Annotated in this window: 50 protein-coding genes, 1 other RNA gene and 4 pseudogenes (2 of these 55 running past the window's edge); 30 read left to right on the top strand and 25 right to left on the bottom strand. The window is 59.3% G+C overall.

The window, feature by feature from the left end:
* Positions 1-195, top strand: the 3' portion of a protein-coding gene (smpB, locus tag ACA052_RS03650; RefSeq protein ID WP_497648451.1) for an SsrA-binding protein SmpB. It extends 288 nt beyond the left edge of the window; the window shows 195 of its 483 coding nt (coding positions 289-483); the start codon falls outside the window, past its left edge; the stop codon is at positions 193-195.
* A 116-nt stretch (positions 196-311) separates the two neighbouring features.
* On the opposite strand, the gene ACA052_RS03645 is transcribed toward smpB, so the two are convergent.
* Positions 312-1079 (bottom strand): GntR family transcriptional regulator, encoded by a 768-nt coding sequence (locus ACA052_RS03645; protein ID WP_497648450.1) that lies wholly within the window; start codon positions 1077-1079, stop codon positions 312-314.
* A 261-nt stretch (positions 1080-1340) separates the two neighbouring features.
* Between ACA052_RS03645 and ACA052_RS03640 the strand changes: the two genes are divergently transcribed.
* From ACA052_RS03640 to ACA052_RS03615, 6 genes are all read left to right on the top strand, one after another.
* Positions 1341-3035, top strand: a complete 1695-nt coding sequence (locus ACA052_RS03640; RefSeq protein WP_497648449.1) for a lactate permease LctP family transporter — start codon at positions 1341-1343, stop codon at positions 3033-3035.
* A gap of 146 nt (positions 3036-3181) precedes the next feature.
* Positions 3182-4006, top strand: a complete 825-nt coding sequence (locus ACA052_RS03635) for a (Fe-S)-binding protein (protein WP_497648448.1) — start codon at positions 3182-3184, stop codon at positions 4004-4006.
* Complete coding sequence (locus ACA052_RS03630; RefSeq protein ID WP_497648447.1) at positions 4003-5457, top strand: LutB/LldF family L-lactate oxidation iron-sulfur protein; 1455 nt, start codon at positions 4003-4005, stop codon at positions 5455-5457. Before ACA052_RS03635 ends, ACA052_RS03630 begins: the two co-directional genes overlap by 4 nt.
* The gene (locus ACA052_RS03625; RefSeq protein WP_497648446.1) at positions 5457-6128 is read left to right on the top strand and encodes a LutC/YkgG family protein; all 672 of its coding nucleotides are present in this window, start codon (positions 5457-5459) and stop codon (positions 6126-6128) included. Before ACA052_RS03630 ends, ACA052_RS03625 begins: the two co-directional genes overlap by 1 nt.
* Positions 6125-8944 carry an FAD-binding and (Fe-S)-binding domain-containing protein gene (locus ACA052_RS03620; protein WP_497648445.1) on the top strand — a complete coding sequence of 940 codons (2820 nt, stop codon included), beginning with the start codon at positions 6125-6127 and terminating at the stop codon, positions 8942-8944. Before ACA052_RS03625 ends, ACA052_RS03620 begins: the two co-directional genes overlap by 4 nt.
* 119 nt (positions 8945-9063) lie before the next feature.
* Positions 9064-9336 carry a PA2433 domain-containing protein gene (locus ACA052_RS03615; protein WP_497648444.1) on the top strand — a complete coding sequence of 91 codons (273 nt, stop codon included), beginning with the start codon at positions 9064-9066 and terminating at the stop codon, positions 9334-9336.
* 87 nt (positions 9337-9423) lie between these two features.
* Here ACA052_RS03615 and ACA052_RS03610 read toward each other — a convergent pair whose 3' ends face one another.
* On the bottom strand, positions 9424-9612 hold the full coding sequence (locus tag ACA052_RS03610; RefSeq protein ID WP_497648443.1) for a hypothetical protein: 189 nt from the start codon (positions 9610-9612) through the stop codon (positions 9424-9426).
* On the opposite strand from ACA052_RS03610, the gene ACA052_RS03605 reads away from it, so the two are divergent.
* The 6 genes from ACA052_RS03605 to ACA052_RS03580 all read left to right on the top strand — a co-directional run bounded on the left by ACA052_RS03605 (position 9611) and on the right by ACA052_RS03580 (position 15221).
* Positions 9611-9889: a PA2433 domain-containing protein gene (locus ACA052_RS03605; RefSeq protein ID WP_497648442.1), complete on the top strand. Its 279-nt coding sequence runs from the start codon at positions 9611-9613 to the stop codon at positions 9887-9889. The two genes, ACA052_RS03610 and ACA052_RS03605, sit on opposite strands and share 2 nt — an antisense overlap.
* A 94-nt stretch (positions 9890-9983) precedes the next feature.
* Positions 9984-10381, top strand: a transfer-messenger RNA (tmRNA) gene (gene ssrA / locus ACA052_RS03600).
* A 561-nt stretch (positions 10382-10942) separates the two neighbouring features.
* The gene (locus tag ACA052_RS03595; RefSeq protein ID WP_497648441.1) at positions 10943-11719 is read left to right on the top strand and encodes a hypothetical protein; all 777 of its coding nucleotides are present in this window, start codon (positions 10943-10945) and stop codon (positions 11717-11719) included.
* Positions 11716-12855, top strand: coding sequence for a hypothetical protein (locus ACA052_RS03590; RefSeq protein WP_497648440.1), 1140 nt, complete (start codon positions 11716-11718; stop codon positions 12853-12855). The genes ACA052_RS03595 and ACA052_RS03590 overlap by 4 nt, the downstream gene beginning before the upstream one ends.
* A gap of 1 nt (position 12856) precedes the next feature.
* The gene (locus ACA052_RS03585; protein WP_497648439.1) at positions 12857-13837 is read left to right on the top strand and encodes a glycosyltransferase; all 981 of its coding nucleotides are present in this window, start codon (positions 12857-12859) and stop codon (positions 13835-13837) included.
* Positions 13838-13907: 70 nt separating this feature from the next.
* The gene (locus ACA052_RS03580) at positions 13908-15221 is read left to right on the top strand and encodes a nucleotide sugar dehydrogenase (protein WP_497648438.1); all 1314 of its coding nucleotides are present in this window, start codon (positions 13908-13910) and stop codon (positions 15219-15221) included.
* Positions 15222-15444: 223 nt separating this feature from the next.
* Here the strand turns inward: ACA052_RS03580 and ACA052_RS03575 are convergent.
* Both ACA052_RS03575 and ACA052_RS03570 read right to left on the bottom strand, forming a co-directional pair.
* Positions 15445-16026, bottom strand: a pseudogene (locus tag ACA052_RS03575) (HipA N-terminal domain-containing protein); the annotation flags it as partial.
* A complete protein-coding gene (locus ACA052_RS03570; RefSeq protein ID WP_497648437.1) occupies positions 16023-16274 on the bottom strand; it encodes a helix-turn-helix transcriptional regulator in 252 nt (83 codons plus the stop codon). The pseudogene ACA052_RS03575 and the gene ACA052_RS03570, both read right to left, overlap by 4 nt.
* A gap of 166 nt (positions 16275-16440) precedes the next feature.
* Here ACA052_RS03570 and ACA052_RS03565 point away from each other — a divergent pair, with 166 nt between their 5' ends.
* The 6 genes from ACA052_RS03565 to ACA052_RS03540 all read left to right on the top strand — a co-directional run bounded on the left by ACA052_RS03565 (position 16441) and on the right by ACA052_RS03540 (position 23221).
* On the top strand, positions 16441-17847 hold the full coding sequence (locus ACA052_RS03565; RefSeq protein WP_497648436.1) for a DUF2252 domain-containing protein: 1407 nt from the start codon (positions 16441-16443) through the stop codon (positions 17845-17847).
* Positions 17848-17875: 28 nt separating this feature from the next.
* Positions 17876-18505, top strand: a complete 630-nt coding sequence (locus tag ACA052_RS03560) for a hypothetical protein (protein ID WP_497648435.1) — start codon at positions 17876-17878, stop codon at positions 18503-18505.
* On the top strand, positions 18502-19962 hold the full coding sequence (locus tag ACA052_RS03555) for an ATPase domain-containing protein (RefSeq protein ID WP_497648434.1): 1461 nt from the start codon (positions 18502-18504) through the stop codon (positions 19960-19962). Before ACA052_RS03560 ends, ACA052_RS03555 begins: the two co-directional genes overlap by 4 nt.
* A gap of 9 nt (positions 19963-19971) precedes the next feature.
* On the top strand, positions 19972-20994 hold the full coding sequence (locus ACA052_RS03550; RefSeq protein WP_497648433.1) for a sensor histidine kinase: 1023 nt from the start codon (positions 19972-19974) through the stop codon (positions 20992-20994).
* An 83-nt stretch (positions 20995-21077) separates the two neighbouring features.
* Complete coding sequence (locus tag ACA052_RS03545; RefSeq protein WP_497648432.1) at positions 21078-22517, top strand: ArnT family glycosyltransferase; 1440 nt, start codon at positions 21078-21080, stop codon at positions 22515-22517.
* A gap of 443 nt (positions 22518-22960) precedes the next feature.
* The gene (locus ACA052_RS03540; RefSeq protein ID WP_497648431.1) at positions 22961-23221 is read left to right on the top strand and encodes a DUF6124 family protein; all 261 of its coding nucleotides are present in this window, start codon (positions 22961-22963) and stop codon (positions 23219-23221) included.
* Positions 23222-23397: 176 nt separating this feature from the next.
* Here ACA052_RS03540 and ACA052_RS03535 read toward each other — a convergent pair whose 3' ends face one another.
* Together ACA052_RS03535 and pmrG are read right to left on the bottom strand one after the other, a co-directional pair.
* On the bottom strand, positions 23398-24207 hold the full coding sequence (locus tag ACA052_RS03535; protein ID WP_497650261.1) for a phosphatase PAP2 family protein: 810 nt from the start codon (positions 24205-24207) through the stop codon (positions 23398-23400).
* Positions 24208-24215: 8 nt separating this feature from the next.
* A complete protein-coding gene (gene pmrG, locus ACA052_RS03530; protein WP_497648430.1) occupies positions 24216-24887 on the bottom strand; it encodes a lipopolysaccharide core heptose(II)-phosphate phosphatase PmrG in 672 nt (223 codons plus the stop codon).
* Between the two features lie 312 nt (positions 24888-25199).
* Between pmrG and ACA052_RS03525 the strand changes: the two are divergent.
* Positions 25200-26213: pseudogene (locus ACA052_RS03525) on the top strand (methyl-accepting chemotaxis protein); the annotation flags it as partial.
* Between the two features lie 18 nt (positions 26214-26231).
* On the top strand, positions 26232-27119 hold the full coding sequence (locus tag ACA052_RS03520; RefSeq protein WP_497650260.1) for a methyl-accepting chemotaxis protein: 888 nt from the start codon (positions 26232-26234) through the stop codon (positions 27117-27119).
* An 81-nt stretch (positions 27120-27200) separates the two neighbouring features.
* On the opposite strand, the gene ACA052_RS03515 is transcribed toward ACA052_RS03520, so the two are convergent.
* From ACA052_RS03515 to mdaB, 10 genes and pseudogenes are all read right to left on the bottom strand, one after another.
* A complete protein-coding gene (locus tag ACA052_RS03515; RefSeq protein WP_497648429.1) occupies positions 27201-27620 on the bottom strand; it encodes a type II toxin-antitoxin system VapC family toxin in 420 nt (139 codons plus the stop codon).
* Positions 27617-27862 carry a FitA-like ribbon-helix-helix domain-containing protein gene (locus ACA052_RS03510; RefSeq protein ID WP_497648428.1) on the bottom strand — a complete coding sequence of 82 codons (246 nt, stop codon included), beginning with the start codon at positions 27860-27862 and terminating at the stop codon, positions 27617-27619. Before ACA052_RS03510 ends, ACA052_RS03515 begins: the two co-directional genes overlap by 4 nt.
* Positions 27863-27944: 82 nt before the next feature.
* A complete protein-coding gene (locus ACA052_RS03505; protein WP_497648427.1) occupies positions 27945-28313 on the bottom strand; it encodes a glyoxalase superfamily protein in 369 nt (122 codons plus the stop codon).
* Positions 28314-28512: 199 nt separating this feature from the next.
* Complete coding sequence (locus ACA052_RS03500; RefSeq protein ID WP_497648426.1) at positions 28513-29970, bottom strand: N-acyl-D-amino-acid deacylase family protein; 1458 nt, start codon at positions 29968-29970, stop codon at positions 28513-28515.
* 1 nt (position 29971) lies between these two features.
* Positions 29972-30832, bottom strand: a complete 861-nt coding sequence (locus ACA052_RS03495) for a MurR/RpiR family transcriptional regulator (RefSeq protein ID WP_497648425.1) — start codon at positions 30830-30832, stop codon at positions 29972-29974.
* Positions 30833-30847: 15 nt separating this feature from the next.
* A complete protein-coding gene (locus ACA052_RS03490) occupies positions 30848-32197 on the bottom strand; it encodes a GntT/GntP/DsdX family permease (protein ID WP_497646157.1) in 1350 nt (449 codons plus the stop codon).
* A gap of 269 nt (positions 32198-32466) precedes the next feature.
* A pseudogene (locus ACA052_RS03485) lies at positions 32467-33655 on the bottom strand (SulP family inorganic anion transporter).
* Between the two features lie 205 nt (positions 33656-33860).
* On the bottom strand, positions 33861-34754 hold the full coding sequence (locus ACA052_RS03480; RefSeq protein WP_497648424.1) for an NAD-dependent epimerase/dehydratase family protein: 894 nt from the start codon (positions 34752-34754) through the stop codon (positions 33861-33863).
* A 103-nt stretch (positions 34755-34857) separates the two neighbouring features.
* On the bottom strand, positions 34858-35769 hold the full coding sequence (locus tag ACA052_RS03475; RefSeq protein WP_497648423.1) for a LysR family transcriptional regulator: 912 nt from the start codon (positions 35767-35769) through the stop codon (positions 34858-34860).
* 142 nt (positions 35770-35911) lie between these two features.
* Positions 35912-36502, bottom strand: a complete 591-nt coding sequence (gene mdaB, locus ACA052_RS03470; RefSeq protein ID WP_497648422.1) for an NADPH:quinone oxidoreductase MdaB — start codon at positions 36500-36502, stop codon at positions 35912-35914.
* Between the two features lie 161 nt (positions 36503-36663).
* On the opposite strand from mdaB, the gene ACA052_RS03465 reads away from it, so the two are divergent.
* Positions 36664-36978: a putative quinol monooxygenase gene (locus tag ACA052_RS03465; protein ID WP_497648421.1), complete on the top strand. Its 315-nt coding sequence runs from the start codon at positions 36664-36666 to the stop codon at positions 36976-36978.
* On the opposite strand, the gene ACA052_RS03460 is transcribed toward ACA052_RS03465, so the two are convergent.
* On the bottom strand, positions 36968-37732 hold the full coding sequence (locus tag ACA052_RS03460) for a sulfite exporter TauE/SafE family protein (RefSeq protein ID WP_497648420.1): 765 nt from the start codon (positions 37730-37732) through the stop codon (positions 36968-36970). The genes ACA052_RS03465 and ACA052_RS03460 overlap by 11 nt on opposite strands.
* Positions 37733-37963: 231 nt before the next feature.
* Here ACA052_RS03460 and ACA052_RS03455 point away from each other — a divergent pair, with 231 nt between their 5' ends.
* The 3 genes from ACA052_RS03455 to ACA052_RS03445 all read left to right on the top strand — a co-directional run bounded on the left by ACA052_RS03455 (position 37964) and on the right by ACA052_RS03445 (position 40887).
* Positions 37964-38866, top strand: a complete 903-nt coding sequence (locus ACA052_RS03455; RefSeq protein WP_497648419.1) for a LysR family transcriptional regulator — start codon at positions 37964-37966, stop codon at positions 38864-38866.
* 105 nt (positions 38867-38971) lie between these two features.
* Complete coding sequence (locus tag ACA052_RS03450; RefSeq protein WP_497648418.1) at positions 38972-40375, top strand: amino acid permease; 1404 nt, start codon at positions 38972-38974, stop codon at positions 40373-40375.
* Positions 40376-40542: 167 nt separating this feature from the next.
* Positions 40543-40887 carry a cupin domain-containing protein gene (locus ACA052_RS03445; RefSeq protein ID WP_008024653.1) on the top strand — a complete coding sequence of 115 codons (345 nt, stop codon included), beginning with the start codon at positions 40543-40545 and terminating at the stop codon, positions 40885-40887.
* A 163-nt stretch (positions 40888-41050) separates the two neighbouring features.
* Here the strand turns inward: ACA052_RS03445 and mmsB are convergent, their stop codons facing one another.
* Together mmsB and ACA052_RS03435 are read right to left on the bottom strand one after the other, a co-directional pair.
* Positions 41051-41938, bottom strand: coding sequence for a 3-hydroxyisobutyrate dehydrogenase (gene mmsB, locus ACA052_RS03440; RefSeq protein WP_497648417.1), 888 nt, complete (start codon positions 41936-41938; stop codon positions 41051-41053).
* A gap of 10 nt (positions 41939-41948) precedes the next feature.
* Positions 41949-43475, bottom strand: coding sequence for a CoA-acylating methylmalonate-semialdehyde dehydrogenase (locus tag ACA052_RS03435; RefSeq protein WP_497648416.1), 1527 nt, complete (start codon positions 43473-43475; stop codon positions 41949-41951).
* 163 nt (positions 43476-43638) lie between these two features.
* Here ACA052_RS03435 and ACA052_RS03430 point away from each other — a divergent pair, with 163 nt between their 5' ends.
* The 5 genes and pseudogenes from ACA052_RS03430 to ACA052_RS03410 all read left to right on the top strand — a co-directional run bounded on the left by ACA052_RS03430 (position 43639) and on the right by ACA052_RS03410 (position 47163).
* Entirely contained in the window at positions 43639-44586 is a 948-nt protein-coding gene (locus ACA052_RS03430) for a LysR family transcriptional regulator (protein WP_497648415.1), read from the top strand.
* A 176-nt stretch (positions 44587-44762) separates the two neighbouring features.
* Positions 44763-46106 carry an S-type pyocin domain-containing protein gene (locus ACA052_RS03425; RefSeq protein WP_497648414.1) on the top strand — a complete coding sequence of 448 codons (1344 nt, stop codon included), beginning with the start codon at positions 44763-44765 and terminating at the stop codon, positions 46104-46106.
* Between the two features lie 4 nt (positions 46107-46110).
* Positions 46111-46368, top strand: a complete 258-nt coding sequence (locus ACA052_RS03420; RefSeq protein ID WP_497648413.1) for a bacteriocin immunity protein — start codon at positions 46111-46113, stop codon at positions 46366-46368.
* Positions 46369-46391: 23 nt separating this feature from the next.
* Positions 46392-46678: pseudogene (locus tag ACA052_RS03415) on the top strand (bacteriocin immunity protein).
* 29 nt (positions 46679-46707) lie between these two features.
* Positions 46708-47163 carry a bacteriocin immunity protein gene (locus ACA052_RS03410; protein ID WP_497648412.1) on the top strand — a complete coding sequence of 152 codons (456 nt, stop codon included), beginning with the start codon at positions 46708-46710 and terminating at the stop codon, positions 47161-47163.
* A gap of 87 nt (positions 47164-47250) precedes the next feature.
* On the opposite strand, the gene yfiB is transcribed toward ACA052_RS03410, so the two are convergent.
* The 6 genes from yfiB to recC form a co-directional block, all read right to left on the bottom strand.
* Entirely contained in the window at positions 47251-47754 is a 504-nt protein-coding gene (gene yfiB / locus ACA052_RS03405) for an outer membrane lipoprotein YfiB (RefSeq protein ID WP_497648411.1), read from the bottom strand.
* 5 nt (positions 47755-47759) lie between these two features.
* Positions 47760-49028, bottom strand: a complete 1269-nt coding sequence (gene dgcN, locus ACA052_RS03400; RefSeq protein ID WP_497648410.1) for a diguanylate cyclase DgcN/YfiN — start codon at positions 49026-49028, stop codon at positions 47760-47762.
* On the bottom strand, positions 49025-49600 hold the full coding sequence (yfiR, locus tag ACA052_RS03395; RefSeq protein WP_497648409.1) for a regulatory sequestration protein YfiR: 576 nt from the start codon (positions 49598-49600) through the stop codon (positions 49025-49027). The genes dgcN and yfiR overlap by 4 nt, the downstream gene beginning before the upstream one ends.
* Before the next feature lie 119 nt (positions 49601-49719).
* Positions 49720-51816 (bottom strand): exodeoxyribonuclease V subunit alpha, encoded by a 2097-nt coding sequence (gene recD / locus ACA052_RS03390; protein WP_497648408.1) that lies wholly within the window; start codon positions 51814-51816, stop codon positions 49720-49722.
* Entirely contained in the window at positions 51813-55505 is a 3693-nt protein-coding gene (gene recB / locus ACA052_RS03385) for an exodeoxyribonuclease V subunit beta (RefSeq protein ID WP_497648407.1), read from the bottom strand. Before recB ends, recD begins: the two co-directional genes overlap by 4 nt.
* On the bottom strand, positions 55502-57671 hold the 3' portion of the coding sequence (gene recC, locus ACA052_RS03380; protein WP_497648406.1) for an exodeoxyribonuclease V subunit gamma. 1283 nt of this gene lie beyond the right edge of the window; only the last 2170 of its 3453 coding nucleotides appear in the window; its start codon lies off the right edge, out of view; its stop codon occupies positions 55502-55504. The genes recB and recC overlap by 4 nt, the downstream gene beginning before the upstream one ends.

Genomic DNA, 57671 nt, shown 5'->3' with positions numbered 1-57671 from the left:
AAGCTGGCTACGGCCGTGCAGCAAAAAGGCTACGCCTGCGTGTGCCTGTCCTGGTACTGGAGCAAGCACATGGTCAAGTGCGAGATCGCTCTGGGCAAGGGCAAGAAGGAATACGACAAGCGTGATACCGAACGCGAGCGCGACGCCGGTCGCGAGTTGCAGCGTGCGGTGCGCAACAAGGGCAAGGAAGATTAATCTTCTGACCTGAATTTTGCGGCGCTAGCGAAAGATCGCAGCCTGCGGCAGCTCCTACAGGGAACGCAATCTCTGTAGGAGCTGCCGCAGGCTGCGATCTTTTGCGTTTGGCGCAATCACATCCCTTTGCGCCGCTCCGCCCGAGCCATGCGCTGAACTTCCTGACGCACCTCTTCCAGCACTTCCTGCACATACAAAATGTGTCGACTGGAAATTTCCCGTGCCTGTTCCGCCCTGCCTTCGATAATCGCCAGGTACAGCTCTCGATGCTGGACGATCAGCATGTCGCGGGTTTCAGTGCGCTGCTTGTACATCCCGCCAATGTTGGTCACCACGTTGCGCTTGAGCAGGTCGAACAGCCCGCGAATGGTGTGCAGCAGCACGGCGTTGTGGCTGGCTTCGGCGATGGCCAGATGAAATTTCGCATCCGCCGCGCCCTCTTCTGCCCGACTCACTTCATCGTGACGCGTATAACAGTCCTGCAACTCGTCGAAGGCTGCGGTCAGCCGCTCGCGATCAACGTCGGTGGCACGCAACGCTGCGTAATAAGCACAGGACGCTTCCAGGGTGTGGCGGAACTCCAGCAGATCGCGCTGAGCCTCGGGATTGCTTTCCAACAGATGCAGCAGCGGATCACTGAAGGTCGACCCCAGCGACTCCACCACATAGTTGCCGCCGCCCTGACGGCTGACCAGCAGCCCTTTGGCCGCCAGTTTCTGAATAGCTTCACGCAACGAAGGGCGTGACACGCCGAACTGCTCGGCCAGCGCGCGCTCGGCCGGCAAGCGCTCCCCCGCCTTCAGCGTGCCTTCGAGGATCATCCCCTCAAGCTGCTCGACAATATCGTCAGACAAACGGCGCTGACGAATCTGATCAAACCCCATAACTCATTTCTCCACGATCCCGACGGCTCGCCGGGGCCTCTATTCTGGCCTATAGACGCTGCGTCAGCACCTATCACGCGGCAGTTGATCGAGCGGCCCGGATGATCTGCGCACCCCACATGCGACAAAAGTTTTAGGGCGGCAAATTGACACACCGCCTACAACGCTTTTACCCTAGCCAACAGCGATTGTAAATTGGTATTACCAATTATCCAAGTACGCTGGCAGTGCCTGACCAACAACAATTAGGGGCCACCCCATATGCAAACCTGGCAACAGCTCTATACCCCGCTCGGCAGTCTCGGCGTGTCCGCGCTCGCGGCCGTCATCCCCATCGTGTTTTTCTTCCTGGCGCTGGCCGTGTTCCGGCTCAAAGGGCATGTGGCGGGCAGCATCACGCTGGCCCTGTCCATAGCGGTAGCCATCTTCGCGTTCCAGATGCCGGTCGACATGGCTTTCGCTGCAGCCGGGTATGGCTTCGCCTACGGCCTGTGGCCGATTGCGTGGATCATCGTGGCAGCGGTGTTCCTCTACAAACTGACGGTCAAGAGTGGCCAGTTCGAAGTGATCCGCAGCTCGGTACTGTCGATCACTGACGACCAGCGCTTGCAGGTGCTGCTGATCGGTTTTTGCTTCGGCGCCTTCCTCGAAGGTGCCGCCGGTTTCGGTGCGCCGGTAGCGATTACCGCTGCGCTGCTGGTGGGGCTGGGTTTCAATCCGCTGTACGCCGCCGGCCTGTGCCTGATTGCCAACACCGCGCCGGTGGCTTTCGGCGCGCTGGGCATTCCGATCATCGTGGCCGGGCAAGTGACCGGTATCGACGCATTCAAGATCGGCGCAATGACCGGCCGCCAACTGCCGCTGCTGTCGCTGTTCGTACCGTTCTGGCTGGTATTCATGATGGATGGCATGCGCGGCGTGCGTGAAACCTGGCCCGCCGCACTGGTTGCCGGCCTGAGCTTTGCCATCACTCAATACTTCACCTCGAACTTCATTGGCCCGGAACTGCCGGACATTACCTCAGCCCTGGTCAGCCTGATTTCCCTGACATTGTTCCTGAAAGTCTGGCAGCCAAAACGCGCCGCTGGCCAACATATCGCCGGTGCTGTCTCGGCGTCTGTAGTGACCGCCAGCGCGGGTGGTTTCGGCCAAAAGCGCACCACTGTGGCATCGCCCTATAGTTTGCTGGAGATTTTCAAAGCCTGGTCGCCGTTCCTGATCCTCACCGTGCTGGTCACCATCTGGACCCTGAAACCGTTCAAGGCGATGTTCGCTGCCGGCGGTTCGATGTATAGCTGGGTGTTCAACTTCGCGATCCCGCACCTGGATCAAATGGTGATCAAGGTCGCGCCCATCGTGACCGCTCCGACCGCCATTCCAGCCGTGTTCAAGCTCGACCCGATTTCCGCGACCGGCACGGCGATTTTCTTCTCCGCCTTGATCTCGATGCTGGTGTTGAAAATCAATGTTAAAACTGGTCTGACCACTTTGAGAGAAACCTTCTACGAGCTGCGCTGGCCGATCCTGTCCATCGGCATGGTGCTGGCCTTCGCCTTCGTCACCAACTACTCGGGCATGTCCTCGACCATGGCGCTGGTTCTGGCAGGCACGGGGGCGGCATTCCCGTTCTTCTCGCCGTTCCTGGGTTGGTTGGGCGTGTTCCTGACCGGTTCCGATACCTCGTCCAACGCGCTGTTCAGTTCGTTGCAAGCGACCACCGCGCACCAGATCGGTGTCAACGACGTGTTGCTGGTTGCGGCGAACACCAGCGGCGGCGTGACCGGCAAGATGATCTCGCCACAGTCGATCGCCGTGGCCTGCGCGGCGACCGGGCTGGTAGGCAAGGAATCGGATCTATTCCGTTTCACCCTCAAGCACAGCCTGTTCTTTGCCACGATCGTTGGCCTGATCACCCTGGCTCAGGCCTATTGGTTCACCGGCATGCTGGTGCACTAAGTACTACACGCTACACAGCAAAAACCGACGCCGGACCACGATTCCGGCGTCAGCTATTCACAATCCGGTCCGTAAGGCTGCTGAAAGCTTCCGTCTCTATATTCAGCAGCCTCAGCGGACGGATAACCGGCCGAGAGACACGCCTGATGAGCGAGCTTTTTTACAACGCCGTGCCGAACGCGACCCGTGTCGCCCCGCCACTGCCCGAGCCTCGGCAATACCCCAGCGAGAAACCGTCACGGGTCTACTTGTTCGGGACCTGCGTGGTGGATCTGTTCTACCCGGAGGCCGGGATGGACGCGATCCACCTGCTGGAACGCGAAGGCATCCGCGTCGAGTACCCGCAAGGGCAAAGCTGTTGCGGACAACCGGCCTACACCTCGGGTTACACCGAGCAGGCAAGGACCGTCGCACGTTCGCAACTGGCGCTGTTCGCCGGGGATTACCCAGTGGTCGTGCCCTCGGGGTCGTGTGCCGGGATGTTGCGCGAACACTATGCCGACTTGTTCAAGGACGAGCCGCAAACGTTGAAACAGGTTCGGGCACTGGCTGACCGGACGTATGAACTGGCCGAGTTCCTGTTGTTTGTCTGCAAGGTGCAGCTAAAGGACAACGGCCAACCGGTAAAAGTGGCGCTGCACACGTCGTGCTCGGCACGCCGCGAGATGAACACCCACCTGCACGGTCGCGAGTTATTGGCGCAATTGAACAACGTGGAGCGGGTCAATCACGATCACGAAAGTGAGTGCTGTGGCTTTGGTGGGACATTCAGCGTCCGTATGCCAGACATTTCCGGCGCGATGGTGGCTGACAAGACCCGGTCGTTGAAGGAATCCGGCGCGCACAAGGTACTGAGTGCCGACTGCGGCTGCCTGATGAACATCAACGGCTCGCTGGAAAAACAGCAAGAAGCGTTGCGCGGTCAACACCTGGCAAGCTTCCTCTGGCAGCGAGCCGGAGACGCCCAATGAACGCTTCCGCGATAATTCCTACGGTTGCCGTAGAAGAAGATTTCCGCACCCGGGCCCACAAGGCTTTGGGTGACAAGCAGCTGCGAAACAACTTTCGCACTGCGATGGATTCACTGATGACAAAACGGGCAGCGTCCTTCAGCGATGCCCATGAAAGAGAACATTTGCGAGCGCTGGGTAATGCTGTCCGCGCCCGTGCGTTATCCAAGTTGCCCGACCTGCTTGAGCAGCTTGAACAGAACCTGACCCGCAACGGTGTGACAGTGCACTGGGCGGAAACGGTGGACGAAGCCAATGGCATCGTCTTATCGATCATCCGCGCTCACGAGGGGCGGCAAGTGATCAAGGGCAAATCGATGGTCAGCGAAGAAATGGAGATGAATCATTTCCTCGCTGATCAGGGCATTGAATGCTTGGAATCGGACATGGGCGAGTACATCGTCCAGCTCGACCACGAGAAGCCTTCTCACATTATTATGCCGGCGATCCACAAGAATGCCGGTCAGGTCGCGTCCTTGTTCCACGACAAACTTGGCGTGGAATACACCAAGGACGTTGACCAACTCATTCAGATCGGTCGCAAAGTCTTGCGACAGAAATTCTTCGAAGCGGACATCGGCGTTTCCGGCGTCAACTTCGTCGTGGCCGAAACCGGCACCCTGCTGCTGGTGGAAAACGAAGGCAACGGGCGCATGACCACTTCAGTGCCACCGGTGCATATCGCCGTCACCGGCATCGAAAAAGTCGTGGAGAACCTGCGCGACGTGGTGCCACTGTTATCGCTATTGACCCGCTCCGCGCTGGGCATCCCGATTACGACCTACGTCAACATGATCTCCGGCCCGCGCAAGGAACATGAACTCGACGGTCCTCAGGAAGTGCACCTGGTATTGCTCGACAACGGTCGCAGCCAGGCCTTCGCCGACAGCGAATTGCGCCAGACCCTGAACTGTATCCGCTGCGGCGCCTGTATGAATCATTGCCCGGTGTACACCCGAATCGGCGGTCACGCCTATGGGGAGGTTTACCCAGGGCCTATCGGAAAAATCATCACCCCGCACATGGTCGGCCTGGCGAACGTGCCGGACCATCCGAGTGCCTCGTCGTTGTGCGGCGCCTGCGGCGAAGTCTGCCCGGTAAAAATCCCTATCCCGGCGCTGCTGCGTCGCCTACGGGAAGAGAACGTCAAAGCGCCTGACAGTCCGCACCCAGTGATGCGCGGCCAGGGCAGCAAGTATTCACGCAAGGAACGCTTTATCTGGAACGCCTGGGCCAGGCTCAACAGTTCACCGACGCTGTATCGTCTGTTCGGTTTCTTCGCTACGCGCCTGCGTGCACTCTCGCCGAGCAACGTCGGCCCGTGGACGCAAAACCACAGCGCGCCAAAACCCGCTGCCCGTTCACTGCATGACATGGCTCGCGAGCATTTGGCCAAACAGGGAGATCGCTGATGAGCGCCAAGCAAAATATCCTCGCCAAGTTACGGAACAGTCTGACCGGCACCACGCCCGTGCCTGACGAGTTCGACGTCGAACTGGTGACAGCGCCTTACACCTACACGCCTGAGCAACGCATCCCGCAACTGCGCAAACTGATGGAAGCGGTCCACACCGAAATCCATCTGACGTCAGGCGAAACCTGGCCGGAACTGCTGGCGCAATTGCTGCGGGATCGCCAATTGCCAAGCCTGTTGATCGCGCCGACGACGCCTCACGGTCAACGTGTCACCCAGCACTGGGCGAAACATCCTGGCTTACCGACGCTCCAGGCCTACAACCGCCCGATTGAAGAATGGAAAGCCGAGTTGTTCAACGATACGCCGGCCAGCCTGACCTCTACTCTCGGCGCAATCGCCGCGACAGGCAGCCTGATTCTCTGGCCAACGCAGGAAGAACCACGCTTGATGAGCCTGGTGCCGCCGGTGCATTTCGCCTTGCTCAAGGCCAGTGAAATTCGCGACAACTTCTATCAGGTGCAGCAGGAATTCGAATGGGCCCAAGGCATGCCGACCAATGCTTTACTGGTGTCCGGCCCATCGAAAACCGCCGACATCGAGCAAGTCCTGGCCTACGGCGCCCACGGTCCAAAAGACCTGGTGGTTCTGATCCTGGAGGACCAATGAGTCTACCCGCGGCTTTCCTGCGTGATGCAGCGCAACTCATCCCCCAGGAGCGCCGTTTCGACGACCCGCTGTCGACCCTGGCTTTCGGCACTGACGCCAGTTTCTACCGGCTGATTCCGCAATTGGTGATTCGCGTCGAGTCCGAAGATGAAGTGGTGGCGCTGCTGAAACTGGCGCAACGCGATCAGGTGCCGGTGACCTTCCGCGCGGCAGGCACCAGCCTGTCCGGCCAGGCCATCAGTGATTCGGTGCTGATCGTGCTTGGGGATAACTGGAACGGTCGCGAGATTCGTGGCCCGGGCACACAAATCCGCCTGCAACCGGGCGTTATCGGCGCGCAGGCCAACGCGTGGCTGGCACCGTTCGGACGCAAGATCGGCCCGGACCCGGCCTCGATCAACGCCTGCAAAATCGGCGGCATTGTCGCCAACAACGCCAGCGGCATGTGCTGTGGCACGGCCCAAAACACCTATCACACGTTGGCCGGCATTCGTCTGGTGCTGGCCGATGGCAGTCGTCTTGATACCGAAGATGCAGCCAGCGTTGAGGCGTTTCGCCAGAGCCATGCTGACCTGCTTGAGCGTCTGGCAACATTGGGCCGCGAGACCCGCGCCAATGCCGAATTGGCCGCAAGAATTCGCCACAAATATCGTCTGAAAAATACCACCGGCCTGTCTCTCAACGCCCTGGTGGATTTCGACGAACCTGTGGATATCTTGAGCCATTTGTTGGTGGGCTCTGAAGGCACGCTCGGATTCATCAGCGCAGTGACCTACGACACGGTGATCGACCACCCGAACAAGGCGTCGGCGCTGATCGTGTTCCCGGATGTGGAAACCTGCTGCAACGCCGTCACGGTGCTGAAAAGCCAACCGGTGTCGGCCGTGGAACTGCTGGACCGGCGCAGCCTGCGTTCGGTGCAGGACAAACCCGGCATGCCCGCTTTCGTACAACAACTGTCGAACAATGCCTGCGCCCTGCTCATCGAATCCCGCGCGGCCTCGTCCACTTTACTGCACGAACAACTGACACAAATCATGGCATCACTGACCTTGTTCCCCGTGGAGAAACAGGTCGACTTTACCGAAGACCCGGTCGAAAACGCCCGGCTCTGGGCGATCCGCAAGGACACCTTCCCCGCCGTCGGCGCCGTGCGCAAAACCGGCACCACGGTGATCATCGAGGACGTGACCTTTCCAGTGGAACAACTGGCCATCGGCGTGAACCGCTTGATCGAGTTGTTCGACAAACATCACTACGACGAAGCGATCCTTTTCGGACACGCTTTGGAAGGCAATCTGCACTTTGTCTTTACCCAAGGCTTCAACAACCCGGAAGAAGTCGCACGCTATCAGGCGTTCATGGACGACGTGGCGCAGTTGGTCGCCGTTGAATTTGGCGGTTCCTTGAAGGCCGAACACGGCACCGGTCGCAACATGGCGCCCTTTGTCGAACTGGAATGGGGCAGCGATGCCTACCAGTTGATGTGGCAACTCAAACGCCTGCTCGACCCCAACGGTATTCTCAATCCGGATGTGGTGCTTAGCGAGGACCCGCAGATCCACCTCAAGCATCTCAAACCGCTGCCGGCCGCCGACGAGATTGTGGACAAGTGCATCGAGTGCGGGTTCTGCGAGCCGGTATGCCCGTCGAAAGGCCTGACCCTGAGCCCGCGCCAGCGCATCGTGATCTGGCGCGACATCCAGGCGAAAAAACGCGCAGGTGTAGACACCACTGAACTTGAAGCCGCTTACGAATATCAGGGCATCGACACCTGCGCCGCGACCGGGCTCTGTGCACAACGTTGCCCGGTAGGCATCAACACCGGCGAACTGGTGAAAAAGCTACGCAGCCGTAAGGCGACGCGTGTGAAAACCGCCAACTGGCTCGAAGGAAATTTCGCCACCGCGCTGCAAGGTGCGCGCTTCACCCTGCACGTGGCCAACGGTGCGCGGATGCTGCTGGGGGCGCCACGCCTGGCGAAACTGTCGGCGACGTTGACGAAGCTTTCCAAAGGCCAGGTCCCGCTGTGGACCAGCGCCATGCCACAGCCGGAAAAAGCCATTCGCTTCAGCCCGACCGTATCGGATGAGCGCCCTCGGGTGGTGTACCTGGCGGCGTGCGTCTCGCGGGTCATGGGCCCGGCGGCGGGTGATAAAGAGCAGATGTCGCTGTACGACAAAACCCGTGGATTGCTGGAAAAAGCCGGTTACCAAGTGGTCTTCCCCGACAATCTGGAGAGCCTATGCTGCGGTCAGCCGTTCGCCTCCAAAGGTTACGCTGAACAGGCCGAACACAAACGCCAGGAATTGATTGGCGCATTGCTGCACGCCAGTCGCGGTGGGCTCGACCCGATCTACTGCGACACCAGTCCGTGCACCTTGCGCCTGGTCCAGGACCTCGGCGAGGTTCGACTGGATCTGTACGACCCGGTACGGTTCATTCGTACACATTTGATGGATCGTCTGGATTTCACGCCGCAGGACGCGCCGATTGCGGTGCACGTTACCTGCAGCACCCAGCATTTGGGCGAAAGCCAGGCGCTGATCGATCTGGTGCGCAAGTGCAGCAAAAACGTGGTCATTCCCGAGGGCATTCACTGTTGCGGGTTTGCGGGTGACAAGGGCTTCACCACGCCGGAATTGAACGCTCATTCTTTAAGGACATTGAAAGACGCGGTGCAGCACTGCAGTGAGGGAGTCTCTACCAGTCGTACTTGTGAGATTGGCCTGACGCAACACGGCGCAATTGACTATCACGGGCTAGTCTATCTGGTGGACCGGGTGACGCAGGCGAGGGCATCTGCAGAAAAATAGAACCCTGACGCGCCGCCACAGTCCACAGATCAAGCCCGGACATTTCCGGGCTTAACCAAAACTCGGCAGCCCGTCCTGACGGCCAGCGATGCCTGGGCCCTCAGTTCAAGGAGATATACATGAAACGTTCTGTACTGTTAGGTCTGTTCGTTACTGCCTCACTGATGGCCTCTCCCTCTTTTGCCGCAGAAGACCTCTGTGCGGTCAATATAAAAACCATCGAGAATGCCAAGGCACAGATTCCTCCTGAGATGACTGAAACGGTAGCGGACAGCGTCAAGCAGGCCAAAGCCGATCAGGCACTAGGCACCAAGAAAGGGACTGATGATTGCATCGCCGAGACCACCCAAACCATCCAGGACCTGCAGGACGCGAAAAAAGGCGGGAAGTAACCCCTTCTGGGCCTTGTTGGCGTACACCAGGCTTGTTGCTCATCGAGATTCACAGAGCAACAGGCTCGGGACCGTTTAGGGGTCGCTTCAATCGGCTCCGCCCAATACGCAGCAAACCAAAACCCGCCCAGTGCGGGTTTTGGTGCATCTGGGGTTTGGTAATGGCTTGCCACCAAAGAAGCCCGTATTTTTCATCGCCTTTCTGCAAAAACCGAATTCCTGCGCGATGTCGTAGTCTTTTATGTAGGCCTTATCAATCGTGACGGAGATACCCATGAAACGTACCGCACTCGCGGGTCTGTTCATTTCTGCTGCAATGTTGGCGTCTCCCGTATTTGCAGCGGACAACAACCTTTGTACGAGCAAGCTGCAAGAGCTCAAAAGCAGAGTGAATTCACTGCCGGCGACCTCCGATAACTCCATGATGGAGGTCAAAAGACTGATGGCCAGCGCCGAAGCTTCAAAAGCCAACGGGGACGACAACAAATGCGTCACCGAAGCCACCCAAGCCCTAACCCGTGCTGACAGTCTGAGCAACCAACCCAAGCCATGATCAGTCGCGGCCAACCTTCGGGTTGGCCTTTGTCGTGTGTTGGCGTACACTGCGCAGGCTTGTTGCTCACTTTGATTCACAGGGCAACAGGCTCGGGGCCGTTTAGGATTCGACGCCGGTTGCGAAACTTTAGGTGCATGCCGAGTTGGTAACAGAACTCGTAAATCCACTGTTGCAACTACTTATAGTTGCCAATGACGATAAATACGGCCAGGAATTCGCTATCGCTGCGTAAGCAGCCTTAGACCCTGAGCTTCTGGTACCTTCGGGTCCAGCAATCACTAGAGGATGTCTGTAAACTCGAAGTGATTGTCATATAGAACAGAATCGCCGTGCAGTACGTTGTGGACGAAGCGGCTAAAACTTACACAACTCGCCCAAAGCACCCTGCCCTTCGGGTCGCTGAGGGTTAACTTAATAGAAACGGCTACGCATGTAGTACCGACAGCGGAGTACTGGCGGACGGGGGTTCAAATCCCCCCGGCTCCACCAATTGAGACCCCAACGAAGCCCGCCCAGTGCGGGCTTCGCTGCATCTGGGCTTCCAGATGTTGCTAAAAGTTGTTGTGAGCTCCTATCGGTTCCTACACCTCCCAGCGACTTTTCAGCGACATTCCTTTTCGGCGTTCTGCCGGCTGAACACAACCTCACTTGCAAGACCGTTATACGCCTGCTTGCAGGTCACTCCCTCGCCTTGGCTTGCTCAACAGACGCCGTCAGGCCGATGACACGTCAGTTCTCAGCCTAGAAACCGTACGAAAAATATTTAAAGTTTGTAGGAAATTTCCCGACAAGGAAGATTACATTTTGATGACAAGATTTTCATAATGCGCATCTCCCGCCACCTATGGCGGAAACGCCGTTAAATAAAAAGCTTGCCCTTGATTTTTTTAAAGGCAAAATGGCGGCAAATTATGGCCAGTGGCCACTACTTTCATCTCCATCCCACTGGCTGAAGCAATAAAACAACGCCCCAAAGCTTGTCCCCCATGGAGCTATTCGCATTGTCGAATCAGCGCGAGGGGGGGGGCTTTTGCAAAAACGAATGGATTCATGATCAAGCAAATTTTCGCCACGCCGCAGCTCACCGCGACGGAACAGTTGGATCTGCAGCACTTCATCAAAGACGCCCGTGGTTTGCGCTGCTTGAGTCAGCCAGACGCCGACACCCAAGTGTGGCTCGGCAATCACCGCGCCCTGGTGTTCAAGGTGTTTGACATTCGCCGGCTGAAGCAACGTTGGCGAGCCCGCTGGAAACTCCCCTGCCCGGTTTACGGCCAGCGCTATGGCTGGGCTGAGCGTGCAAATGCCGTGCGCTTTGATGACCACGCGTTACCCGGCCTGCCGGTACGTGCCTATCTTGAAAGCAGCCATCCATTACTGTGCGCGCGCCAAGTCGTCGCCTACCCGTTCCTCGAAGGCTACAACACCCTGCAACAGACACTGGAAGCAGGCCATGCGCCCTTCACAGCGCTGAACGCGGTCGAGCCGGTGGTGCTGCAAATGGCTCAAAACGGTGTGTTTCACCTGGACCTCAATTCCCGCAACGTGATGCTCGACGCCCACCACAACGTCCGCATCATCGACTTTGAATACATGGCGTGGCAGCAGCGCCAGCCCGGCGCGATGTACGCCTATTACCTGGGTTACCTGTGGCAGAAATGGGCCCGCAGCAGCCTGCTCTCCAGCGACTACGACCACTGGTTCGACACGCTGCTTGAACAACGCCTGGCACTTTTCACCGAGCCTGAAGACACACTCCTGGCCAGCTTTCATTTGGGCAAGGAGCGTGAGCTGTCGCGTTCGCAACGCTACCGGATGTTTTCATGAAACTGCTTAAACAGCTGTTGACGCACTATCGCCTGCTGCGCTGGCGCAAAAAACTCAAGGCCGATCGCGGCTTCAGCTTGCGCCTGCGCAACCCTTCGCAATTTCTACGCAACCTCGATGCACAGGGCGTTACATACGTGGTGCTGCGCTGGTACGACGAGCTGCCCCAAGTGCTCGACCGTCGCGTGGCCGACGATGTAGATCTGCTGCTGGAACACGGCAGCCTGTCGCGTATCGCCGCCGCCGTGCCGTTCTTCAACCTTGGCAAAAAGGCCGACAAGGTCAAGTTCGACTTGTACAGCGACTCCGGGCGCAACGGCCTGTCTTATCGCAAGATGCCCTACTACCCGCCCATCCGTGCCCGGCACCTGCTGGACACGCGCGTCGCCGATCCCCGCGGCTGGTACCGCATCGCCCCGCACGCCTACATCCCTGCGCTGGTGTATCACCTGACCTACCACAAGCGCCAAGCCAGTGGCTTGCGCCTGTCGCCCGACAGCAGCGACACCAGCCACCTGGGGGCGAAAAAGAATTACCCGGCCCTGCTGCAGGCCGAGGCGCGTAAGGAAGGCTTTGCGCCGCCGCCCCTGGAGAGCTTGCTACAGGCCCATCAGTGGCTGCGGAGCCAGGCTTGGTCAATGCCTTTCGACCTGATTCAGCGTTGGCCCGACCAGGATGCCTGGCTCGACTGCCTGTACCGTCACGAAGCCGCGCAAATGCAGGCGCTGGCAAACGCTGCCGCGCTGGACGAAGACCTGGTGGTGCTGGTCACGCGCCAAGAGGCCCGCGACCCTGCCTGCCAGGCGCACATTCTCGACGCCCTGGCGCAACACGCCGGCAGCGTGGAACACATCGAACTGGACGAGCAGCAAACACAGCGGTTGCTGTGGTGGGCCCGCGGTGGCAACTGGCTGGCGTCCAAGCACTACACGCTGAGCGCCCCGGCCCTACTGATCAAATGCCGCCTGCCCAATGGTGCGACGGCGCTCAAGGAAAACATTCGCAAGCAACTGTCCCTGCGCCACGGCAAGCAGAACTGGCTGCACGGCACCGATGACCTCAACGAAACCCGCTACTACCTGACCCTCCTCGAAAGCCAGGCGTATCCGCTACCCGCACCCCACGGAAGACCTTGAAATGAAGCTGCTCATCGTCACGCGTCAACAACGCGCGCGCTCCTTCGACACACTGTTTGCCGGACTCTGCGCACACTTCAGCGACGTGGAAATTCATAAGCTGGGCAAGGCCGAAGTGCACAACATCAAGACCTACCTCGCCCGGGTGGATCTGACCCCATACGATCGCGTGCTATTCGACGTTCCGCTGCGCCGCATCGGCTCGGCTTGCAAGGAGTTGCGCTCAATCCAGGGTTTGATTTTCTACGAAGAGGACGCCTGTCAGGAACTGGTGGCCGAGAGCAAGTACACCGAGCAGTTCTCCAAAGACTTCGCCTTGCTGAGCAATGCGCGCGTCGTGGTCACCAGTTACTTCATCCGTGATTACCTGATCGCCAAGGGAATCGATGCCTATTGCATTCCCAAGGCGTTCGACGACAGCACCCTGAAGAACCTGGAGACGTCTCGCGACATAGAGCTGGCCTTTATCGGCCGCACCAAAAGCCAGGTGTACAACGAAAGGCGCTATCTGCTGGAAAGCATGGCCAAGCGTTTTGCCATGCAAACCCTGCGCACCGAAACCCCACAGGAATATCTGCACCTGCTCAACCGCATCGCCGTGTTCATCAGCGCCGACATCGGCTTCAACGAATACATGGCCAAGAACTTCGAAGCCATGGCCTGCGGCTGCCTGTTGCTGGCCAAGCGGCAACCGTCGGAAGACCAGGCCCTGGGCCTGATCGACATGCACAACGTGGTGCACTACGACACGCAGCAGGAAGCGGCCGACAAATACCAGCAACTGCAAAACGATCCGGCCCTGCTGGCACAGATCGCCCGCAACGGCCTGGCACTGGTCAACAGCCGCCATGCGCTGTCCTTGCGTGTGCCGGATTTCGTCGCTGTGATCGAACTGCCCGCCAAAGCCGTCGCGCTAGCACCGCGTGGCGTGTTCGAACGGCTGATGCGGCGCATCACGCGCCAGCGCCAGGCCTGTCACTGAACAAGGCCGGTCGCCCATCGCCTACCGGTGGGCCCTAAAAAATTATTATGTTTAACGGGATTACGCTGCAATGAGTGATATCAAGAGCTCCACGATCGCGCGGTTCAAAAGTCGTGAAGCGATCATCGGCATCGTCGGCCTGGGCTATGTCGGCCTGCCGCTGATGTTGCGCTACACGGCCGCCGGCTACCGCGTACTGGGCATCGACATCGACCAGCACAAAATCGACATGCTCAACGATGGCATGAGCTACATCGAGCACATCCACGGCGAACGCATCGCCCAGGCCCGCGCCGCTGGCTTCGAAGCCACCGCCAACTTCGCTCGCGTCAGCGAGTGCGATGCGCTGATCCTGTGCGTGCCCACCCCACTCAACGAATACCGCGAACCGGACATGAGCTATGTGATCGGCACCGCAGACAACATTGCGCCCTTCCTGCGCCCCGGTCAGATCGTCTCGCTGGAAAGCACCACCTACCCGGGCACCACTGACGAAGAGTTGTTGCCGCGCATCCGCAATCAGGGCCTCGCCGTAGGCAAGGACGTTTTCCTGGTGTACAGCCCGGAGCGTGAAGACCCGGGCAACCAGCGCTTCGACACCCAAACCATTCCCAAAGTCGTCGGCGGCACCACCCCGGCCTGCCTGGAAGTGGGCGTCGCTCTTTACGAACAGGCCATCGACCGCATCGTGCAGGTCAGCTCAACCAAAGCTGCAGAGCTGACCAAACTGCTGGAAAACATCCACCGCGCCGTCAACATTGGCCTGGTCAACGAAATGAAGATCGTGGCCGACAAAATGGGCATCGACATCTTCGAAGTGGTCGATGCCGCCTCGACCAAACCCTTCGGCTTCACCCCCTACTACCCAGGCCCCGGCCTTGGCGGCCACTGCATACCGATCGACCCGTTCTACCTGACCTGGAAAGCTCGCGCCTATGGCCTGCACACCCGCTTCATCGAACTGTCGGGGGAAATTAACCAGGGCATGCCCGAGTACGTGGTCAGCAAACTGGTCGAAGGCCTGAACAACGAAGGCAAAGCCCTGAAAAACAGCAAAGTGCTGGTGCTGGGCATCGCCTATAAAAAGAACATCGACGACATGCGCGAGTCGCCGGCCCTGGAAATCATGAAACTGGTACAACAGCGCGGCAGCGACATCGCCTACAGTGACCCGCACATCGCCCAATTCAACGGCCATGGCGAGTACCAGTTCAAACTCGACAGCCAGGATCTGAGCCCGGAAAGCCTGGCCAGTTATGACGCCGTGGTGCTGGCCACCGACCACGACCGTTTCGACTACGCAATGATCGGTCGCCACGCACAGCTGCTGGTAGACAGCCGCGGCAAATTCCGCGAACCCGCCGCCAACGTCATCCGCGCGTAAGCGCTGGCTCAACTGTAGGAGCAAGCTTGCTCCGGGCGGCGTTCCGACGATGGTCGTTAACGATAACGCGTTTCTACTGGCTAAACGCGGCGCTCTTTAGTCCATCGCGAGCAAGCTCGCTCCCACATCGGAGACGCCTAGGCACCAAGCCCTCCTGATCATCGACGTCTCGACAGAGGTGTAGCGTTTAGCCCAAGACATGAACGCTACGCAAACGTCAGTGCAAGCAAAGAAACTCGTTGATCGCCAAACCTGGAAACTCGTCCCGGCCACTTTTGATAATCAAATCCGAGGTTTTTGAGGTGACTCGTGACAACTCGGCGCCCTGATTTTCTGGCACCAACACCTTCGGTTGGACACCCGAAATGCCTGCCCGCAAGATGTAGCGATCAAGAAGACTGGCGAAGATGTCTTCGGTACCGTCCCAAGTCAAAATTTCATTGAGCTTTTCGCCCGGAAACTGTTGCTCCCCAAGCAATGTATCAACCGTTTCGGAACGTACCTGAACCCTGCCAATTGGCGAACTGCTACCAGAAAGAGCAAGCAGTAGCATCGGATCGACGTTTACAGTTTTTGCCAGTCGATTACGTAGCTGTTCCAGTACATATCCTTCGGGCAGATTCATCTGAAAAACAGGGTGCAGTTCTCGCCGACGAAACTCGTCGGCCCGTACCGGCATCGACAAACTAATGGCCATGTTGGGCGATGCATCTTCGTGATAGCGGAAGATGAATTCCTCGGCGCTGGTAAGTATCCGGCCACTGGCGCCCTCTGGCGTGCTGACTTTGAGAGAGGTCATTTTCATTCGAACAGTGCCCCAAGTTCTTCAAGGGTCGGCATGGCCGCCGGAATGACAGCGAACTCACAATCCAACGCACCCAGGACTCGTGCATAAGCGATCATGGCGACGGTAAGAGTGCCCTTTTCCACGGCGATGACTTTCTGCCGGGTTAACCCGGCGAGTTCGGCAAGACCTGCTTGTGTCAGGCCGCGATTTATACGCCGTTCACGTATTTGGCTACCGAGGCGGGAGATTAGCAGCGCATAATCCATGTTCTGTATCCGTGACATTTATAATTAAATGTATCGTATACACGACATTATAGCGACCCTCGATGCTGTTTCCGCCAATATCCTTTCTCTCCTACGACTCATCCAACCCCGCAAAGCCCTTCTACACTCAACCCGCACCCAGCCCATCCCCACCAAACGAGCCTCCATGACCACCCTCAAAGAACGCTTCAAGCAAGGCAAGGATGCCCGCAAGCGCTGCTCCCGCAGCTCGCAGGCGTGCGTAGGAAAAATAAATCGCGACCCGCTGCCGCTGATCAAAGCGTCGAGCGAGGGCCGGGTCAACTCGCTGGTCGAGCTGCGTTACGGGCGCATGCTGGTGTCGCCGCTCACTTTCTATCGTGGCAACGCGCTGCTGCAGGCCCACGACCTGGCCGGCACTCAGAACATGGGCCTGGTTTCACCGATCTGTGGCGACAGTCACCTGATGAACTTTGGTGGTTTTGCCACGCCCGAGCGCAACCTGCTGTTTAGCGTGAATGATTTCGACGAAGCCCATCCCGGGCCCTGGGAATGGGACTTGAAAAGGCTGGTGGCGAGTTTCGTGGTCGCTGCACGTGACCTGCGCCATGGCGACACGGTGGAAGAAACCGTTTGCCGGCAAGTGGTCGGCGCCTACCAGCAGACCATGCTCGAATGCGCCGAACAAAGTGCGCTGGACACCTGGTACGAAGCCATCAGTTATGACGATTTGCTGCAGCAGGCCAGTAAAAGCACCCTGGAGCATGTGGAGCGCGCCCTCGAGAAAGCCGAACAGCGCACCCATGCCGAACTCCTGCCGAAAATCAGTGAGCGTGACGCACAAGGCCGTCTGATTATTCGCGATGACCTGCCGGAAATTTTCCACCTGCACAAAAACACTACGATGCTGGATGCCGACGATGACTGGCTGCGCCTCTCGGACTGGCGGCCGCTCTACGATACGTTCATGAACGACTACCGAGGCACGCTGCAGGCCGATCGTCGTGATTTGTTATCGCGTTTTCATGTGCATGACATGGCGTTCAAGGTGGTGGGCGTCGGCAGTGTCGGCACCCGCTGCCTGGTGGCCCTGTTGACCGATGAACAGGAGTTCCCGCTGTTCCTGCAATTCAAGGAAGCACGCCGTTCGGTACTCGCCGACTACGTGAAAACAAAATCACGGGTGCGGCACAACGGTCAACGCGTGGTCGATGGCCAGCGGTTGATGCAATCGGCCAGCGACCTGTTCCTGGGATGGACCACCGGCCCCAGCGGTCGACACTTTTATGTGCGCCAGCTGCGCGACATGAAAATCTCGGCCGAACTGGAAAATTTCGATGCCGAATCCTTCGCCGCCTATGGACGCATCTGTGGCCGCGCCCTGGCCCGTGCCCATGCCAAATCGTCCGGCCAAGCCGCGCAGATCAGCGGCTACATCGGCAAGGGCGATGCGCTGGCGGACGCGCTGTTCAAATATGCGCAAAGCTACACCGAGCAAAATGAGCGCGATTTCGAACGCTTCCAGATGGCTTGCCGCAAAGGCCAGTTACGGGCGCGTTCGGACGCGGACTTTGCGGCAGATCATTTGCCATAGCGTGCTGCGGCGCCGGGGGTGGGCTTTCATGCAGATGAATTTTTCTTCACCCCACTTTCGCGCGCCAACCGGTACATTGCGCTCGCTCATTCAAGAAACTACGGTTTGCCCGCCCTCCCGCGGGCTTTTTTTTTGCCTGTTTTTTGCCTCATTTGGTGCGAATCCCTCGCGACGCCGTCATAGGGTGTACCATCAAACTCTGTCCATCAGATATCAGTTAGCCATGTCCACGCTAAGCGAAGAGAGCCGCCAGATCGTAGCTTCTCTGGTGCACCGCGTTGGCCCCAACGCTGACACTGCAACAGTCGCGCAAGCGATCGCATCGATATTGCAGGATATGGACGCAGCCCTCACGCCCATCATCGGCCAGCTTGGGGTTGCCGCGCTTTATCGCCGCAGTCTTCATCTGTGTGCCTCCAGGCATCCGCGTTTGGCCGGCAGCTATGACCGTGTGCCGGCCTCCCTGGATCTGAACGCTCTCAAATCCGTGCTCGTCGAGCAAAGTGAAGCCGATGCGCTGTTTTTCGGTGAAGTGTTGCTGACTACCTTCTACGAGTTGCTGACCACGCTGATCGGGCCCTCGCTCACCGCACGTTTGCTTCGTGGCGTGTGGGAACCTTCTTTGAGCGACACCCCTTCGCAGGAAAATTCGCCATGAGCACCAAAGTGACTATCAACCGCCTGGCCACCGGCGTGCCAGGACTGGACGAGGTGCTGGGCGGAGGATTGCCGGAGTTTTCGTTCAACCTGATCGCTGGCCCTCCTGGCTGCGGTAAAACCACCCTGGCGCATCAGATGATGTTCGCCCTGGCGACGCCTGAGCGCCCGGCGCTGTTCTTTACCGTGCTCGGCGAGCCACCGCTGAAGATGCTGCGTTACCAGCAACAATTCGACTTTTTCGACAGCGAAGCGATCAACCAGTCGATTCGCTACGTCAACCTGGCCGACGACACCCTGGCCGGGAATCTGGATGAAGTGCTGCGGCGTATCGTCAGTGAGGTCGAGGCGCACTCCCCGGCGCTGGTGTTCGTCGACTCATTCCGGTCCGTGGTGCTGGCGAGCCAGACCCAGGACAACCCGAACAACAACCTGCCGCAGTTCGTCCAGCAACTGGGCATGTTGATGACCACCTGGCAGGCGACGACCTTCCTCATCGGCGAATACTTTACCGAAACCGATACCAACCCGATTTTCACCGTGGCCGATGGTCTGATCTGGTTGCGCCAGAGCGTTCAGCGCAATTCCATGGTGCGCAAGATGGAAATCATGAAGATGCGCGGCCAGCCAACCCTGCCAGGGCTGCACACCTTCCGCATCGCCACCTCGGGGATCAAGGTGTTTGCGCCCGCCACCCTCAACCGGGTCGAAGTGCCCCTGGAGTTCCCGATCAAGCGTCTGAAAATGGGCGTGCCACAGCTCGACGAGATGTTGGGTGGCGGTCTGCCCCGGGGGTACTCCTTGCTGGTCGCCGGGCCGTCGGGCTCGGGCAAAAGCATACTGGCCTCGACCTTCCTCGCTGAAGGCGCGCGCAATGGCGAAACCGGCGTGATCGCCGTGTTCGAGCAACGGCCTAATCACTCGCAGAATGCCACCCTCGCCGGTCTGATCAAAAATGGACAGGTCGGGCTGGTGGACAGCCGCGCGCCAGACCTGTCCATCGATGAAATCGTGCAGTTGCTGTTGAGTGAGATTACCCGGCTGAAAGCCACCCGCGTGGTGATCGACTCTTTGTCAGGCTTCGAACTGGCACTGGCACCGACTTTCCGCGAGGACTTTCGCGAGTCGCTGTCGCGCATGGTCACTGCCCTGACCAGCGCGGGGGTCAGCGTGTTGATGACCTCGGAGCTGGAAGACCGCTACACCGATCTGCGCTTCAGCCCTTACGGCACGGCATTTCTCACCGACGCAATCATCGTTCAGCGCTACATTGAAGTGCAGAGCCGTCTGTTGCGCATCATGGCCGTGGTCAAAGTGCGGGCCAGCGCCCACTCCGATGAACTGCGCCTGTACAGTATCGACGATAAGGGCTTGCAGGTCGGCGAAATGCTGCCGGACCAGGAAGGTCTGCTCGGAGGTCGGCCGACCCGGCGGCGTCTGGGCAACGATGAGGGATGAGCAAACATCATGAATGAGGCCAATGGCAAGAATGAGCAAGCGACCACCACGGCCGCTCGCGAACTGTTCCTGCTCGGCCAGAAAACCGTCGAGGCGCGCGCCGTGCTCGCGGCACTGCAAAAAGAGCTCAGCGAGGCCAACACCCAGCTCGCCGACAGTCAGCAAGTCGAGCAATTGATCGAGGCCAATCAGCAACTGGTCCTGGCGATTCTGTTGGCGCAGTCCGATGCCGAAAAACCCCAGCGCTCCGCCAAAGAACAGCAGCGTTACCTGGAGATGCGCGAAGCCAACGAACAATTGGTGCTGGCCGTCCTCAGTGCGCAACACTTGCAAGCGTCGGCCGAGCACAGCCTGACGCAGCAACGAAATATCCTCACGCTGGTGGCCCACGAGCTGCGCAACCCGCTGACGCCGATCAGCATGATCGCCGGCCGACTGGTGCGGGTGCCCAGTGCAGAACTGCCGAGGATGCAGGCACTGATCGAAGGCCAAGTGCAGCACATGACGCGGCTGGTGGACGATTTGCTCGACGTCTCCCGCGCCAGCACCGGCAAACTGCGACTGGATCGCCGCAGCGTGGACATGGTGCAGATCATCCATCAGGCCATCGACGTGTGCAGCCCGTTAATGACGGCTCACCATTTGCATTTCACCGCCGAACTGCCCGCATGCACACTCGCTGTAGACGGTGATCCGGTGCGTCTCATGCAGATTCTCGGCAACCTGCTGGGTAACGCCGCCAAATACACACCCGCGGGCGGCACGGTCACGCTGTCGGTCACCACCGAGGCCGACCTGCTGGAGTTGAGCATTTGCGACAGTGGCATCGGTATTTCGGCCAAGGCGCTACCGTTTATCTTCGAACCGTTTGTGCAGGATGTTCATGCGGTCGGCTTCAACGGTGCCGGCCTCGGTATCGGCTTGACGGTGGTGCGTGAATTGGTCGAGGCCCATGGCGGCACGGTGATCGGCATGAGCGACGGCGATGGCCAGGGCAGTACCTTTATCGTGACCCTGCCGCTGGCGGTTTGAGTTTTTCGCAGGGCATTCACAATTCGTTAAGCATTCACCCCGTATGCTCGGACCTCCCGGTCCCCTTCGGTCATCAGAAGCCTATGTCGCGCCCCGCCTCTTCATTGTTTCTGCTTGCCGCCCTGCTTTTTTTCTTCGCCCTGGGTAATCACCAACTGCAAGGTTCCACCGAGGCTCGGGTGGCCGGGATCGCCATGGAAATGCACGTGGATAACGATTGGGTCACGCCCCGATTGTTCGGTGAGCCTTTTCTGGAGAAACCTCCCCTGAGCCTGTGGCTCGATGCCGGGGCGATCCGCGCATTCGGTGGCACGCCGTGGGCGGTGCGACTGGCCTCGGCGTTTGCCGGGTTGTTCAGCGTGATGATTCTGTACGCCATGCTGCGCCGGTTCGGCCGCCCCAGGGCGATTGCCTGGACGGCGGGGATGCTGCTGGCGACCATGGCCAGTTACTGGAGCAATGTGCGTGGCGTCGGTGAAGACGCGTTGCTTGCCTTGGGCGTGACCCTGGCGCTGCTGGCATTTTTTCAGGGTCATCGGCAGCCGAGCGTCGGTAACGGGTGGCTGTTTGCGGCGGGGATTGCCATTGCGACGTTGAGTAAAGGCGTGTTGGGCCTGGCGATGCCGGGGGTGGTGATCTTTGCGTTTCTGCTGGCCGAGAGCCTGATGGACAAGCGCCTGAAGGTCTCGGACTGGCTGCGGCCCGGACTGCTGACGCTACTGGGCCTGGTGCCGCTGGTAATCTGGCTCGCCGTGCTGTATCAGCGTGGCGGCACCCAGGCATTGGCGGAGGTGCTGCTGACCAACAGTGTCGGACGCTTCAGCGGCTCCTTTGTCGAAGCCGGTCATTACGAACCGTTCTATTACTACCTGGCCAAACTGCCGCAGGCTTTTCTGCCGTGGAACATTCTGGTGTACCTGGGGCTATGGCATTTCCGTAGAAGCCTGATGGCCAATCGTTACTTGTTGTTCTTCACGCTGTGGGTGTTGGCGCAGTTCGTGATGCTGACGCTGGCGTCGAGCAAGCGCACCGTTTACTTGATGTCGATGACGCCCGCGGCAGCAGTCATTGCCGCCGAATATGCGAGCGTTCTGTTCGAAAGGCTGAAGCGTTACGACGGCGCCTCGAACCTGTTGGGTCGCATCGCGCGTCATCGTCAGGGCCTGGCTATTGGCGTGCTCGCCGTGGTGATCGCCAGCTACCTCGCCGCCGCCCAATGGGCGCTGCCACACGCTGATCGCAAACTGTCGTTTTTGCCGCTGACCGAACAGATCCAGACGATGCAGGCCAACGGGCAGCAGGTCGCAATGTTCCAGGCCAATGAGCGGGTGGGTGGCGCCAGTGTGTTTTATACGCAGAGTGTGCTCAAAGGGCTGGATACCGAGGCGCAGCTGCATGGGTTTCTGAGTGCTTCGGCGTCCAACGTGGCGGTTATGGCTGGAGACAGCGAACCGCAGGCACCGTTGAAAGTGCTGAAGGTGATGCGGGTTGGGCGTCAGGATTATTACTTCGTCGGGCAGTGAGACCGTGTCATCGTTCTTCGCGAGCAAGCCCGCTCCCACAGTGGAATGCGTTCCCTTGTGGGAGCGAGCCTGCTCGCGATAGCGGCCGCATTGTCGACGACGATGTCTTCTTCATTACAAGACATGACCTACCCAAAAAGCAGAAAAGACCTACAGATCTTTAAGGTTGTCGGTCGGAAGCGGGCTCTTTAGTCTTTGGCTGTCACTGAAAACTCAGTGATCGGGTGTGAGATCCCCGGCTTAGCAATTGGAAACTAGCTCCAGCCCACCCATAATTGCCGCCAGCTTATTCGCTGTCCGCAATACTTTATGGCGGCTGTGTGCGGGCAGACTTCGGTCTGGCCGGGTTCCTTTTGCCGGTGATCTCACTCCGCACATAGCTGCCACCTTTTCGCCGAGTGAGATTGGCAATTGATGGCTCCGACTACAAAAGGATTTTTCAAGTGGATAAATTAATCCCCGATCCCCCAGCCACCAAACCCTATCGCCCCAGCCCCTTCTTCACGATCCTTCCCGACATCAACACCGAAAGCCTCCTCGCCCATGCCTGTGAGTCATTGGCGTCTGCCAGCGTCATGACCAGCGATTTGGCCACCTACCTGGACGGCTCGCAGCGCAACACGGCGCTGGCCATTGCGCAGGTCGTCATGCTGGCGGAGTTGGCCGTGAACCGGGCGCTGGATAACGTCGATCCACAGGAGTAGGCAGGCTTACCGCGTCATCGTTCTTCGCGAGCAAGCCCGCTCCCACATTTGACCGCATCCTCACTTCACAACTCGGTCCAATGTGGGAGCGGGCTTGCTCGCGAAGGCGGTTTCCCGGGCAATAAAAAACCCGCAGTCCCTACTCGGATTGCGGGTTTCGCCGTTCAATACCTATCTCAACTGACAGCCTCAGCCACCAACACCCGCTTTTCAGCCTTTTGCAACACCGGCCTCTCCAGCCGCGCTCGCCCATAAAACGCCAGCGCCGTCAGCAAACATGCCAGCCACACGAAGATCCCGGCCCAGAAGGTGTGGGACATGTAGTGCCAGCCTTGCAGCACCCGCGTCGTGCCATAGACAAAACCGAGCAACAGCGAGCCCCACATGACCGCTTTGGCATAGCGCCAGCGATAACGGCGTGCCACGAAATACAACGCCAGCATGGTGAAACCGCCCGAGGCATGCCCGCCCGGCCAGCACCGGCCATCGCCGGCTTCCCTGAACAACTGGAAGTTGTTGTACCACTCGATATGGGCCATTTTCCCACCGTAGAGGGTCGTTTCAATCGGGCAGTACACGCTGGTGTGCGACTTGAGGAAATGGATCACACCGGTACAAATCGCAAACGCGAACACCACGAACAGAAAATCCCGACGATGCGCGTTGGCAAACCGCAGCACGGGTGCAGCCTTGCTCCGCTCCAGAAAGCCGCCAAGACGCGGATGCTTTTGCGTGTTGATCAGTGGCCAGACAAAGGACAGCATCGCGCCGATCAAGGCAATTTCGGCGGTCCAGTTCGGGATGATCCGCGCCCACTTGTGGGTAAGCCTTTCAAAGAAGTGAACGTGGTCGAGCGGGAAGTTCTGGGCCACCGGGTCAAAAAGAAGATTGCTGAATGCAATGTCGATGTGGGTCATGTCGAACATCAGGAACACCACCGCCGCGCAGGCCAGTGGAATACCGAAATTGGAGCCGTAAAAGCGCATGGAATTACTCATTGGGGGGTCACCGAGCGCCAGTCAGAGGCTTCAATAAAGCCGAGTATCCGCGGTGTCTGCGGCGTTTCGGCAGAGACAAACAAAGAGGCCCCGTAACCGAGGGTGGAGGTCGACAACTTGAGGTCTTTTTCAAGTTGCGACATGCATTCGCTGTGGGTCACGAGAATCAAATTACGCCCCGCTACTTTGTGCGCCAAGGCATCACGCAGCATCGTGCCTTTGCAATTGATCAGCCAGTCTTCATCGACGCCCACCTTATTGAACATATAGCTGGCGGTCTGTGCCGTACGAATCGTCGGACTGTTGTAGATATCGGCGTGACCCAACCCTAATTGCTCGAACTGCGCGCCGACCGCGACCGCCACGCTACGGGAGCGATCGGTGATGCCATCGTTGCCGGTCAGGCAAGCGGCCGACGAGTGATCGCAGCGCTCGACGTGACGCACCAGCACAATCATGTCGCCGCTGCCCCAACCCGCGGCCAACGCTTGCGCCCCGGCCACATTGCCATGGGCCAGGTCCGGCACGGCAGCAGGCTGCAACAGCCAGACGGTCAGGGGAATCACCAACAACGCCGAGGCCAGCACGACCGCAGTATTTCGATAACGAGTCCAACGGCTCAGGTCAATCGAGCGTTTTTTCCCGAACAGGCTCAGTCTCAATTCCACATCTGGCCGCCTCACCGGCACGCATCTGTTGCATTCGATGCGCGGAGGTTAGAGAGGCTCTCGTTGGCAGCCAGTGAAAGACATGTGAAAAAAAGCTTAAAAGATCGCAGCCTGCGGCAGCTCCTACAGGGAAACGCATATTCCTGTGTAGGAGCTGCCGCAGGCTGCGATCTTTTGATCTTGCCTGCAAAAACCTTTCAGCTCTCGCAATCGCTGCCGATACAGCCTTGCTACCCCTTGCTGGCTCCCAAAAACAACAATCTTCCAGCCAACCGACGATCAAGAAGCACAACGTTCCTGGAGGAATTTTTGATGAATAGCTGGTTCGGCAATATCAGCGTGAACCTGAAACTGGGCCTGGGGTTCGGCCTGGTCCTGGCGTTGACCTGCGTCCTCGCCCTGACGGGATGGACGAGCCTGGGCGGGTTGATTGACCGCAGCAACTGGATGAGCGACATCACCCAGCTCAATGCCGGCCTGACCAAGCTGCGCGTGGTGCGTTTGCAATACATGCTGACCAACGGCGACGAAACGGCGGCGCAGGCCGTGCAGACCACCCTGGAAGCCTTCTCCGCGCAACAGCAATCACTGCTGGCGAAGTTCAAGAGCCCGGAAAACCTCAAGCTGCTCAAAGCACAAGGCGAAGTCATCGAGGCGTACAAAACGTCGCTGAACAAAATGCGCAGCGCCTACCGCACCGGCAATAGCGCGCGCGACGCCATGGGCGCCAACGCTGAAGCCGCCAACACGCTGCTCACCGCTATCAACACCCACGTGCAGCAAATGCCGCTGAGTGACCAGCGCGTCGAGCAATTCCAGGCCATCACGACCGCCCGGGAAGCCTTCTTGCTGGCCCGCTACGAAGTCCGTGGCTACACCGCTACCACCAACGCCGAGACCGAGCAAAAAGCCGTCGGCCAACTGGAGGCGGCCATTGCCAGCCTGAAAACGCTCAACGTGCAGTTCGCCGACACGCAGCTGGACGCCTTGCGTCAGCTGGAAACCGCGCTGATTAACTACCGCAGCGCCTTGCAGGCCTACAAAGTCGCCAGCAACGAGACGGTGCAAGCACGCAAGGAAATGACCGATCAGGGCACCACCATCGTGACCCTCAGCGATCAGCTGTATCAGATCCAGCTCGACCGCCGCGACGCTGAAAGCGCCCAGGCCCGCACGCTGCAACTGATCAGCACGTTGCTGGCGTTGTTGGTCGGCGTCATTGCGGCGGTGATCATCACCCGCCAGATCACCGGCCCACTGCGCGAAACCCTGGCCGTGGTCGAACGCATCGCCAGCGGCGACCTGTCCCAGGACGTCAAGGTGACTCGCCGCGACGAACTCGGCATGTTGCAACAAGGCATCGCGCGCATGGGCGTGACCTTGCGCGACTTGATCAGCGGCATCCGCGACGGCGTCACCCAGATCGCCAGCGCTGCCGAAGAGCTGTCGGCCGTGACCGGGCAAACCAGCGCCGGGGTCAACAGCCAGAAGATCGAGACCGATCAGGTCGCCACCGCCATGCATGAAATGACGGCCACTGTGCAAGAAGTCGCACGCAATGCCGAACAAGCCTCGCAAGCTGCAGCCGCCGCTGACGGTGAGGCACGCGAAGGCGACAAGGTCGTCAACGAAGCCATCGCGCAGATCGAGCGCCTGGCCAGTGAAGTGGTGCGCTCCACCGAAGCCATGAGCGTGCTGCAACAGGAAAGCGACAAGATCGGCAGCGTCATGGACGTGATCAAAGCCGTGGCCGAACAAACCAACCTGCTGGCCCTTAACGCCGCCATCGAGGCCGCGCGCGCCGGCGAAGCCGGTCGCGGTTTTGCGGTGGTGGCCGACGAAGTCCGGGGCCTGGCCCAGCGCACACAGAAATCCACCGAAGAAATCGAAGGCCTGGTAGCCGGCCTGCAAAACGGCACTCAGCAAGTGTCGGCGGTGATGAACAACAGTCGCGTCCTGACCGACAGCAGCGTCGCGCTGACCCGCAAGGCCGGCGTCTCCCTGGAAAACATCACCCGCACGGTGTCGAACATCCAGTCGATGAACCAGCAGATCGCTGCCGCCGCCGAACAGCAAAGCGCCGTGGCGGAAGAGATCAGTCGCAGCATCATCAACGTGCGCGACGTGTCCGAACAGACCGCGGCCGCCAGCGACGAAACCGCCAAGTCCAGCGTGGAACTGGCGCGGTTGGGTAATCAGTTGCAGATGATGGTGAGCCACTTCCGGGTTTAATCACACCTGATCGTTCCCACGCTCCCGGGATGCACTCCCACGCGGAGCGTGGGAGCGATCATCTTGTCATCTCCAACTGCATCAGGCGTCCCACGGATTGATCACTTCAACTCCGGAAAACTCGAAGTCCCGAACATTGCGGGTGGCAATCGGAGCGCCGTGGCTTCGGCAGATGGCGGCGATTTGCGCATCTGCCATCGACGCGGCTCGACCATTGGCTTCACCGTCAGCTACCAGCGTCGCGTACTCAACGGCGGCATGAGCATCAAAAGACAAAATCCGCCCGGCAAAGTCCTCTTCGAACATCGCCATCGCATGCGCTTCAAGTTTCTGTTTACGCTTGCCGAACGGGAGTCGAGCAATGCCGTGGAGAATTTCTGCAACCGTAATAGCGCCGATTGCTAGTTCCATCGCCGGTTGTGCATCGACCCAAGCAAGCACCTGAGAATTGGGTTCAACTCGCATAAACTCCGAAAGAACATTGGTATCAAGCACTATCATTCGGAGAAATCCACCGCTGTCGCTTTCTCGTGACGCGAAGGAAGATCGAGCTCAACCCCTCCGGTGGTGTTGAATCTGCTGCGGATTCGGCTACCAAGCCCTCCAGCACGATCAACGGTAGTCAGGGCCCGACCAAGAATCAGGCGAGCCTCTTCTTCCATCGAGTGCCCATTCTGGGCTGCCGCGATACGCAGCTGTTCCTTTACTTGATCGTCCAGGTTTCGAATCGTAATGCTGGCCATGATGCCTCCTGCAATCAATGAAATCATTGATTGAGGCTAACACACCTTATTCCATCAAACCTCGCAGAGCTGCTGAACGGCTTCAAACACAAATCGCATTGGTAAACACCAACCGATTGCCAAACGGATCGGACACGGTCATGTCCTGGCTGCCCCACGGCATCGACTGAATCTGCGGACGCGCGAACGTGTATTCCTTGGCCAGCAATTGCTGCTGGAAGGCTTCAAGCTCATCGGTCTCGATGCGCAGCGCCGAGCCTGGCGTACAGTCGCCGTGGTGTTCGGACAGGTGCAGCACGCATTCGCCACGGGAGATTTGCAGGTACAACGGGAAGTTGGCCTCGACGCGGTGCTGCCAGTCGATCTTGAACCCAAGGAAATTGACGTAGAACTCCCTTGCCTTGGTCTCATCAAAAATCCGCAGGATCGGGGTGGTTTTGCCGAAGCTCATCGGGTTGCTCCCTGACTGAAATGACACCCATTGTAGTTGGGCTGCATGACAGCGCTTCGGCTTGGAGGCAGGTTTCTTTAATTGCATAGTGCCACTATGAGACACCGATCAAAAGATCGCAGCCTTCGGCAGCTCCTACAGGGGAATGTGTTTCAATGTAGGAGCTGCCGAAGGCTGCGATCTTTTGATCTTCACAACCTCAACTAAACCCCATCCGCAAATCCCCCTCCCGCGCCAAAAACCGCCCTTCCCTTTTGCCGTTCGCCTGTCCGTCGCTGTAACTCAAGACGCCGTTGATCCACACCCCGTCAATCCCTTCCGCTGCCCGTTGCGGATCATTGAAATCCGCCACGTCGCGAATGGTCGCCGGATCAAACAACACCAGATCCGCCCAATGTCCTTCACGGATCTCGCCACGTTCCTTCAAGCCAAAGCGCGCGGCCGACAGCCCGGTCATTTTGTGCACGGCGGTGTGCAGCGGAAACAGCCCTACATCGCGACTGAAATGTCCGAGTACTCGTGGGAAAGCGCCCCACAAACGTGGATGGGGAAACGGATCTTCCGGCAAGCCGTCAGAACCCACCATCGACAACGGATGCGCAAGGATTCTTCGTACATCCGCCTCGTCCATCCCGTAGTACACAGCGCCGGCCGGTTGCAACCGGCGAGCGGCATCGAGCAACGACACGTTCCACTCGGCAGCGATGTCCATCAGGTCGCGGCCGCCCAACTCCGGATGCGGCGTGGACCAGGTGATGGTGATGCGATGGGCATCGGTGACTTGCTTGAGGTCGAGGGTCGAAGAGCTCGCCGCGTAGGGGTAACAATCGCAGCCCACCGGGTGGGTTTTCGCCGCTTCTTCAAGCGAGGCCAACAGTTGCGGACTGCGCCCCCAGTTACCGGCGCCGGCACATTTGAGGTGGGAAATGATCACCGGGGATTTCGCGTGACGACCGATCTGGAACGCCTCGTCCATGGCCTCCAGCACCGGCTCGAATTCGCTGCGCAAATGGGTGGTGTACACCGCGCCGAAAGCCGTCAGTTCTTCAGTCAGCTGCATCACTTCATCGGTCGACGCCGAGAAGGCGCTGGCATACGCCAGACCGGTGGATAAACCCAACGCACCGGCCTCAAGGCTTTCGCGCAATTGCTCGCGCATCGCGCTGATTTCATCCGGCGTGGCGGTGCGAAACAGGTCGTCGAGGTGATTGCTGCGCAACGCGGTGTGGCCGACCAGCGCGGCCACGTTCAACGTGGTGTTCGCCGCTTCGACCGCCGCGCGGTAAGCGCTGAAGGTTGGATACACAAACGCGGCGGCAGTGCCCAGCAGGTTCATCGGGTCGGGTGGATCGCCCTTCAGGTTCACCGGTGATGCGCTGATCCCGCAGTTGCCGACGATCACCGTGGTCACGCCCTGGCTGAGCTTGGGCAGCATTTGCGGCTGGCGGATCACCACCGTGTCGTCATGGGTGTGAACATCGATGAATCCCGGTGCGAGGACCCGGCCAGCGGCGTGGATTTCCTCGGCGGCGCGGGCATCGTGCAAGTCACCGATGCGCTCGATGCGGCCATCCAGAATCGCCACATCAGCGCTATAACCGGGGGCGTTGCTGCCGTCGATAATCAGGGCGTTGCGAATCAGCGTGTCGTACATCATGTCAGTCTCCCAGCGGCAAGTGATCGTCGCCGCCGCGGTAATCGTCGAGGGCGAGTTTGATCCGCCTCAGACGTTCTTGATTGTCTTCAGGATTAGCCAGCGCCAGCTCGGTGGCAAGCACGTCGATGGCCAGCAACATGCCGTAGCGTGCCGCCGTGGGTTTGTAGATAAACGAGGTTTCGACGCCTTGCAGCGGCAGCAGCACATCCGCCAATTGCGCCAGTGGCGAGTCGGCCCGGGTGATGGCGACAATCCGTGCGCCATAGTTGCGGGCCAGTTCGACGACTTCGAGCAACTCGGGTGTGATGCCGGTCAGCGAGCAGGCGATGAGCGCATTTTCGGGACCGAGGCTGGCGGCGGTGACGCGCATCATCACCGGGTCGTGGCACACCGCAATCGGATAGCCGAAGCGCACCAGCCGCACCTGCAGTTCATCGCTGCACAAGGTCGAGCAGCCGCCCATGCCGAACGCGTGAATCATCCGTGCCTTGCCCAATAATTTGACGGCATCGGCGAAACGCGACTCGTCAAACGCGGACAGATGCTGACGCAACGTCGACTCGATATCACCGACGATCTGCCCGTAAAACGCCGATTGTTCGGGCGTGCCCGCCGGGTCGAGAAAGCGGCTGCCGACGCCGCTCGCCTGGGCCAGTTGCAGGCGCAGATCACGCAAGTCGCGGCAGCCGACAGTGCGGGCAAAACGCGAGAGCGTGGCGGTGCTGACTTCCGCTCTCAGCGCCAGCTCATCGAGGCTGGCGGCGGAGGCAAATCCTACGTCGTCGAGCATCAGCCGCGCGATGCGTCCTTCGCCGGCGCTGAAGGAATCCTGACGGGAGCGGATCTGGTAGAGGATGTCCATGGCAGGCGACTCCGGTTAAATCAGGTAAGAAAGACCCACGGTCAGGCCGAACGCGACCACCGAAATGATGGTTTCGAGCACGGTCCAGGTCTTGAAGGTCTGGGCAACGGTCATGTTGAAGTATTCCTTGATCAACCAGAAGCCGCCGTCGTTGACGTGGGAAAAGATAACCGACCCGGCGCCGGTCGCCAGCACCAGCAACTCCGGGTGCGGATACCCCAGACCAATGGCCACCGGCGCGACAATTCCCGATGCGGTGGTCATGGCCACCGTGGCGGAACCGGTGGCAATGCGCATCAGCGCGGCGAACAGCCAGCCCATGATCAGCGGCGACAGGTGAAATTCATGGGCCAGGCTGACGATCTGATCGGTGACCCCGGCCTCCACCAGAATCCGGTTCAGGCCACCACCGGCGCCGACCAGCAAGGTGATGCTGGCGGTTGGCGCCAGGCACTCGTTGGTGAATTTGAGGATCGATTCGCGGTTGAAGCCCTGGGCGATGCCGAGGGTCCAAAAACTCAGCAAGGTCGCCAGCAGCAAGGCGATCACCGAGTTGCCGATGAACAGCAGGAATTGATTAAAACCGCTGCCCGGCGTGGAGATCAGGTTGGCCCAGCCGCCGATCAGCATCAGCACTACCGGCAACAGAATGGTCGCCATGGTGATGCCGAACCCCGGCAGGCTGTCACGCGGTTCGCGGTCGAGGAACTGGCGCTCCAGCGGGTTTTCCGCCGGCAGTTGAATGCGCGGCACGATGAATTTGGCGTACAGGGGACCTGCGATGATCGCGGTCGGAATGCCGATCAGAATTGCGTAGAGCAGAGTCTGCCCCACCGACGCCTGATACACCTGCACCGCCAGCATTGCCGCCGGGTGCGGTGGCACCAGGGCATGCACCACCGAGAGCCCGGCAACCATCGGCAAACCGACCATCAGGATCGACACGCCGACGCGCCGCGCCACGGTAAAGGCGATCGGCACCAGCAGTACAAAACCGACCTCGAAGAACAGCGGCAGCCCGACCAGGAACGCGATGCAGACCATGGCCCAGTGCGCATTCTTTTCGCCGAAACGGTCAATCAAGGTGCGCGCCACCTGCTCGGCACCGCCGGACTCGGCCATCATCTTGCCAAGCATCGTGCCCAGCGCCACCACCAGCGCGATGTGCCCCAGGGTCTTGCCGACCCCCGCCTCGTAGGCGCCGACCACGCCGGAGGCCGGCATGCCGGCGAGCAACGCCAGGCCAATCGACACCAGGGTGATCACGATGAACGGATTAAGTCGGTAACGGGCGATCAGAACGATCAGCGCAATGATGGCGATGGCGGCATATACCAGCAGCCAATAGCCGAAGGACAGGGTCATGCGGTACTCCTCGAAAGGGTCACGTCGAATGGGTTGTGAAACTCATAAAACATTTCGAGGCGTGATTTTCAAACGAGGTGAAAGTTATTTTCGTACAGAGGTAAGGGTTGTCGCTCATGGATATGTTGTGTCGGGATTAATGAAAATCAGCATGGAGAATTTTCATTTTGAAGATCAAAAGATCGCAGCCTTCGGCAGCTCCTACAGGTGTACGCATAATCTGTAGGAGCTGCCGAAGGCTGCGATCTTTTGGATATCAGGCCTCCCAGTCAGTCGTGACTGACCCGGGCGCGCTTGAGCAGTTTCTTGCAGCGCTCGGACAAGTGCAGCACGCGCAGGTGCTTGCCGGCCTTGGCGTAGCGCTCTCGCAAGGTCTTCAGCGCGGCGATGGCCGAGTAGTCGACGAAGCTCAGGTGGCGGCAGTCGATCGTCACCACGGACGGGTCGTTGGCGGGATCGAACTGGTTGAGGAAAGACGTCGTCGAGGCGAAGAACAGCGTGCCGTGCAGGTGATACCGTTTGCTGCCATCGGCTTCCAGGTGGCTGTCGGCGTAGAGTTCGCGGGCCTGTTGCCAGGCGAAATTGAGCGCCGCAATGATGATCCCGCACAGCACGGCGGTGGCCAGGTCGGTAAACACGGTAATGACGGTGACCGCGATGATCACCAGCACGTCGTTCAGCGGCACTTTGTTCAGCACCCGCAACGACGCCCAGGCGAAGGTTTGCTGCGACACCACGAACATCACACCGACCAGCGCCGCCAGCGGGATGCGTTCGATCAGCGGCGACAGAAACAGAATGAACAGCAGAATCAATACACCGGCCACCCCACCGGAAAGCCGTCCGCGACCACCGGAGCTGAGGTTGATCACCGTCTGGCCGATCATGGCGCAGCCACCCATCCCCCCAAACACCCCGGAGACCATGTTGGCCGCGCCCAGCGCTACGCACTCGCGATCCGGGAAGCCACGGCTCTCGGTAATCTCGTCGGTGAGGTTCAGGGTCAGCAAGGTTTCCAGCAGACCGACCAGCGCCATCAAGATCGCGTAGGGGGCGATGATGCGCAGGGTTTCCAGCGTCCAGGGAATGTCCGGTAGCGCAAACGTCGGCAAACCACAGCATCACCGGGTGCGGCACCATGCGAACCAGTTTGCCCAGCTTCAGCAGCCCGAACGCCAGCATGATCAGCCCACCCAGCAAGACGGTTGCTAGCAAATATTGCACACCGTGTTGCACCACCAACGCGACGATCACCACCGCCATCGAACCGGCCGCACCCGACACCATACCCGGCCGTCCACCGAACAGCGCGGTCAGGGTGCAAATGATGAAAGCGCCGTAAAGCCCCATCAAGGGATTGAGGTGGGCCACCAGCGCGAAGGCGATGCACTCGGGCAACAGAGCGAAGGACGTGGTGAGTCCGGCCAGGACATCGGCGCGCAGATGTTTTCGTTTCATGGAGGACCGGACACAGGTAGCGGAAAAGAGGGGCGGATGTTACGGAATCGAGGGCGGCCCGGCCAGTTGTGGAGATATCGGAAACGTTTTCGCGGGCAAGCCTCGCTCCTACAGAGCTTGTGTCGTTCGCTGATTTCGTGAACGACACAAACTCTGTAGGAGCGAGGCTTGCCCGCGAAGAACGATGACGCGGTCTAGAGCGAACTCAAACCATCTCGTCCCGAATCCATTCAACCACCGACGTCCGCTTCGGCGCCCAGCCCAGCAACTCCCGCGCATGCTTGCCGCGCACCCGGCTATTGGAGCCGAGGCCATAGTTGGCCATTTCATAACCCCACTCCGCTTCGGCGTCCTTCAGCGGCCAGTCTTGCGGCTGTCCCAGGTTCAAGGCCTCGGCCATCGCCGTGGTCATGTCGATGAACGATGCTTCACCGCTTTCGACGAAGTAGAACGTGCCCGGTACGTTTTTGGTCAACGCCAGCAGGTAAAGGGCAACCACGTCTTCGATGTGCACGTTGGACCAGATGTTCTGACCGGTACCGACATGCCGCACCACACCACTTTTGCGGGCCTGTTTGAGCAAGCGCGGCAATTGCACGCTGTCGCGTTTCACTCCGAGGCTGTGACCGTAGATCAAGGTGTTGCAGATCACGGCCGAGTTCACGCCGTCTTTCGCTGCGGCAAGTATCAGGTTGTCGATGGCCACGCGGGCAGCCTTGTCGACGGTAGGTTCCGGCAGGGCATCTTCGTAATAGATGACTTCGCTGGACTGACCACCGGATGCATCGCCGACGATGCTCGAACCACTGGTGTGCAGGAACACTTTATGGGAGCCGCGAAGTGCATTGAGCAGCGCTTCCACCGCAGCGCGATGATCGCTGCTGGCGGCGTTGATAACGGCGTCGGCAGCACGGGCCTGTTCAGTCAATAGTGCGCTGTCGTCAAGAGTGCCGATCACTGGCGTGATGCCCAGCGCGCTCAATTCATTTGCCTGTTCGACGCTGCGCACCAGTCCGGTGACCTTATGCCCGGCCTGGACCAGCCCTGTGGCAATGGAGCCGCCGATAAAACCCGCGGCGCCGGTTACGAATACGTTCATGGAGAAACTCCCTGCGTGAGTAAGTGATGCGATGAGTATCAAGCAGTGATCACTGACGAAAAATCCCCATTGACCCAATTCACTCTTGCGCAGAGATCACGAATCAGCCCTTGAAATCCGAACTCGCATACAGCGCCAATTTGCCCTGGATGAAGTCCAGGAAGCACTGAATCCGTAGGGCAAGTTGCGAGTTACGGTAGTACACCGCATTGATCGGCTGGCGATAGCCACTGTTGAAATCCGCCAGCAGCACTTTCAAGCGCCCGGCGCGAATGTCCTGGATTGTCATGTAATGCGACAGGCTGGCGATGCCCTGGCCTTCCAGCGCTAGCTGTCTGATCGTCTCGCCGCTGGACGCGCTGATCGACGCCTGGATCGGCCAGCGATCTCCATGCACATACCGCAGCGGCCATTGGTTGAGGCCTTCGTTGTTGGCAAAGCCCAGCAGCGCGTGCCCGGCCAGTTCCTCGACGACCATCGGCGTGCCGTGTCGCTCAAGGTAAGCCGGGCTGGCGACGATGTGCAGCGGACTGCACCCCAGCGAACGGGCATGCAGGGTCGAGTCGGCCAGGGTGCCGATGCGGATGGCGATGTCGGTGCTTTGTTCGAGCAGGTCGATGATCAGGTCGTTGCTGTTGAGTTCGAGCTGGATGTCCGGGTAGAGCCGGCGGAACTCATCGATGTGCGGCACGATGGCGTGCAGCATGAACGGTGATGCCGCGTTGATGCGCAAACGTCCGGACGGCGTTTGCTGGCGTGAATTGAGGCGCTCTTCGAGCTCGTCCATCTGGTCGAGAATCAGTTTGGCGTGCTCGAAGAAATACTTGCCCTCTTCGGTCAGGTCCATGCGTCGTGTGGTGCGGTTGATCAGCGTGGTATCGAGCTTGGCCTCCAGTCGCGACAGCGTGCGGCTGACCGCCGAAGGCGTTTGCCCGACCTGTTCGGCCGCCGCGGAAATGGACCCGCACTCAATCACGCAGACGAATATCTGCAACTCATCGGATCTGGCTTTCACGTGTGTCCTCTTTCCAATCGGCGTGGCATGAATCGCCAAGATCGCAGCCTTCGGCAGCTCCTACAAGGATTGGTGTCCACCTGTAGGAGCTGCCGCAGGCTGCGATCTTTTTCGCCATTGCGACGGATACTAGCCGGAAAAATCAGGCAGGCAGACCAAACACCTCGGTCAAATGCTGCTGATACCGCGCCACATCGGCTTCAACATTCGGACGCTTCATCACGTCGACGCACAGGAACGTCGGCAAACCGGTCATGCCGAGGAACTCGTTGGCCTTGTGGAACGGGAAGTACACCGCGTCCACACCCTTGGCTTCAAAGAAGTCGGTCGGGTCATCGAAGGCTTGCTGCGGTGCGTTCCAGGTCAGCGACAACAGGTATTGCTTGCCCTGCAACAGACCCCCACTGCCGTATTTTTGCGAAGCATCGGAACGGGTACGACCGTCGCTGGCGTAGAGGCTGCCGTGACCTTCGGTGAATACTTCATCGAGGTATTTCTTCACCGTCCAGGGCGCGCCCATCCACCAGCCGGGCATCTGATAAATGATCACGTCAGCCCAAAGGAACTTGGCGACTTCTTCGGCGACGTCGTAACCCTCGTCGATGAACGTGGCTTTCACATCGACACCCCCACGATCCAGCACGCTCAGCGCGGCTTCATGCAGGGTCGCGTTATAGCGACCATTGGAGTGAGCAAATTGTTTGCCGCCATTGAGCAACAGGATTTTTTTCATGGGAAATCTCGGAAGGTTGGAAATTCGATGGCGGCAGGTTAGCCATCGACCTCGCGCGGAGTAAGCCCGCGAACCGCAAAATTCATTTGACCAACACGCACGAATCGACCACCGATTGTTGCCATACACTTGCGTCGATTCTGAACTTGAGGAGATTTCTGATGAGTGAACGACAAGGCTTCATCCTGCACGCCAAGACCCGCCCGGAAAAATCTGACGCCTTTGAAGCGTTTTTCGGCGCTCATGTGCAAGCGAGCCGCGCCGAGCCTGGCTGCATCGAATACCACATGTTGCGCGACAAACAGGACCCGACACTGTTTATCTTCTACGAGATCTGGCAGTCCCAGGCCCACCTCGATGTGCACTCGAACCTGCCGCACATGAAGCAGTTCCGCGACATGCGCATGGAGTACCTGGAACAGGATTTCGACATCCGCGCCATCGACATGCTCAGCGCGTCCTCCGCTACCCGCTGATCAGCAAGTGGCCGCCGAGTACACCGAGGCCAATGAAGAACACACGCTTGAACAGCACGGCGCTGATCCGCTGACGCAGCGACTGCCCGAGCAACATGCCGAGCACTGCCGGGACCAGCGCCAGCAAGGACGCGCTCAACTCGCCACCGCCCAGCGCGCCGCGCCACCACAGGCCGGCGGCGAGTGCGAGGGTCGACACGGTGAACGACAGGCCCAGCGCCTGCACCAGTTCATCCTTGCTCAAACCCAATGCTTGCAGATACGGCACCGCCGGAATCACGAAGACGCCGGTGGCCGAGGTGATGACGCCGGTCAGCACGCCGCACACCGGACCGAGCCAGCGCTCGGTCTGACGGCCGACGCGCAAGCTCGGCAGGAACAGCCCGCTCAGCGCGTAGAGCAGCAACGCAGCGCCCAATCCCCGCACCACCCAATGACCGCCGGCCATGCCGATCCACAACGTGCCGGCGCCGGTGCCGATAAAGATCGCCAGCAGCATCGGCCACAGCCGGTTGACCAACCCCCGCAAATGCCCGCCAAAGGCCAGTTGCCAGACATTGGTCAGGGTCGCTGGAATGATCAACAACGCCGCAGCCTGCGACGGGGCCATAGCCAGGCCCAGCAAGCCCATGGCGATGGTCGGCAGGCCGAGGCCGATCACACCTTTGATCATGCCGGCCAGCAGGAAGGTAGCGATGACCAGCAATGAAAGGGTCAGGCCAAGGTTTTGGTAGAACGCGGCGAGTGTATTCATGGGCTTATCCTGAGCCTGGATTGACCGGGTGAAAATGTGCCATATATTGAGCTAGCCTCTTGTATAGACAGAGGCTTAGGATTTCGTCGATGCCGCTGGCGCCTTCGCGAGCAAGCCTCGCTCCTACAGGTTTTTGTGTCGTTACTCCCTTTAGCGCCCCACACAAAACCCGTAGGAGCGAGGCTTGCCCGCGAAGGCGTCCGCCCAGACAACACATATCAGAGGCTGACAATGCACTTCGACCTGACCGACCTGCGCCTCTACCTGAACATCCTCGACACCGGCAACATCACCGCCGGCGCCGCGCGCAGCCATTTATCCCTGGCGGCGGCGAGCGCCCGAATCCGCGCGATGGAGTCTTCGCTCGGCATTGATTTCCTGCAGCGCGGTCGTCGCGGCGTCACCCCCACGCCAGCGGGAAAAGCCCTGGCACAACACGCCCGCCTCCTGCTGCAACAGTCTGAGCACCTGCAGCAGGACCTGGCCGAATACGCCAAGGGCGTCAAAGGACAGGTGCGGTTGTTGTGCAACACCACGGCGATCACCGAGTATCTGCCGGAAGTGCTGGCGGACTTCCTGTGCAGTCATCGCAACCTCGACATTGACCTGCAAGAATTGCCGAGCCTGCGCATCGTTCACGCCCTGCGCCAGGGTGCCGCGGACCTTGGCATCGTCTCCGACGCCGTGGATACCCAAGGCCTCGAAACCCTGCCCTTTCGCGATGACCCACTGGTGTTGATCATGCCGGTCGGGCATCCCTTGGCCGCCGGCGTTACGCCGGCTTTCAGCGATACGTTGCTTCACGATTACGTCGGCCTGACCGCCCATAGCGCATTGGCGGTGTACCTCGAAGAACAAGCGCTTCACGTGGGAATGCGCATGCAGATCCGCATCCGTGCGGAAGGCTTCGACGGGGTGATCCGCATGGTCGCTCGCGGCGCCGGGCTCGCGATTGTGCCGCAGGCGGCGATCCAGCGCCGGGCCGTCGATCAGCCGTTCAAGAGCGTCGCCCTGAAGGAAGACTGGGCTCGGCGCAAACTCTTGCTGTGCGCCCGTTCATTCGTTGCCCTGCCCGGTTATGCCAGGGCCTTGCTCGACACGTTGAGTGCCGAAAATCCAGCCAGCAATCGTTGAAATCCAGCACTCGACCCAGCAGTCATCTGTATTACGCAACGTTTACCGAGAGTAATATCTGCCCTTTGAAAACAGGCTTGGCCACACTCACAAGAAGGGAACCAGATGGCGGATGAAATCTTGCAACAGGGAACGCTCAAGCGGGGGTTGAAGAATCGGCACATTCAACTGATCGCATTGGGCGGCGCCATTGGTACGGGGCTGTTCCTCGGCTCCGCCGGCGTGCTCAAGTCCGCCGGGCCGTCGATGATCCTCGGCTATGCGATCGCCGGCTTCATCGCTTTCCTGATCATGCGCCAACTGGGTGAAATGATTGTCGAGGAGCCCGTGGCCGGCTCTTTCAGTCATTTCGCTCACAACTACTGGGGCGGCTTTGCCGGATTCCTGTCTGGCTGGAACTACTGGGTGCTGTATGTGCTGGTGGGTATGGCCGAGCTGACCGCCGTTGGCAAGTACGTGCAGTTCTGGTGGCCGGAGGTGCCGACCTGGGTCAGCGCGGCGGTGTTCTTCGTGCTGGTCAACCTGATCAATACGCTGAACGTCAAAGTCTTCGGGGAGATGGAGTTCTGGTTCGCGATCATCAAGGTCGTGGCCATCATCGGCATGATCGTCCTGGGCTGCTACATGCTGTTCAGCGGTACTGGCGGCCCGCAAGCGTCGGTGAGCAACCTGTGGAGCCACGGCGGCTTCTTCCCCAATGGCACCAACGGGCTGCTGATGGCGATGGCGTTCATCATGTTCTCGTTCGGCGGCCTGGAACTGGTCGGCATCACCGCCGCTGAAGCCAGCGAACCGAGGAAGGTGATCCCCAAAGCCATCAACCAAGTGGTTTACCGAGTGCTGATCTTCTACGTCGGCGCACTCACTGTGTTGCTGTCGCTGTATCCCTGGGACCAGCTGCTGCAAACACTGGGCGCTTCGGGCGATGCCTATAGCGGCAGCCCGTTCGTGCAGATTTTCGCCTTGATCGGCAGCGACACCGCGGCGCAAATTCTCAACTTCGTGGTGCTCACCGCCGCACTGTCGGTCTACAACAGCGGCGTCTACTGCAACAGCCGCATGCTCTACGGCCTGGCCGAACAGGGCGATGCCCCCAAGGCCTTGATGAAGCTGAACAAACAGGGGGTCCCGTTGTTGGCGCTGGGTGTTTCTGCGCTGATCACGATGTTGGCCGTGCTGGTCAACTACGTTGCGCCGCATGAAGCGCTGGAGTTGCTGTTCGCCCTGGTGGTCGCCTCGCTGATGATCAACTGGGCGCTGATCAGCCTGACGCACCTCAAGTTTCGCAAGGCCATGAGCCAACGCGGCATCGAGCCAGGCTTCAAGGCATTCTGGTCGCCGTACACCAATTACCTGTGTCTGGCGTTCATGGTCGTGATCATCTGCGTGATCTGGATGATTCCACCGGTACGCGCCTCGGTGTATGCCATGCCGGTTTGGGTACTGTTCATCTACGGTTGCTACCGGATTCGCATGGTCAGGCATCGGAACTTGCCAGTGGCTCAATAAACACTTGATAAAAAAACGCCCCGGCATTCCATGAATGCCGGGGCGTTTTTATTGAGTGCGCAAATTGTCGAGCGTTTCTGGACACCTCAATGTCGAGCACAGACAACTGATACCCGGCCAAGCCCTATAGGGTGCGACTTCAGTTCTCCCTAACGCTCGGAGTCATCATGTCCGCACCGATTACCGTTCTTCGCGACACTCACCCGCTGCCGGTGCTCGACGCCTGCAAATGGGAAAAGCTCGAAGGCGACCCGCACACCGTCAACCTCAACGCCTACACCAGCGAAGACGGCAGCAAGATCATGGGCACCTGGATCTGCACGCCGGGCAAGTGGTACGTGGAATACGTGAAGTGGGAATACTGCGATTTCCGCGAGGGCTACTGCATCATCACCCCAGAGGGAAAGGAGCCGATCCATCTGCGCGCCGGTGATATTTTCGTCATCGAGCCGGGTATGAAAGGCACATGGGAAGTGGTTGAAACCGTGCGCAAGTATTTCGTGTTTGCCTGATGCAAAAAAACCGGGAGATCACCCGACGTGATTTCCCGGTCAATGTCGATGCTTTACCTGTAGGAGCGAGCTTGCTCGCGAAAAACTCGAGAGCAACGCGGGGTGTCAGATTCCCCGCGTTATCGTTAACGACCATCGCGAGCAAGCTCGCTCCTACGTGGTTTTATTGCGGTTTGCGATAGCTGTTGATGATCGCCGAGAAGTCTTGGCCACCTTCCCCTCGCTGGCTCATCGCCTGATACAACTGCTGGGCCACCGCGCCGAGCACCACCGGCTGATGCGCCTGACGGGCCGCTTCCGTGGCCAGCCCCAGATCCTTGAGCATCAGTTCGGCACCGAAACCACCGGTGTAGCCACGTGAAGCCGGCGCCGTTTCGACGACGCCCGGCCACGGGTTGTACATCTCCGAACTCCAGCAACGCCCGGTGGAACTGTTGATGATCCCGGCCAGCACGCCGGTGTCGATGCCCAAGGCATCACCCAGCGCCATGGCTTCGCTGACACCGACCATGGAAATCCCCAGCAGCAGGTTGTTGCAGATCTTGGCGATTTGCCCGGTGCCGACTTCACCGCAATGAACGATGTTGCGGCCCATCTGCCCCAGCACCGGTTGCAGGGTGGCGAACAGCTCGGGGGTGGCACCGACCATGAAGGTCAGGGTTCCCGCCGCTGCACCACCCGTACCGCCGGAGACGGGTGCATCGGCCACGCTCACGCCTTGCTTGGCGGCCACCGCGGCAACATCCCGCGCGGTTTGCGGATCGATGGTGCTGCAATCCACGGCCGGTACGCCTTGGGCGATCCCCGCCAGCACGCCGTCTTCACCCAGCCACACGCTGCGCACATGCACGGCAGCGGGCAGCATGGTGATCACCAGTTCCGCCCCTTGAGCCGCTTCACGAGCGGTGGCGCTGATGCTGCCACCCAGTTGCTCCAGCTCTGCCAGAACGGTTTTGTTCAGGTCCACCAGCCGCAGCGAATGGCCGGCCTTGATCAGGTTGCGCGCCATCGGCGCGCCCATGTTGCCGAGACCGATAAAAGCGATTTTCATGTGCGGCTCCTTATCGCAAGTTAATGGTGGTGTTCACACCGTCGTTGACGCTGTCGTCATCGAACCAGCGACTGGTGACCGTCTTGGTCTGAGTGTAGAACTGCACCACTTGCTTGCCATACGGACCGAGGTCGCCCAGTTTGGAACCGCGCGAACCGGTGAAGCTGAAGAACGGGACCGGCACCGGAATCGGGATGTTGATGCCGACCTGGCCAACGTCGATTTCGCTCTGGAATTTGCGCGCCGCCGCACCGCTCTGGGTGAACAGGCCGGTGCCGTTGCCGAACGGGTTGGCGTTGACCAGTGCAATGGCCTCGTCCAGCGTGTTGACTTCCAGCACCACCAGCACCGGGCCGAAGATTTCCTGGGTGTAGATCTGCATGTCGGTGGTCACGCCGGAGAACAGGGTCGGGCCGACGAAGTTGCCCTGCTCGAAACCTGGAACCGTGATGTCGCGACCGTCCAGCTCAAGCTTGGCGCCTTCCTTGATGCCGCTTTCGATCAGATCGAGAATCCGTGCCTTGGCCCGTTTGGAAATCACAGGGCCGACGTCTGTGCCTGGCTCGCTCCCGGCATTCACCTTCAGTTTTTGCGCCAGCGCTTTCAGGTCCGGCAGCCATTGTTTGGCCGCGCCCACCAACACCACCACAGAGGTGGCCATGCAACGCTGGCCGGCGGCACCGAAACCGGCGCCTACCAGCGCATTCAGCGCTTGTTCACGGTTGGCGTCCGGCAGCACTACGGCGTGGTTCTTCGCGCCCATCATCGATTGCACGCGCTTGCCATGTTTGCCGGCCAGGTCGTAGACGTGAGTACCGACGGCGGTCGAACCGACGAACGAAACAGCCTTTATGTCCTTGTGGGTGCAGAGCGCGTCCACTACGTCCTTGCCACCGTGGACAACGTTGAGCACGCCAGCCGGAACGCCAGCTTCGATGGCCAGTTCCACCAGCAGCATGGTCGACAGCGGATCCTGTTCGGATGGCTTGAGTACAAAGGTGTTGCCGCAAGCGATGGCCATCGGGAACATCCACAGCGGAATCATCGCCGGGAAGTTGAACGGCGTGATACCGGCGCAAACGCCGATTGGCTGACGCAAAGTGTAGGTATCGACGCCGCCGGCGACGTTTTCAGCGAACTCGCCCATTTGCAGCGTGCCGATGGAGCAGGCGTGTTCGACCACTTCCAGGCCGCGGAAGATATCGCCTTCAGCGTCGGCGATGGTTTTGCCCTGCTCGTTGCTGAGCACCACGGCGATGCGTTTGGAGTGCTCGCGAATCAACGCCTGGAGCTTGAGCATGATGCGCATCCGCGCGCCGATCGGCGTCAGCTTCCAGGTCTGGAAGGCGCGATGGGCGGCGCTGATGGCGGCGTCGACTTCCTGAGCCGTTGCAAACGGCACTTTCGCCAGTACTTGCTGGGTCGCCGGGTTGACGATGTCGTGCCATTCAGTGGTCTGGGACTCGACCCACTCGCCGTCGATCAACAACTTGACCTGATGCACGGTGGTTTCGTTTGGCGTGAGCGATACGTTCATGTTGGGTCTCCGGGACGTTGTTCTTATTAAGAGAGCTATCTTGGGAGCCAAGGCGAGAAAATCGCCTTGAGATGAGTCGTGTGTCGCGAATTGGTTGTCGGACTGTTTTTGGAGTATAGATGTGCAAACTTCTAATAAGAACGCACATAAAAGCCGGTCCATCATGCAAAAAAACATCACGTCGCTAGGTTCGCTGAACTGGGATGACCTCAAGTTTTTCCTCGAAGTCGCCCGCACCCGCAAGGCCAGCACCGCAGCCAAACGCCTCGCGGTCGACTACACCACCGTGTCGCGGCGCATCAGTTCGCTGGAAGCGGCATTGGGCACATTGCTGTTCGAAAAATCCCGGACCAGCGGTTTCGTCCTGACCGCTGAAGGCCAGCGTTTGCTGGGTTATGCCGAGTCGATTGAAAGCACACTGCACATGGCCTGCGAGCAGGTTTCCGGATCCGGCGTGGCGCTGTCCGGGCACGTGCGCATGGGTTGCACCGAAGGCTTCGGCAGCTTTTTCATCACCCCGCAACTCAGCCATTTCGTCGACGCCTACCCGGCTATTTCAGTGGACATCCTGCCGCTGCCGCACTTCATCAGCCTGTCCAAGCGCGAAGCAGACATCGTCATCGCCCTGGAACGCCCGGAGCATGGTCCGTACGTCTGCTGCAAACTCTGCGACTATAAATTGCAGCTGTACGCGACCCAGGATTATCTCAATAAGCACCCACCGATCCGCCGCCCGGCAGACCTGGGAAAGCATTCATTCATCAGTTATGTCGACGACCTGGCGTTCAGCTCGGAGCTGCTGTACCTGGCAAACGTCCTGCCCGGCGCCAGCGCCAACTTGCGCAGCACCAGCGTGATCGCGCAATTCGTGGCGGCGCAGCAAGGGCGCTCGCTGGCCATTCTGCCGTGCTTCCTGGCGGCTCAGGATCCGCGGTTGTTGCCGGTGTTGCCCGAGGAAATCAACATCACCCGGCAATTCTGGATGTACTGCCGCGAGGACCTGAGGAAGCTCAAGCGGATTACCTTGTTGTGGGATTACATCAGGGAGGTTACTGAGCTGAATCAGGGTTTGTTGATGGGCGAGCGGCGGGAGATGTCGTTTGCTGATTAAGAATTTTCAAGGAATCAGGCAGCGGGATCGTAACGAGGTCACCCTACTTAAGCAGCCACTGACGATTTTTCATAACTTTTGAGAATCGTCCTACAGACACGCCAAACACCCTTGGAGTAGCGTCCTGTCGCACTTAAATGGCGAAACATGGATCGTCAATTTGCACAGGGGGTGTTATGCCGGTTGAAAACCTATTCCCGAATTATCTGGGATGTAATGGGATAGACAGCAACAGGCTACATGCCGAGGCGACGGAGGCAGCACAGGCGGCTTGGGGCAGAACAGTGGCGGCGAACGAAAGGAACGAGCGGGAAGCTGACGCACGCAGGAACTCGATCAAGAAGCGGGATGAAGTGGGGCTACGCGGATGCGTCTTCGCCAAGAGTTGCACGCTGCCAGATGGGACCATTAACTACACCAGCCCCAGCGGAGCCATTCCCACCGATCCGATTAGCCAATATGGCGAGTTTGCCTTGCTGGGTGGTCGTGAGGCGGATGCACAAGGGAACATTCCTCTCAAGAAAATCAGTGGCGCCCTGCCCGCCTCACTGGGAACACTTCTATTAGGCGGCGCTGCTACTGCCACCGCTGGTGGTGTGTCTTGTGGTGGTTTATGTACGGCTGGCGCTGTGGCGTCCGCGGCGACCTCTGGTGTTGCTGCTGGTGCATTGGCGGGAGTGGTTGCATTGCTGTGGCCATCCAGCTTGGGCGACAGCAGCCTATATACAGAAGAACAGCTCCAGTTGCTTAAAGAAGGACGTACGCGTGTCCGATTAACCGTTGAGCAACAGGCCGATGGTAGCCTCAAGGGATACGGGTACAACACCCAGAAGCGCCGTGACTGGGAAATGATTCCCGTAGTGCAGTTCGTTGCTCAAGGCTCCCAGCAAGTGGCTGACTTTGGTGACGGAGTAACATTGATATGGACGCCAGCCACTGACCCTTCCAGCACGACAGGGATTCCAGCGTTAGAAGGCGCACCACAGGCGCCTCAGATTTGGATTTATCCGCCCACTGAACAGGCTGATAACATCATCGTCAGTCCGATCTACCCGGACGCTTACAAAGATTTCATTCTGGTGTTCCCGGCTGATTCTGGCGTGCAGCCGTTGTACATCGTGATGAATGTCCGCCTTGATCCCGGCACCGTAACGGGACAAGGAAAAGATGTGACTGGCATCTGGTTAGCCGGGGCGAGTGTTGTACTCGGTGCCCCCATACCAACAAGAATTGCCAGCCAACTCAGCGGCAAAAGCTTTAGTAGCTTCGATGCTTTCAGGAAGGCGCTCTGGAAGGCCGTAGTGGCTGACTCGGAACTGAGCAGCCAGTTCATCCCAGACAACATAGAACGCATGCAAAACGGCAATGCCCCCAAAGCTCGTTATCGAGATAGGGCAGGAAGCAAAAGCTCTTTTGAGCTGCACCACGTCGAGCTGGTTTCAGAAGGCGGGCAGGTGTACGACATAGACAATTTGCGAGTCAACACCCCAAAAAACCATATCGATATTCACCGGAAATAGAACCATGAAAAACCACTTCTCTGACTACACAGAAGCCGAATTCATCCAGTTCATGCGAGAGATACGCGAGGCAAACAAACACGCATCTGATGAGGTTCTTGATCCGCTTCTACAGCAGTTTTGCCAGTTGACCGAACACCCGGATGGAACCGACCTTATCTATTACCCGGAGGATGGAGCGGACAACTCAAACGAAGGCATCACCCAGACAGTGAAAAAATGGCGCGCTGCTCAGGGGTTGCCGGGGCTCAAAGACGAGTGACCGAAGGGCGACATTTTCCGAGCATGACGGACACCCTACTGAAAAACAGCTTCTCTGAGTACACCGAAGCGGAGTTCATCAAGCTGCTGCAAGAACTCGCTAAGGAAGACGAACAAGCCGAAAACGATGATCGTGCAGACTTACTTTTGGGCACTTCGAGAAGGTAAGCGAGCACCCGGCAGGGGCAGACTTGATCTACTACCCAGAGCCGGGAGCAGAGAGCTCCCCTGAAGGCGTGACGCAAATTGTAAAAGAATGGCGTGCGTCCCAGGGCTTGGCGGGATTCAAACACCTAACGAATGGATTGTGAGAGAACATAGGGAGCTTCGACCTGAATTAATGCCGCCGTTGCTGGACGAGTCTTTAGTTGCTCGACTGACGAAACTTTCTGAACAAATTGATTGCGGACATCCCGAGCAAACTCGGGAGCAGTTGGCCGCGTTCAATCAAGAAGCCATGACTGAGCTTGAGTTCATCGACTTTCAGGGCATTTATGGAGGCCAAGACCATGATACTTGGGTTCGCAAGGTCTTAGCCGAGCCGTATCTGCGACGTGTGTCAGATATAACCAAGCATGAGCTGATAGAGCTGGCTCGAAGGGTGATGGAGGGCGATGACGCTGACCATGCAATCGAGTTTTGGTTGAACATGCTGGAAATCAACATACCCAATGAACGCGTATCCGATTTGATTTTTTGGCCAGACGAGTACTTTGGTGATGTGAACTACTCGCAGAGCCTATCGCCAGAGCAACTGATAGACATTGCGTTGAATGATAGAGATGTTTTGCTGTAGCAACAGCCCACCCACACCAAAGGACTGTCATCCTGCACGGCGGTGAAACTAGGGGGTGGGCCAGAGGCGGGAGATGTCATTCGCCGATTAATCAGCGCTGACCACAATCGAAACCCGGCGATTCTCGGTGCGGCCGGTCGCGGTGTCATTGGAGGCGACGGGTTGACTGCTGCCGAGACCGCGTAGCTGGATGTTTTCCTCCTTCATACCGACCAGAGTCAGAACTTTGCTGACACTTTTGGCGCGACGCAGGGAGAGTTGTTCGTTGTAAGCCTCCTTGCCCGAGGCATCGGTGTGACCATCGACCCGCACCCGCTCGATCCCGACGCCCAGCAACGCCTTGCCAATGCGCTCGACAATCTCGGTGCTTTGCGGATTCAGGCTTTCGATGTCACTGCCAAACAGCACTTTACCGGACAGGCCAAACGCCCAACCCTCGTCGGTCAACTCGAAACCTTGTTGCTTGAGCACAGCGATCTGCGCCGGGGTCAGGCCTTTTTGCGGCGCCGTCTGGCAGCCGGTCAGGGCCAGCAAAGCCATGAACAGGGTCATCGCGAGAAATTGCAGGGAACGCTGGGTGATCGAAAACACGTTATTTAGCTCCTGGCTTGAACATGGGCGACAGGGGGCTCCGCCACTGCCGTGTGCTGCGCGCCCCGGGAGAGGCGCTTGGCTTGGTACATGGCCGCGTCGGCGGCGTTAAGCAGAGTGCCGGGTGTAGAACCATGATCCGGGAAGACGGCAATACCGATGCTGAGTGAAGTCAGGACCTGGGCATTACCCGGCAACGAAATCGGCATTTCCATACTGGCGATGATTTTGTCGGCAATGTGCTCAGCGTCCTCGATTGTGTGCAGGGGTGTCAGCAGGATGGCAAACTCGTCGCCGCCGAGCCGCGCCACCAGGTCGTCTTCGCGCAATTGTGCCCGGACCCGATTGGCCACGGCTACCAACACCGCATCACCCGCGGCATGACCGAAGTTATCGTTGATCTCCTTGAACCGGTCGCTGTCGAGAAACAGCACGGCGACCTTCTCATCGAGCTTTTGAGCATTACGTAGCGCGCGAATCAACCGGCCTTCGAAGAACGCCCGGTTCGGCAATCCCGTGAGGCTGTCATGACTGGCCTGATGCGCCAGGGATTCGTTCTCACTCTTGAGGTGGGTCTGCCAGGATTCGAGTTCATCGAGCAGGGCATTGAAGTCGTTGCCCAGATTGTCGAGTTCGGCAATGGCGGCGCGGGGAACACGCTGATCAAAGGCTCGTTCGCTACGCACGGCGTGAGCCACGAAAGCCAGGCTGCGCAGCGGCCCGGTGATGCCGCGAAGTTGTCGACGCGCCAGATACAGCGCGACCCAGGCGCTGATGGCGGTGCACAAGACGATGCCCACCAGGCCGCTGAGCAAAAAGCGCAACAGGCTGCCACCGTGGCCGGTGAGCTGGATACTGCCGACTACCAGTCCTTGATGAACGATTGGCATGTCGATGGGTTCTTCCAGAAAGGCCTTGGCGATCTCCATTTCAAGGTCGGAGAAAAAGCCGGTTTCCGGTCGTTGCCAGCGGGCCAGCAACTTGCCCTGCCCGTCCAGCACCTGGGCGTGGGCCACTTCTTCGGTGGACGCGATCAACGCCAGCGATTCGGTGGCGGCAACCTTGTCGTTGAACACCACCGCCGCTTCTACCGTGTAATTGATTGAACGCGCGATCAGGTCCAAGTTGTGATCGGCATAGACCCGCAAGGCCAGGACGCCCAGCAGTGTCAGCGAAACACTGGCCATGGCCACGGCAACCAGTGCAACGGTCAAATGACCGCGACCGATGACCGAGCGCAAGGTTGGGCGTGTATCCGGTTTGAAGAGACTCATGGGACCGCCGGCTTGCGACGGGACAACTGCAACACGCTAGGATGAATACGCACCCCACTGCGGGCAACGGAATCGAGGTTGACCTCGAACGACACTTGATCATCGCTGACCCGCAGACAAAACAGACTGCCCACGGTGCATTGATCATCGCTTTCGCTGATGCTCAACACCGGACGTCCTGTTAACGAGGCGAATAGCCGGCTGCGTTCGTCATCGGTCAGTTTGCCGATGTAAACCGCATCGCACTCCCCGGCAATGGACGGGTTGTCCGCCAGAAGTCGGCGCACAACGACAGGCCGGCCAGTGGCTTGCGTCGTGCCCTTGACCAGGTCATCGGTGTATTCGGTGGGACCGACAATGCACAGGCGCAGTTGAGTAGGTTCAACCGGCCAGCGGGCATAACTGAGAATCCCGAGGACCACTTGGGTCACCGCTCTGGCGCGCTGATCGGCCATGCCGACCGGGGTTTGTGACTGAGCCACAACGACGCCGCTAAGCAAACAGAGAAGGCCTGCAAACAGCACTTGCTTGCAGCCGACAACGCGCGCTGTCGTCCAGGCAGCCACCTTCATCCAGTGATACTCTTCGATCGTAACGGAATGTTGCCGCGACGATAGCACAGTGCTGAAACGCCAGCGAGGCCGTGCAGCAAGGCTCTTCGGACAGATTCCGTCACTTGGAGCCGACTTTTTCAAGCGTCGATCGCTTCTTCCAACTCCAGCATCAACCCGCTCAAGCGCTTAACTTTACGCCGCACCGCCTCTTCGAACACACTGGCCCGAGGTTCGATCAAGGTGAACCAGTCCTTGGCGCGGGTAATCCCGGTATAGATCAATTCCTTGGTCAACACGGGGTTGAGGGCGTCCGGCAGAATGAGCGCGGTATGGGCAAACTCCGAACCCTGGGATTTATGCACGGTCATCGCATACACGGTTTCGACGTCGTTGAGCCGGCTCGGCAGCACAAAACGTATGCCGCCTTGGCCATCATTGCGCGGAAACGCCACGCGCAGGACTTGCTTTGCAGGGCTGTCACGCTCCGGCAACCGTAGGGCAATGCCGATGTCGCCATTCATCAAACCCAGGCCATAGTCGTTACGGGTCATCAACACCGGCCGACCTTCGTACCACTGCTGGTCGTTATCGATCAGCCGGGCCTTGAGTAACGCGTCGGTCACTCGCTGATTCAGCCCCTCCACTCCCCAAGGTCCCTTGCGAACGGCGCATAACAACTGGAACGTGTCGAAAGCCTGCAACACCTGCCTGGCCCATGCGGCCCAACGGGGATCATCGAGCGTGCTGTCGAGCGGTGGCCGCTCGCGTCGCAGCAGGTTCAGGTAATGCCGATAACCTTGCGGCCCATCGCCATGGCCCTCAAGCAGCAAGCGCTCGAGGGTCCGATCCTGTTCCCCTTTGAGGGGCAGAGAAAATACGTCGTCATGGGTTCGGGCCGCCAACAACTTGCGGGCCTCCTCAGGCTGCTGCTGGTTCACCCAGCGAGCCAGTTGACCAATGCCGCTGCCTTCGCCGAAACGGCGTGAGTGGCGCAGCATCACCACTTGTTGAGCCAGTGGATGCGTGCCTTCGGTGTCTTCATGCAAACCGCTGGAAACCAGGCTCTCGCCACTGACCGACTCCAGCCACTGACGAGTCTGCGGGCTGTACCAGCCAGCTTCGGCATCGCGACACAGATCGCCCAGCACAGCACCTGCCTCAACCGATGCCAGTTGATCCTTGTCGCCGAGCAGGACGAGACGGGCATGGGCCGGCATCGCGTCGAGAAGATTGGCCATCATTTCCAGGTCGATCATCGAGGCTTCGTCCACCACCAGCACATCCAGCGGCAAGCGATTACCCGCGTGATGACGAAAGTGCCGAGTGCCGGGACGACTGCCGAGCAGACGGTGCACGGTGGTGACGTCAGACGGGATTTTTTCTCGGATGGCTTCAGTGACTTTCAGGCTGCGGACCTGCTGGCTGATGGACTCCGTCAGCCGTGCCGCCGCTTTGCCGGTGGGCGCAGCGAGGCGGATGCGCAGCGGTTTTCCAGCCTCTACCGCCGGTGCCTGAAGTAACGCCAGCAAACGCACGACTGTGGTGGTCTTGCCGGTTCCCGGGCCGCCGGTGACGATGCTGAAGGCGCTACGGGTTGCCAGGGCACACGCCAGTTTTTGCCAATCGATGACTTCACCGGGTTTGACCGGGCCGAACAGACTGCTCAGGCGCTGGGCCAAATCACTCGGTGCTGTTTCGTGTTCTGCCAAGCGCTGGCGTAGTGAATTGTCGATACGCCGCTCGTAAGCCCAGTACCGGCGCAGGTACAGGCGTTTGCCGGATAGTACCAATGGCCGCTGCTGTGCCGCCTCACGAGCATCGACTGCCAAAGCGACCAGGCTGCTCGAGGCCAGCACCTTGCACCAATGGGCACCGTCCAGCGCCTCAAGCAATTGCGACGGCAGCAGCATCGCACCACTTTGCACGTCACCTTCGGGAGGCAGCGACAGGGCGAAGTCCGGCTCCTTCAACGTCTCGAACAAATCCAGGCACACATGGCCATGACCCAATTGGTGACTGGTCAATGCTGCAGCCAGCAACACCAACGGATCGTCATCGGGAGCGAGTTCGTGCAGGAAGGCAACGAAGGCCTTGTCCAGTGCCCGCAACCAGCCACGTTCGCCCCAGCGCGTGAGCAACAGCATCAAGTCATCGGCGCGACTCAACGGGGCCAGGTCCGCCAGGCTTTCGGCCGCCAGTGAGGTGGGCAGCAAATTAGCGAAGGTGCGACTCATAGCAGTACTCCCTGTTCCCAGGCGGGTTCAGCCTTGGGTTCTGGCTTGCCTTGGAACATCCGGTCCAGACGTTCGATCAGCGCTCTTGGAGGACGGGCGAAAAACACCCCCTGGCTGGATGCGCGCGTACCGCGCAGAAACAGGTACAACGCGCCCCCGACATGTTGGTCGTAATCGTAATCGACCAGCCGCGCCTTGAGCTGTCGATGCAAGGCCAACAGGTACAGCACGTATTGCAGGTCATAACGGTTGTCGAGGATCGACTGCTCCATGGCCTGCTCGGTGTACGCCGCATCGTCAGCGCCCAGCCAGTTGGATTTGTAGTCGGCGACGTAGTAGCGGCCGTCGTGCTCGAACGTCAGGTCGATGAAGCCCTTGAACATGCCATTGAGCAACACCGGTTCAGCGGCCACCCGGGCCACGCCGTTGTGCGTGTATTGACGCACCAGTTCATCGAGTTTGATGACGTCGACCTTATGGCTGGCGAACCAGAATTCCATTTCGACGCGGTATTGGGTCAGCCGCTCGAACACTACCGGTGTTTTTCCTGCGTCAATGTGCAGCGGGGATTTGAGCAGGTGCTGCAGCCACTCGCTCAACGTGGTGATCCAGCCTTCCCAACCACGGCGGTTGCAACGACGACCGATAGCGTCCTCGACGGCTTTGGGCGTGACAGCAAAACCTTCGTTACCAGCCCACTCAAGCAGCCCATGAAGGAAGGTGCCGGGGTTCGGGCCACGAGGGAATCGATGGATATCAGCGCCGCCCGGAAGGAGTTCTCGTGGTGCATGCGGATCAAGCCGTTCGTCATCGAAAAGCTTTTGCGCCTGCGGACTTTCCGGGGCTTCATCGGTGCCCACGCTCAGGCTGTCGCCGATGCGCAAGGCGCTGTAAGAGGCGATCCACCAGTTTTCGCTGGCCTTGCGTTTTGGGGCGAGCGGCGCAAGCAAGATCGCTTCGTTGCGAGGCGGGTGGTAATGCTCGTCGGTCGCTTCAGGCATTTGACCGTAGCTCAGCGCCGGACAGCCCTGTTGCAGGTCCTCCAGCCAACGCTGCAACCCGGCCGATTCGGCCAATGCCGCGCCGCCGCCCAGCAAATAACCCAATGCTGACAAATGCAGCACCGAGCTGTTGTTATTGCCGCGCTTGAGGTCTGTCACGCCAAGCCAGCAGGCATGTTGCGCCCGGGTCAGGGCGACGTAGAGCAACCGCAGATCCTCGGCCAGGCGTTCATCGTCCGCCAGTGCGATCAACTCGGGCGTCGGCTTCAAACTCACGTGGGCCTTGCCGCTGGAATCGTGGTAATGCAACGGCAGGCGGCTGCCATCGACCGGTTTTGCCGAACAGATAAACGGCAGGAACACCAACGGATATTCAAGCCCCTTGGACTTGTGAATGGTCACGACCTTGACCAGTTGCTCGTCGCTTTCCAGACGCAGAATCTGCTCTTCGCCCGCTTGACCGGACAACGCGAGGTGCTCGGACAAATGCCGGATCAGCGCTTGCTCGCCATCGAGTTCGGCGCTGGCCTGTTGCAGCAACTCGGACAGGTGCAGCAAATTAGTCAACACCCGCTCGCCGTCGCTGCGCGCGATCAATGCCTGGGGGAGCTCAAAATCATGCAGCAAACGTCGCAGCATCGGCAGTACGCCCTGCTTGCGCCAGATCTCGCGATAACTGCGGAACTGCATGACCCGCGCTTCCCAGGCCAGTTCGTCCTGATTCAGCCGCTCCAGTTCAACCAGCGACAGGTTCAACGTGATGCAGGCCAATGCGGCCCGCAGCGGACGCTCGACATCCGGCTCGGCACAGGCCTTGAGCCAGGTCAGCACGTCGTGGGCTTCCTGGGCGGCGAACACCGAATCCTTGTCCGACAGATACACACTGCGCACGCCTCGAGCAGAGAGCTCGCCCCGCACCGCCTGGGCCTCTTTTCCGTCGCGAACAAGGATGGCGATATCCGACGGCAACAGACCTCTGAAGTCCTTGCCCTCCCGTGTAAAGCCTGCCTGGCCTTGTTGCCCGCCATTGAGCAATGCCGTGATTTCACTGGCGCAAGCTGCGGCCAGCTGTTGCCGGTACACCGCGCCTGACAGTGGCTGCTCGGAGGCCAAATGCCAGGTGTTCAGTGCAGGCACAACCCGACCATCGATGTGCAGGACTTCCTTGCGCCCCTGAGATTCGACGGGCAGAAAGGGTACCGGGTTATCGCCGTTCTTTTCGCGAAACAGGAATGCGCCGCGCCCCGATGCACGAGATTCGGCCTGCTCGAATACATGGTTCACCGCACCGACCATGCCATGACTGGAACGGAAGTTGGTGCCCAGGGTATGCAGACGGCCAGCCGTGGCCTGGCGGGCGCGCAGATAGGTATAGATGTCGGCGCCGCGAAACGCGTAAATCGCCTGCTTTGGATCGCCGATCAGGAACAGGCCACATTCGGGGTTGTTGTCTTCGATGCGATAGATGCTCTCGAAGATCCGGTACTGCACCGGGTCCGTGTCCTGGAATTCGTCGATCAGCGCTACCGGAAATTGCTCGCGGATCAGGGTCGCCAGACGCTCACCGCCCTCGGACTCCAGCGCGGCATCCAGTCGCAACAGCATGTCATCGAAGCCCATTTCTGCGCGACGACGCTTTTCTTCTTCAAACCGTGCACCGACCCACTGGGCAGCATGCTGCAGAACCGCAGCATCAGGCGTCGGCAATCCATCAAGGCGGGTCTTCAGACCAGGCATCGCATCCAATCCCGGGTGATTCGGGACCTCGCCCTTCTTCCAGGCTTCAGCCATGCCATCGGGGGTCAGGCGAGAGAAGCCAGTCCCGATGTCCAATTGCTCAAGGGATTCGTCACCGGCCCAGGCTTTTATTTTTTCAAACCAGGGCTCGAAATAGCGCGCCTGCATCTTGCGACCATCAACGCTCTTGCTCGCGACACCCTCGTGACAAATGGCAAGCAACTCATCGGCCCACTGACGCCATGGCATCTTCAGTTCGAGCAAGGCTGCACGTCGCTCCTGCAGGCATTCGACGATCAGTTCAGCGGGCTCCTTGCCTTCTACGCTGTCCCGTTCGCTGGCAAACAAACCGCGGACGCGTGGCAACAGGGCCGCCGGACCGCCCCAATTGCCGCGCACCCAACTCAGCGCGTCGCCTTGCATCGGATAGCAAAACAAGCGCCAGTAATCGCGCAGGACTTCGCCCAGCAAATCGCTGTGATCGGTTTCCAGGGTTTGAGTGAACAGGCTGCCACTGTCGAACGCGTGTTCACGCAACATGCGCTGACACCAACTGTGGATGGTCGAGACCGCGGCTTCATCCATCCACTGGGCGGCGATGTCCAGGCGATTCGCGCAACCGGACCACTGCTCTGGGAGGTACTGATCGCGGAGCTCGGCAATCAGGCTGTCGGGGGCCGATGTTTCATCGCGAAAAAAACGAGCAGCCTCGGCCAAACGCGTACGGATTCGTTCTCGCAGTTCCTTGGTCGCAGCGTCGGTGAATGTCACGACGAGGATCTGCGGCGGTAACAACTCACGTCCAAAACCGCTCGATTCGCCGCCGTGGCCAAGGACCAGGCGCAGATAAAGCGCGGAGATCGTGAAGGTCTTGCCGGTCCCGGCACTGGCTTCGATCAATTGGCTGCCCCGCAACGGGAACGACAAGGCCAATGGTGTTTTTGTGGTCATGAGCGCGGCTCCTCGCTGGTCAATGATCGCCAGGGCGCGTCAAGCAGTGGCCGATAGAGGGCGTTGCACCAATCCGGGAATGTCTCATCGTCCATCAGGGCGTCATAGTCGGCGAACTGCCGTGCGAGTGCCGGGCTTTCTCGGCGTTCACCGTCAGTGGTCAGGCCATCGCCTTCATAGGCTTTGCGGGCAGCGGCTTCGGCTTTGCTCAGATCAGTTTGACCCAACCACGCGAAAGCTGTTTTCACGGCAACCGGCAGTGGTTGGCGCATGCCTGTTTGCCATGCCATTAACAGGTCTCCGAGAATCCTGCGCGCCACGTCCTCGTCCATGGGACCGAGCAGCAGACTGTCGTCACTGGCCACCAGTGCCGTGGTCATCGCCATGCCGCTGGCGCAGGCCACCAGGTGATTGACCCAGGGACGCGTCAGTCGATGCCATTTACGAGACTTGATCGCACCGATGCTGTTAGGAATGGTGGTGACGGATAGCAGACTACCGTCGGCTCGTTGATGCAGGCCACTAAGCCAACCTTCCAGATGCAGCCCGTGCAATTCCATGTTCACGGGTAGCGCACTGGTGAGCGGCGTTGGCCATAACGCCAGGAGCTGTTGATAGCGCTGCAGAAGATCCGGCAGCGGTTCGATCAACTCTCGCTGAAGACATTCTCCAAAACCGGCCATCGGTAGCAGCCCGCTGTTTTGCAGGCGCTTGGCCTGTGCCTCGAGCGCCTGATCGGTTCCTTCCAAATGTCCCAGCGCCGCTCCGAGCAGGCTGTCGCTGAGGCTGTAACGCTGCAACGCGTCGAGTACGAAAGGCTCTTCATCCGCCAAGGGCATTTCAGCCGCTTCGAAGAACACCTTCAGCCGCTGGCTGAAAAAATGTCGTACCGGGTTGCGCAGAAAATCCTGCAGCTGACCGAGACTCATCGGCTCGTCCGGAATGTAGGGAACAAGTCGTTCGGTATCAGTCGACTGCCCGGCGGTCTGGTGCAGCACCTGCCACTCACTGGCGTAGCTGAATAGCTCATCCCCTTCATGGAAATAACGGGCGCTGAAAGGTTGCAACGGGTGTTCCTGAGTCATGGCCTCAAGCAGATTTTCTGAGGTGCCCTCCAGTCGCCAACCGCTGGCGAGGTGATCGCGCAACTGGCCAATTAGCACAGACGCGGGACGCTCACTGTTGTCGCGAATACTGCGGCCGACCCAGCTGATATAGAGTTGTTCGCGAGCCGACAACAGCGCTTCCAGCAGCAGATAGCGGTCATCTTCGCGACGGGAACGGTCACCGGGACGGTAATCACTGCCCATGAGATCGAAATCCAGTGGCGGTTGAGCACGCGGGTAATCGCCGTCATTCATGCCGAGCAGGCAGACCAGTTTGAAGGGGATCGCGCGCATGGGCATCAGGGTGCAGAAATTGACCGCTCCCGCCAGGAAACGCTGGGACAGTCGGCCTTGATCGAGACCGGCGAGCCAGGCCTCCCGGACCACCGTCAAGGGCAATTCGTCTTGCAGATTGACTGATTCACAGGTCTCGAGCCAGGTTTCACGCAACGCTTCGAGTTGAGTCAGCAGGTAATCGTCATGCTCATTGCTGGCCTGGAAGAACAACTGGACCAGCGCCTGCAATCGCAAACTCCATTGCTGGGGCGTCGCAGGCTGGGAGAGCTCCCGATGGGCAATCTCAAGCGTATTGAGCAGCGCAACCAAAGGCCCGATGAGCGCCGCATCCAGACCACCGATTTCGTCGTAGGGTTCGATACCTTCACAGGCACCGGCACTGCCCACGGCATAACCGAGCAGCATGCGTCGCAAACCAAAACGCCAACTGTTTTGTTCCAGCTCCCCAGGCAGTCCGAGGCCTACGCGTTGCTCGGCGTTCATTCCCCAGCGAATGCCGGCGCCTTCGATCCAGCGATGCAACGTCGGTAGATCGCGCTCCTCTACACCGAACCTTGCACGAAGGGCGGGAACGTCCAGCAGATCGAGGATTTCGCTGACGGGGAAACGGCTATCAGGCAGTTTGAGCAGATGCTCAACCGCGATCAGCAGCGGATCACGGCCGCGCTGCCCCTGGTCCGTGAGGGTGAAGGGTATGAAGCGCGGGTCGTGGCGCTCCAGCTGACCAAACACCGCGCGAATAGGCGGGGCATAACTGTCGATG

This window comes from Pseudomonas sp. LBUM1644, from assembly GCF_059716195.1.
The sequence above is the reverse complement of the archived record's forward strand: the minus strand, read 5'-3'. Positions and strand labels throughout refer to the sequence as shown.

Excerpts from the sequence above, each read along its gene's own strand:
- ACA052_RS03430 (WP_497648415.1), top strand. The coding sequence starts at position 43,639 with ATGCAAAAAAACATCACGTCGCTAGGTTCGCTGAACTGGGATGACCTC.
- ACA052_RS03560 (WP_497648435.1), top strand. The coding sequence starts at position 17,876 with ATGCAGATGAATTTTTCTTCACCCCACTTTCGCGCGCCAACCGGTACA.
- ACA052_RS03565 (WP_497648436.1), top strand. The coding sequence starts at position 16,441 with ATGACCACCCTCAAAGAACGCTTCAAGCAAGGCAAGGATGCCCGCAAG.
- ACA052_RS03515 (WP_497648429.1), bottom strand. The coding sequence starts at position 27,620 with ATGATAGTGCTTGATACCAATGTTCTTTCGGAGTTTATGCGAGTTGAA.
- dgcN (WP_497648410.1), bottom strand. The coding sequence starts at position 49,028 with ATGAGTCTCTTCAAACCGGATACACGCCCAACCTTGCGCTCGGTCATC.
- ACA052_RS03635 (WP_497648448.1), top strand. The coding sequence starts at position 3,182 with ATGAGCGAGCTTTTTTACAACGCCGTGCCGAACGCGACCCGTGTCGCC.
- ACA052_RS03450 (WP_497648418.1), top strand. The coding sequence starts at position 38,972 with ATGGCGGATGAAATCTTGCAACAGGGAACGCTCAAGCGGGGGTTGAAG.
- ACA052_RS03490 (WP_497646157.1), bottom strand. The coding sequence starts at position 32,197 with ATGACCCTGTCCTTCGGCTATTGGCTGCTGGTATATGCCGCCATCGCC.
- mmsB (WP_497648417.1), bottom strand. The coding sequence starts at position 41,938 with ATGAAAATCGCTTTTATCGGTCTCGGCAACATGGGCGCGCCGATGGCG.
- ACA052_RS03555 (WP_497648434.1), top strand. The coding sequence starts at position 18,502 with ATGAGCACCAAAGTGACTATCAACCGCCTGGCCACCGGCGTGCCAGGA.
- ACA052_RS03495 (WP_497648425.1), bottom strand. The coding sequence starts at position 30,832 with ATGGACATCCTCTACCAGATCCGCTCCCGTCAGGATTCCTTCAGCGCC.
- ACA052_RS03460 (WP_497648420.1), bottom strand. The coding sequence starts at position 37,732 with ATGAATACACTCGCCGCGTTCTACCAAAACCTTGGCCTGACCCTTTCA.
- recD (WP_497648408.1), bottom strand. The coding sequence starts at position 51,816 with ATGAGTCGCACCTTCGCTAATTTGCTGCCCACCTCACTGGCGGCCGAA.
- ACA052_RS03425 (WP_497648414.1), top strand. The coding sequence starts at position 44,763 with ATGCCGGTTGAAAACCTATTCCCGAATTATCTGGGATGTAATGGGATA.
- recB (WP_497648407.1), bottom strand. The coding sequence starts at position 55,505 with ATGACCACAAAAACACCATTGGCCTTGTCGTTCCCGTTGCGGGGCAGC.
- ACA052_RS03615 (WP_497648444.1), top strand. The coding sequence starts at position 9,064 with ATGAAACGTTCTGTACTGTTAGGTCTGTTCGTTACTGCCTCACTGATG.
- ACA052_RS03595 (WP_497648441.1), top strand. The coding sequence starts at position 10,943 with ATGATCAAGCAAATTTTCGCCACGCCGCAGCTCACCGCGACGGAACAG.
- ACA052_RS03510 (WP_497648428.1), bottom strand. The coding sequence starts at position 27,862 with ATGGCCAGCATTACGATTCGAAACCTGGACGATCAAGTAAAGGAACAG.
- ACA052_RS03505 (WP_497648427.1), bottom strand. The coding sequence starts at position 28,313 with ATGAGCTTCGGCAAAACCACCCCGATCCTGCGGATTTTTGATGAGACC.
- ACA052_RS03630 (WP_497648447.1), top strand. The coding sequence starts at position 4,003 with ATGAACGCTTCCGCGATAATTCCTACGGTTGCCGTAGAAGAAGATTTC.
- ACA052_RS03625 (WP_497648446.1), top strand. The coding sequence starts at position 5,457 with ATGAGCGCCAAGCAAAATATCCTCGCCAAGTTACGGAACAGTCTGACC.
- ACA052_RS03420 (WP_497648413.1), top strand. The coding sequence starts at position 46,111 with ATGAAAAACCACTTCTCTGACTACACAGAAGCCGAATTCATCCAGTTC.
- ACA052_RS03500 (WP_497648426.1), bottom strand. The coding sequence starts at position 29,970 with ATGATGTACGACACGCTGATTCGCAACGCCCTGATTATCGACGGCAGC.
- ACA052_RS03605 (WP_497648442.1), top strand. The coding sequence starts at position 9,611 with ATGAAACGTACCGCACTCGCGGGTCTGTTCATTTCTGCTGCAATGTTG.
- ACA052_RS03435 (WP_497648416.1), bottom strand. The coding sequence starts at position 43,475 with ATGAACGTATCGCTCACGCCAAACGAAACCACCGTGCATCAGGTCAAG.
- ACA052_RS03445 (WP_008024653.1), top strand. The coding sequence starts at position 40,543 with ATGTCCGCACCGATTACCGTTCTTCGCGACACTCACCCGCTGCCGGTG.
- ACA052_RS03570 (WP_497648437.1), bottom strand. The coding sequence starts at position 16,274 with ATGGATTATGCGCTGCTAATCTCCCGCCTCGGTAGCCAAATACGTGAA.
- ACA052_RS03535 (WP_497650261.1), bottom strand. The coding sequence starts at position 24,207 with ATGCGCTTTTACGGCTCCAATTTCGGTATTCCACTGGCCTGCGCGGCG.
- ACA052_RS03550 (WP_497648433.1), top strand. The coding sequence starts at position 19,972 with ATGAATGAGGCCAATGGCAAGAATGAGCAAGCGACCACCACGGCCGCT.
- yfiR (WP_497648409.1), bottom strand. The coding sequence starts at position 49,600 with ATGAAGGTGGCTGCCTGGACGACAGCGCGCGTTGTCGGCTGCAAGCAA.
- ACA052_RS03580 (WP_497648438.1), top strand. The coding sequence starts at position 13,908 with ATGAGTGATATCAAGAGCTCCACGATCGCGCGGTTCAAAAGTCGTGAA.
- ACA052_RS03620 (WP_497648445.1), top strand. The coding sequence starts at position 6,125 with ATGAGTCTACCCGCGGCTTTCCTGCGTGATGCAGCGCAACTCATCCCC.
- ACA052_RS03640 (WP_497648449.1), top strand. The coding sequence starts at position 1,341 with ATGCAAACCTGGCAACAGCTCTATACCCCGCTCGGCAGTCTCGGCGTG.
- mdaB (WP_497648422.1), bottom strand. The coding sequence starts at position 36,502 with ATGAAAAAAATCCTGTTGCTCAATGGCGGCAAACAATTTGCTCACTCC.
- ACA052_RS03520 (WP_497650260.1), top strand. The coding sequence starts at position 26,232 with ATGTTGCAACAAGGCATCGCGCGCATGGGCGTGACCTTGCGCGACTTG.
- ACA052_RS03410 (WP_497648412.1), top strand. The coding sequence starts at position 46,708 with ATGCCGCCGTTGCTGGACGAGTCTTTAGTTGCTCGACTGACGAAACTT.
- ACA052_RS03590 (WP_497648440.1), top strand. The coding sequence starts at position 11,716 with ATGAAACTGCTTAAACAGCTGTTGACGCACTATCGCCTGCTGCGCTGG.
- ACA052_RS03645 (WP_497648450.1), bottom strand. The coding sequence starts at position 1,079 with ATGGGGTTTGATCAGATTCGTCAGCGCCGTTTGTCTGACGATATTGTC.
- ACA052_RS03585 (WP_497648439.1), top strand. The coding sequence starts at position 12,857 with ATGAAGCTGCTCATCGTCACGCGTCAACAACGCGCGCGCTCCTTCGAC.
- ACA052_RS03455 (WP_497648419.1), top strand. The coding sequence starts at position 37,964 with ATGCACTTCGACCTGACCGACCTGCGCCTCTACCTGAACATCCTCGAC.
- ACA052_RS03465 (WP_497648421.1), top strand. The coding sequence starts at position 36,664 with ATGAGTGAACGACAAGGCTTCATCCTGCACGCCAAGACCCGCCCGGAA.
- ACA052_RS03480 (WP_497648424.1), bottom strand. The coding sequence starts at position 34,754 with ATGAACGTATTCGTAACCGGCGCCGCGGGTTTTATCGGCGGCTCCATT.
- ACA052_RS03545 (WP_497648432.1), top strand. The coding sequence starts at position 21,078 with ATGTCGCGCCCCGCCTCTTCATTGTTTCTGCTTGCCGCCCTGCTTTTT.
- ACA052_RS03610 (WP_497648443.1), bottom strand. The coding sequence starts at position 9,612 with ATGGGTATCTCCGTCACGATTGATAAGGCCTACATAAAAGACTACGAC.